The sequence below is a fragment of the Aequorivita todarodis genome (genome assembly GCF_028561335.1).
Taxonomy (GTDB): domain Bacteria; phylum Bacteroidota; class Bacteroidia; order Flavobacteriales; family Flavobacteriaceae; genus Aequorivita; species Aequorivita todarodis.
The window spans coordinates 115,344-173,014 of the sequence record NZ_JAQQTG010000016.1 but is presented as its reverse complement, the minus strand read 5'-3'; the positions used below and the strand labels follow the sequence as shown (position 1 = coordinate 173,014).

60 protein-coding genes and 1 tRNA gene (2 of these 61 cut by a window edge) are annotated in these 57,671 nt (G+C 40.7%); 33 read left to right on the top strand and 28 right to left on the bottom strand.

Features of this window, described 5'->3' with window-relative positions; translation table 11 throughout:
- Positions 1-402, top strand: partial view of a tetraacyldisaccharide 4'-kinase gene (gene lpxK, locus POV26_RS06845; protein ID WP_272855725.1) — the end only. Its footprint begins 606 nt before the window's first position; 402 of the gene's 1,008 nt are visible here — the last part of the coding sequence; its start codon lies off the left edge, out of view; it ends in the stop codon at positions 400-402.
- On the opposite strand, the gene POV26_RS06840 is transcribed toward lpxK, so the two are convergent.
- The 6 genes from POV26_RS06840 to POV26_RS06815 form a co-directional block, all read right to left on the bottom strand.
- Positions 403-2,649, bottom strand: coding sequence for a response regulator (locus tag POV26_RS06840; protein WP_272855724.1), 2,247 nt, complete (start codon positions 2,647-2,649; stop codon positions 403-405).
- 30 nt (positions 2,650-2,679) lie between these two features.
- Entirely contained in the window at positions 2,680-3,678 is a 999-nt protein-coding gene (gene gap / locus POV26_RS06835) for a type I glyceraldehyde-3-phosphate dehydrogenase (RefSeq protein ID WP_272855723.1), read from the bottom strand.
- Positions 3,679-3,690: 12 nt separating this feature from the next.
- On the bottom strand, positions 3,691-4,575 hold the full coding sequence (gene lipA / locus POV26_RS06830) for a lipoyl synthase (RefSeq protein ID WP_272855722.1): 885 nt from the start codon (positions 4,573-4,575) through the stop codon (positions 3,691-3,693).
- Positions 4,576-4,689: 114 nt separating this feature from the next.
- The gene (locus tag POV26_RS06825) at positions 4,690-5,256 is read right to left on the bottom strand and encodes an RNA polymerase sigma factor (protein ID WP_272855721.1); all 567 of its coding nucleotides are present in this window, start codon (positions 5,254-5,256) and stop codon (positions 4,690-4,692) included.
- Entirely contained in the window at positions 5,247-6,341 is a 1,095-nt protein-coding gene (locus POV26_RS06820) for a glycosyltransferase (RefSeq protein ID WP_272855720.1), read from the bottom strand. Before POV26_RS06820 ends, POV26_RS06825 begins: the two co-directional genes overlap by 10 nt.
- 49 nt (positions 6,342-6,390) lie before the next feature.
- The gene (locus tag POV26_RS06815) at positions 6,391-6,612 is read right to left on the bottom strand and encodes a hypothetical protein (protein ID WP_045080701.1); all 222 of its coding nucleotides are present in this window, start codon (positions 6,610-6,612) and stop codon (positions 6,391-6,393) included.
- Between the two features lie 91 nt (positions 6,613-6,703).
- Here POV26_RS06815 and POV26_RS06810 point away from each other — a divergent pair, with 91 nt between their 5' ends.
- Positions 6,704-7,330 carry a fasciclin domain-containing protein gene (locus POV26_RS06810; RefSeq protein WP_272855719.1) on the top strand — a complete coding sequence of 209 codons (627 nt, stop codon included), beginning with the start codon at positions 6,704-6,706 and terminating at the stop codon, positions 7,328-7,330.
- Here POV26_RS06810 and murB read toward each other — a convergent pair.
- Entirely contained in the window at positions 7,327-8,340 is a 1,014-nt protein-coding gene (murB, locus tag POV26_RS06805; protein ID WP_272855718.1) for a UDP-N-acetylmuramate dehydrogenase, read from the bottom strand. The genes POV26_RS06810 and murB overlap by 4 nt on opposite strands.
- Positions 8,340-9,530: a pyridoxal phosphate-dependent aminotransferase gene (locus tag POV26_RS06800; protein ID WP_272855717.1), complete on the bottom strand. Its 1,191-nt coding sequence runs from the start codon at positions 9,528-9,530 to the stop codon at positions 8,340-8,342. Before POV26_RS06800 ends, murB begins: the two co-directional genes overlap by 1 nt.
- Positions 9,531-9,643: 113 nt before the next feature.
- Here POV26_RS06800 and POV26_RS06795 point away from each other — a divergent pair, with 113 nt between their 5' ends.
- Positions 9,644-10,972 carry an aspartyl protease family protein gene (locus POV26_RS06795; RefSeq protein ID WP_272855716.1) on the top strand — a complete coding sequence of 443 codons (1,329 nt, stop codon included), beginning with the start codon at positions 9,644-9,646 and terminating at the stop codon, positions 10,970-10,972.
- 56 nt (positions 10,973-11,028) lie between these two features.
- Here POV26_RS06795 and POV26_RS06790 read toward each other — a convergent pair whose 3' ends face one another.
- Complete coding sequence (locus tag POV26_RS06790) at positions 11,029-11,424, bottom strand: DUF1573 domain-containing protein (protein WP_272855715.1); 396 nt, start codon at positions 11,422-11,424, stop codon at positions 11,029-11,031.
- A 128-nt stretch (positions 11,425-11,552) separates the two neighbouring features.
- On the opposite strand from POV26_RS06790, the gene POV26_RS06785 reads away from it, so the two are divergent.
- Together POV26_RS06785 and POV26_RS06780 are read left to right on the top strand one after the other, a co-directional pair.
- Positions 11,553-14,210 carry a valine--tRNA ligase gene (locus tag POV26_RS06785; RefSeq protein ID WP_272855714.1) on the top strand — a complete coding sequence of 886 codons (2,658 nt, stop codon included), beginning with the start codon at positions 11,553-11,555 and terminating at the stop codon, positions 14,208-14,210.
- Positions 14,211-14,310: 100 nt separating this feature from the next.
- The gene (locus POV26_RS06780; protein ID WP_272855713.1) at positions 14,311-14,553 is read left to right on the top strand and encodes a hypothetical protein; all 243 of its coding nucleotides are present in this window, start codon (positions 14,311-14,313) and stop codon (positions 14,551-14,553) included.
- On the opposite strand, the gene POV26_RS06775 is transcribed toward POV26_RS06780, so the two are convergent.
- From POV26_RS06775 to rsfS, 6 genes are all read right to left on the bottom strand, one after another.
- Entirely contained in the window at positions 14,554-14,820 is a 267-nt protein-coding gene (locus POV26_RS06775) for an acyl-CoA-binding protein (protein ID WP_045080695.1), read from the bottom strand.
- Positions 14,820-15,470 (bottom strand): phosphatidylserine decarboxylase family protein, encoded by a 651-nt coding sequence (locus POV26_RS06770; RefSeq protein ID WP_272855712.1) that lies wholly within the window; start codon positions 15,468-15,470, stop codon positions 14,820-14,822. The genes POV26_RS06775 and POV26_RS06770 overlap by 1 nt, the downstream gene beginning before the upstream one ends.
- Positions 15,460-16,293, bottom strand: a complete 834-nt coding sequence (locus POV26_RS06765) for a phosphatidate cytidylyltransferase (RefSeq protein ID WP_272855711.1) — start codon at positions 16,291-16,293, stop codon at positions 15,460-15,462. The genes POV26_RS06770 and POV26_RS06765 overlap by 11 nt, the downstream gene beginning before the upstream one ends.
- A gap of 1 nt (position 16,294) precedes the next feature.
- Positions 16,295-16,906 (bottom strand): LUD domain-containing protein, encoded by a 612-nt coding sequence (locus POV26_RS06760; RefSeq protein ID WP_272855710.1) that lies wholly within the window; start codon positions 16,904-16,906, stop codon positions 16,295-16,297.
- A 109-nt stretch (positions 16,907-17,015) separates the two neighbouring features.
- Positions 17,016-18,971, bottom strand: coding sequence for an ATP-dependent zinc metalloprotease FtsH (gene ftsH / locus POV26_RS06755; RefSeq protein ID WP_272855709.1), 1,956 nt, complete (start codon positions 18,969-18,971; stop codon positions 17,016-17,018).
- A 15-nt stretch (positions 18,972-18,986) separates the two neighbouring features.
- Positions 18,987-19,358, bottom strand: a complete 372-nt coding sequence (rsfS, locus tag POV26_RS06750; protein ID WP_272855708.1) for a ribosome silencing factor — start codon at positions 19,356-19,358, stop codon at positions 18,987-18,989.
- Positions 19,359-19,448: 90 nt separating this feature from the next.
- On the opposite strand from rsfS, the gene POV26_RS06745 reads away from it, so the two are divergent.
- On the top strand, positions 19,449-20,180 hold the full coding sequence (locus tag POV26_RS06745) for a biotin--[acetyl-CoA-carboxylase] ligase (RefSeq protein ID WP_272855707.1): 732 nt from the start codon (positions 19,449-19,451) through the stop codon (positions 20,178-20,180).
- On the opposite strand, the gene POV26_RS06740 is transcribed toward POV26_RS06745, so the two are convergent.
- On the bottom strand, positions 20,177-20,569 hold the full coding sequence (locus tag POV26_RS06740; protein ID WP_272855706.1) for an SRPBCC family protein: 393 nt from the start codon (positions 20,567-20,569) through the stop codon (positions 20,177-20,179). The genes POV26_RS06745 and POV26_RS06740 overlap by 4 nt on opposite strands.
- A gap of 79 nt (positions 20,570-20,648) precedes the next feature.
- Positions 20,649-21,290, bottom strand: coding sequence for an orotate phosphoribosyltransferase (gene pyrE, locus POV26_RS06735; protein WP_272855705.1), 642 nt, complete (start codon positions 21,288-21,290; stop codon positions 20,649-20,651).
- Between the two features lie 7 nt (positions 21,291-21,297).
- On the opposite strand from pyrE, the gene POV26_RS06730 reads away from it, so the two are divergent.
- A complete protein-coding gene (locus tag POV26_RS06730) occupies positions 21,298-21,921 on the top strand; it encodes an NUDIX hydrolase (RefSeq protein WP_272855704.1) in 624 nt (207 codons plus the stop codon).
- Here POV26_RS06730 and POV26_RS06725 read toward each other — a convergent pair.
- The gene (locus POV26_RS06725) at positions 21,889-23,619 is read right to left on the bottom strand and encodes a M14 family metallopeptidase (RefSeq protein WP_272855703.1); all 1,731 of its coding nucleotides are present in this window, start codon (positions 23,617-23,619) and stop codon (positions 21,889-21,891) included. The genes POV26_RS06730 and POV26_RS06725 overlap by 33 nt on opposite strands.
- Positions 23,620-23,868: 249 nt before the next feature.
- Complete coding sequence (gene rho / locus POV26_RS06720) at positions 23,869-25,560, bottom strand: transcription termination factor Rho (RefSeq protein ID WP_272855702.1); 1,692 nt, start codon at positions 25,558-25,560, stop codon at positions 23,869-23,871.
- A gap of 203 nt (positions 25,561-25,763) precedes the next feature.
- Between rho and POV26_RS06715 the strand changes: the two genes are divergently transcribed.
- Positions 25,764-26,174: a DUF4293 domain-containing protein gene (locus POV26_RS06715; RefSeq protein ID WP_272855701.1), complete on the top strand. Its 411-nt coding sequence runs from the start codon at positions 25,764-25,766 to the stop codon at positions 26,172-26,174.
- Positions 26,175-26,316: 142 nt separating this feature from the next.
- On the opposite strand, the gene POV26_RS06710 is transcribed toward POV26_RS06715, so the two are convergent.
- The gene (locus tag POV26_RS06710) at positions 26,317-26,811 is read right to left on the bottom strand and encodes a metallophosphoesterase family protein (protein ID WP_272855700.1); all 495 of its coding nucleotides are present in this window, start codon (positions 26,809-26,811) and stop codon (positions 26,317-26,319) included.
- 186 nt (positions 26,812-26,997) lie between these two features.
- Between POV26_RS06710 and truA the strand changes: the two genes are divergently transcribed.
- Both truA and POV26_RS06700 read left to right on the top strand, forming a co-directional pair.
- Complete coding sequence (truA, locus tag POV26_RS06705; RefSeq protein WP_272855699.1) at positions 26,998-27,759, top strand: tRNA pseudouridine(38-40) synthase TruA; 762 nt, start codon at positions 26,998-27,000, stop codon at positions 27,757-27,759.
- Between the two features lie 127 nt (positions 27,760-27,886).
- On the top strand, positions 27,887-29,656 hold the full coding sequence (locus POV26_RS06700) for an ABC transporter ATP-binding protein (protein WP_272855698.1): 1,770 nt from the start codon (positions 27,887-27,889) through the stop codon (positions 29,654-29,656).
- A 205-nt stretch (positions 29,657-29,861) separates the two neighbouring features.
- Here POV26_RS06700 and cdaA read toward each other — a convergent pair whose 3' ends face one another.
- The gene (gene cdaA / locus POV26_RS06695) at positions 29,862-30,635 is read right to left on the bottom strand and encodes a diadenylate cyclase CdaA (protein WP_272855697.1); all 774 of its coding nucleotides are present in this window, start codon (positions 30,633-30,635) and stop codon (positions 29,862-29,864) included.
- 166 nt (positions 30,636-30,801) lie between these two features.
- On the opposite strand from cdaA, the gene POV26_RS06690 reads away from it, so the two are divergent.
- Complete coding sequence (locus POV26_RS06690) at positions 30,802-31,419, top strand: phosphatase PAP2 family protein (protein ID WP_272855696.1); 618 nt, start codon at positions 30,802-30,804, stop codon at positions 31,417-31,419.
- A gap of 31 nt (positions 31,420-31,450) precedes the next feature.
- On the opposite strand, the gene folP is transcribed toward POV26_RS06690, so the two are convergent.
- On the bottom strand, positions 31,451-32,281 hold the full coding sequence (gene folP / locus POV26_RS06685) for a dihydropteroate synthase (RefSeq protein ID WP_272855695.1): 831 nt from the start codon (positions 32,279-32,281) through the stop codon (positions 31,451-31,453).
- Between the two features lie 132 nt (positions 32,282-32,413).
- Between folP and POV26_RS06680 the strand changes: the two genes are divergently transcribed.
- The 7 genes from POV26_RS06680 (at position 32,414) to POV26_RS06650 (ending at position 38,506) form a co-directional block, all read left to right on the top strand.
- Positions 32,414-32,971: a DUF1599 domain-containing protein gene (locus tag POV26_RS06680; protein ID WP_272855827.1), complete on the top strand. Its 558-nt coding sequence runs from the start codon at positions 32,414-32,416 to the stop codon at positions 32,969-32,971.
- A gap of 71 nt (positions 32,972-33,042) precedes the next feature.
- Positions 33,043-34,749 (top strand): BT_3928 family protein, encoded by a 1,707-nt coding sequence (locus POV26_RS06675; protein WP_272855694.1) that lies wholly within the window; start codon positions 33,043-33,045, stop codon positions 34,747-34,749.
- Positions 34,750-34,799: 50 nt separating this feature from the next.
- Positions 34,800-35,876 carry an ABC transporter permease gene (locus tag POV26_RS06670; RefSeq protein WP_272855693.1) on the top strand — a complete coding sequence of 359 codons (1,077 nt, stop codon included), beginning with the start codon at positions 34,800-34,802 and terminating at the stop codon, positions 35,874-35,876.
- Positions 35,877-35,951: 75 nt separating this feature from the next.
- The gene (locus POV26_RS06665; RefSeq protein WP_272855692.1) at positions 35,952-36,431 is read left to right on the top strand and encodes a TlpA family protein disulfide reductase; all 480 of its coding nucleotides are present in this window, start codon (positions 35,952-35,954) and stop codon (positions 36,429-36,431) included.
- A gap of 34 nt (positions 36,432-36,465) precedes the next feature.
- Entirely contained in the window at positions 36,466-37,221 is a 756-nt protein-coding gene (tpiA, locus tag POV26_RS06660; RefSeq protein WP_272855691.1) for a triose-phosphate isomerase, read from the top strand.
- A 143-nt stretch (positions 37,222-37,364) separates the two neighbouring features.
- On the top strand, positions 37,365-38,192 hold the full coding sequence (gene prmA / locus POV26_RS06655; protein ID WP_272855690.1) for a 50S ribosomal protein L11 methyltransferase: 828 nt from the start codon (positions 37,365-37,367) through the stop codon (positions 38,190-38,192).
- Between the two features lie 38 nt (positions 38,193-38,230).
- Entirely contained in the window at positions 38,231-38,506 is a 276-nt protein-coding gene (locus POV26_RS06650) for an ATP-dependent Clp protease adaptor ClpS (RefSeq protein WP_272855689.1), read from the top strand.
- 107 nt (positions 38,507-38,613) lie between these two features.
- Here POV26_RS06650 and POV26_RS06645 read toward each other — a convergent pair.
- A tRNA-Arg gene (locus tag POV26_RS06645) sits at positions 38,614-38,687 on the bottom strand.
- Between POV26_RS06645 and POV26_RS06640 the strand changes: the two genes are divergently transcribed.
- The gene (locus POV26_RS06640; RefSeq protein ID WP_272855688.1) at positions 38,660-39,007 is read left to right on the top strand and encodes a hypothetical protein; all 348 of its coding nucleotides are present in this window, start codon (positions 38,660-38,662) and stop codon (positions 39,005-39,007) included. The two genes, POV26_RS06645 and POV26_RS06640, sit on opposite strands and share 28 nt — an antisense overlap.
- A 30-nt stretch (positions 39,008-39,037) precedes the next feature.
- Entirely contained in the window at positions 39,038-39,550 is a 513-nt protein-coding gene (locus POV26_RS06635) for an adenine phosphoribosyltransferase (RefSeq protein WP_272855687.1), read from the top strand.
- On the opposite strand, the gene POV26_RS06630 is transcribed toward POV26_RS06635, so the two are convergent.
- Together POV26_RS06630 and POV26_RS06625 are read right to left on the bottom strand one after the other, a co-directional pair.
- Positions 39,547-39,699, bottom strand: coding sequence for an SsrA-binding protein (locus tag POV26_RS06630; protein WP_272855686.1), 153 nt, complete (start codon positions 39,697-39,699; stop codon positions 39,547-39,549). The genes POV26_RS06635 and POV26_RS06630 overlap by 4 nt on opposite strands.
- 66 nt (positions 39,700-39,765) lie before the next feature.
- On the bottom strand, positions 39,766-40,662 hold the full coding sequence (locus POV26_RS06625) for a hypothetical protein (RefSeq protein WP_272855685.1): 897 nt from the start codon (positions 40,660-40,662) through the stop codon (positions 39,766-39,768).
- A 137-nt stretch (positions 40,663-40,799) separates the two neighbouring features.
- On the opposite strand from POV26_RS06625, the gene POV26_RS06620 reads away from it, so the two are divergent.
- The 13 genes from POV26_RS06620 (at position 40,800) to POV26_RS06560 (ending at position 55,930) form a co-directional block, all read left to right on the top strand.
- The gene (locus POV26_RS06620; protein WP_272855684.1) at positions 40,800-41,765 is read left to right on the top strand and encodes a calcium/sodium antiporter; all 966 of its coding nucleotides are present in this window, start codon (positions 40,800-40,802) and stop codon (positions 41,763-41,765) included.
- 126 nt (positions 41,766-41,891) lie between these two features.
- Positions 41,892-44,078 (top strand): glutamine synthetase III family protein, encoded by a 2,187-nt coding sequence (locus POV26_RS06615; RefSeq protein ID WP_272855683.1) that lies wholly within the window; start codon positions 41,892-41,894, stop codon positions 44,076-44,078.
- Between the two features lie 892 nt (positions 44,079-44,970).
- Entirely contained in the window at positions 44,971-46,200 is a 1,230-nt protein-coding gene (locus tag POV26_RS06610; RefSeq protein WP_272855682.1) for a hypothetical protein, read from the top strand.
- Positions 46,201-46,404: 204 nt separating this feature from the next.
- Positions 46,405-46,950, top strand: a complete 546-nt coding sequence (locus POV26_RS06605) for a hypothetical protein (protein ID WP_272855681.1) — start codon at positions 46,405-46,407, stop codon at positions 46,948-46,950.
- On the top strand, positions 46,951-47,751 hold the full coding sequence (locus POV26_RS06600) for a CsgE family curli-type amyloid fiber assembly protein (RefSeq protein WP_272855680.1): 801 nt from the start codon (positions 46,951-46,953) through the stop codon (positions 47,749-47,751).
- A 1-nt stretch (position 47,752) separates the two neighbouring features.
- Positions 47,753-48,163, top strand: a complete 411-nt coding sequence (locus POV26_RS06595; protein WP_272855679.1) for a curli production assembly/transport component CsgF — start codon at positions 47,753-47,755, stop codon at positions 48,161-48,163.
- A gap of 9 nt (positions 48,164-48,172) precedes the next feature.
- The gene (locus POV26_RS06590) at positions 48,173-49,552 is read left to right on the top strand and encodes a CsgG/HfaB family protein (protein ID WP_272855678.1); all 1,380 of its coding nucleotides are present in this window, start codon (positions 48,173-48,175) and stop codon (positions 49,550-49,552) included.
- Positions 49,553-49,574: 22 nt separating this feature from the next.
- The gene (locus tag POV26_RS06585) at positions 49,575-51,101 is read left to right on the top strand and encodes a carboxypeptidase regulatory-like domain-containing protein (RefSeq protein WP_272855677.1); all 1,527 of its coding nucleotides are present in this window, start codon (positions 49,575-49,577) and stop codon (positions 51,099-51,101) included.
- Positions 51,102-51,181: 80 nt separating this feature from the next.
- Positions 51,182-52,360 (top strand): AIR synthase related protein, encoded by a 1,179-nt coding sequence (locus tag POV26_RS06580; RefSeq protein ID WP_272855676.1) that lies wholly within the window; start codon positions 51,182-51,184, stop codon positions 52,358-52,360.
- A gap of 67 nt (positions 52,361-52,427) precedes the next feature.
- Positions 52,428-53,141, top strand: coding sequence for a hypothetical protein (locus POV26_RS06575; protein WP_272855675.1), 714 nt, complete (start codon positions 52,428-52,430; stop codon positions 53,139-53,141).
- 66 nt (positions 53,142-53,207) lie between these two features.
- Positions 53,208-54,284, top strand: a complete 1,077-nt coding sequence (gene prfA, locus POV26_RS06570) for a peptide chain release factor 1 (protein ID WP_272855826.1) — start codon at positions 53,208-53,210, stop codon at positions 54,282-54,284.
- A 58-nt stretch (positions 54,285-54,342) separates the two neighbouring features.
- Complete coding sequence (gene pyrF / locus POV26_RS06565; RefSeq protein ID WP_272855674.1) at positions 54,343-55,164, top strand: orotidine-5'-phosphate decarboxylase; 822 nt, start codon at positions 54,343-54,345, stop codon at positions 55,162-55,164.
- Positions 55,151-55,930 carry an ABC transporter substrate-binding protein gene (locus POV26_RS06560; protein ID WP_272855673.1) on the top strand — a complete coding sequence of 260 codons (780 nt, stop codon included), beginning with the start codon at positions 55,151-55,153 and terminating at the stop codon, positions 55,928-55,930. Before pyrF ends, POV26_RS06560 begins: the two co-directional genes overlap by 14 nt.
- Here the strand turns inward: POV26_RS06560 and POV26_RS06555 are convergent, their stop codons facing one another.
- The 3 genes from POV26_RS06555 to POV26_RS06545 form a co-directional block, all read right to left on the bottom strand.
- On the bottom strand, positions 55,931-56,113 hold the full coding sequence (locus POV26_RS06555) for a Lacal_2735 family protein (RefSeq protein ID WP_272855672.1): 183 nt from the start codon (positions 56,111-56,113) through the stop codon (positions 55,931-55,933).
- A gap of 123 nt (positions 56,114-56,236) precedes the next feature.
- Positions 56,237-56,950, bottom strand: coding sequence for a DUF4197 domain-containing protein (locus tag POV26_RS06550; RefSeq protein WP_272855671.1), 714 nt, complete (start codon positions 56,948-56,950; stop codon positions 56,237-56,239).
- A gap of 84 nt (positions 56,951-57,034) precedes the next feature.
- Positions 57,035-57,671, bottom strand: the 3' portion of a protein-coding gene (locus POV26_RS06545) for a T9SS type A sorting domain-containing protein (RefSeq protein WP_272855670.1). 320 nt of this gene lie beyond the right edge of the window; the window shows 637 of its 957 coding nt (coding positions 321-957); its start codon lies beyond the right edge, outside the window — the gene reads right to left on this strand; the stop codon is at positions 57,035-57,037.

The window sequence follows — 57,671 nt, the reverse complement described above, 5'->3', positions numbered from 1 at the left end:
CTGAAGCCGAAACCGCATCAGGAACTATATTTTTCAAAAATTGGCTATGCTTCCAAAATAAAAAATGCAACTGAAGATAAGCCGCTTTCCTATTTAAAAGATCGCGAATTCCTTTTGGTTACCGGCATTGCCAATCCAAAACCTTTGGTTGGCTTTTTAAAAAATGAAGGATTCAGTTTTGAGGAAAAATCATTCCCCGACCATCATAATTTTACGGTTTCTGAGATTGAAGGATTAAAAAAGCAGGGTTTAATATTGACGACCGAAAAGGATTTTATGCGGTTGCAGCCAATTGCAAACACAACTGAAATCTACTATTTACCAATAAAAACGGTAATTCTGAACGGGGCAGAAGACAGTTTCAAGAGAAGAATTGAGCGGGAAATTAAGGTGGAAGAATAATTACTTTACCAAAAAGTCATTGCTGCGCAGTACCCTGTTTATTTTATCGAAGAAGTCTTCGGCTTTAAATGGTTTTGGGATAAATTCATTGAAACCGGCCTTGTAAAAATCTTCTAAATCCTCTTCGAGGGTAATTGCGGTAAGTGCGATAATGGGCACGGTTTTATTGAATTCACGGATTTTTTTGGTCGCTTCAATTCCGCTTATTCCGGGCATATGTATATCCATTAAGATAATATCGTAATCCGTTTCTTTAGCTTGTTTTATGGCGTCCATTCCGTTGTCAACCACGGTGCAGACCATTTTTTTCTTCTCAAGAATTTTTTTGGTGATCATTTGGTTGATTTTGTTGTCTTCCACAATCATCACTTTTTTATTATCGAAAAGCGTATTTTCCAAAACAACTTCAATGTCGTTCAGGTTAGTCTGTGAACCACTGTCCTCAGCAATATCGTAGCTTATATTGAACCAAAATTTAGAACCTTCGCCCAATTTACTTTCCAAAAATATTTTGCTTCCCATCAGTTCCAAAAGGTTTTTCACGATGGAAAGCCCCAGTCCGGTTCCGCCGTATTTCCTATTGATTTGGAGTGAACCTTGGGAGAAGGATTCAAAAATGGTGTTCTGTTTTTTCTTTGAAATACCATCTCCGGTATCTTCAACCTCAAAATGTACAACCACTTTTTTTGCGTTCTTTTCTGCATTTTTCACGCGAACCCAAATTGTGCCGTTCTCTGTAAACTTGATTGAATTGCTTATCAGATTGATCAGGATTTGGGATATTTTAAGCGAATCGCCAATCACTTCATTGGGAAGGGTATTGTCATATTCGTAATGAATCGTATTGTTTTTCGTCTCTGCAGATTTTTTTAAAGCTGTGAGCACGCCGTCTATCCTCTTTTTCAAATGAAAGGGAACTTTTTCAATCTCTACTTTATTCGCTTCCAGTTTGTTAAGATCGAGAATATTGTTGATAAGCGAAAGTAAATATTCCCCAGAAAACTTGAGGGAATTTAGATGTTCCTTTTGCTCGGGTTTTGGGTCTTCTTCCAAAAGCAAATGGGTCAATCCAGTAACCGTGTACATTGGCGTTCTAAGTTCGTGGGTTATGGTTGAAAGAAACAGCGCTTTGGCCTGTGAGGCTTTTTCGGCGTTTTCTTTTGCTTCTTGCAGCTCCGTATTTTTATCCTGAAGAAGCTCGTTTGCCTTCGCCCGTAGATTGTTGTTTTTGTAGAGCGAAAGCGTCAATAATGAAAGTATCAGTATTAATGCAATGCTCAGCCAGCCCGTAAGTTTTCCGAGGAAAAGCGATTTGTCTTTTTTGGTCAAGTCGTCCTTTTGGCTGGCAATGGTTTCTTTTAAATCGCCAATCGCAGATTCCGCTTGGATTCCGCGTTCAATTGCTTTTAAATGTATTTGTTTCAGGGAATCTTTTTGATGCAGGTAAAATTTCAGTTCTTCCTCTGCCTGCGCACCTTTTTCTTCAGCAATTAAAATCTGGGAAGCAATGCGGTGATTTTCTACCAACAATTTTGAAAAGCCTTGCGCATGGGCAATTTCTGAAATTATGCCCAAAAGTTGTCTCGCTTCAAAAAGCGGTTTTGGATAGACTTCAGGATCAATAAGCGATAGTGCATCGGCAAGATTGCTGTATGCGGTTACTTCCTGGTAAAGGAGCCCCTGCTCCTTGAATCCATTTGCCGCAATTTTAAATTTTTCCACGGCAGTGTTGTAATTTCCAAGTTGGAGCGCCAGCAAACCTTGGCCATAGACCGTATTGACTTTGCCTTTTGTGTCTTTAAGTTTTGTGTAAAGCGAATCTGCTTTTGCCAGATATAATTCCGATTTTACATATTTTCTGGTCGAAATAAGGATGATTGCATACAGATTGTAAACTTTCGCAAGTTTGTGGTCGTTTTGATACGATTCTGCACTTTTTAGGGCCACTTCAACTTGTTCCGCGGCTTTCCCAAAATATTCCAGATTGTAATAAAGCTCGGCTATGCTTAACTCAACATCTGGTTTGTAACTTCTGTATTTAGGCAACATTGCCAGTTTATTGGCGTCGTTCAAGTTCTTTACGGCTTCAATAAAATCTTCCTTTTCAATAGCTTTTGTAGCGTTATACTGAAGTTGTTTTATGGCTACAATGGTATCCTTTATTTGATAGGGAAAGGATTTTATCGAAAACAGTGCACATACAAGAAGGGGCACGATAATTTTGTATTTCGAAAGTAATTGGAGCATCGGTTAATTTAATGGGGGCAATAAATATAGTTATTTCACGGAAATTCTGTCAATTAAATCTATAATTCTGGATGAATAGCCAATTTCATTATCATACCATCCAATGATTTTTACCATTTTTCCTATTACGGAGGTCATTCCCGCGTCAAAAATGCATGAATTTGTATTGCCCACAATGTCAATGGATACGATGGGGTCTTCGGTATATTGAAGAATTCCGGCAAGTGAATTTTCCGAAGCGTTTTTGAAGGCATCGTTTATTTCTTCAATTGAAACCTCTTTTTTGACGTTTAAGGTTACGTCTGTCAAGGAACCATTCGGAACGGGCACCCGGATGCCGCACCCGCCAATAACATCAGAAAGTTCGGGGAATATTTTGGTCAAGGCCTTTGCCGCGCCCGTGGTCGTGGGCACGATGGATTGTCCCGCAGCCCGTGCACGCCTTAAATCCCTGTGTGGCTGATCGTGCAAACTTTGGTCGGTCGTATAGGAATGGACCGTTGTAATGTACGCCTGCTCAATACCGCAAAGCTCGTTGATTATTTTCAACATGGGCGCCGCATTGTTTGTGGTGCAGGAAGCGTTGGAAATAATTAAATCGTTGGAATCGAGAATTGAATCGTTTACGCCAAGAACGACCGTTTTTATGTCGTCATCCAACGGCGGAACCGATAGGATTACTTTTTTGGCTCCGTTTTTCAAATGGTTTTCAAGCTGTTTCCTGCTTTTGAATTTGCCCGTGCATTCCACAACAACATCTACATTGCCCCAAGAAATATCTTTTAGGTTTTTTTCCGAAGAAAATTTTACCTTCTTTCCGGCAACGGTAATCTCGTTTTTTGAGTGTGAAATGTCTTCCTTTAAAACCCCGTGGATGCTGTCGTATTTTAAAAGATGGCCCATTGTTTTTGTATCGGCCAAATCGTTTACGGCAACAACCTCAATGGAAGGATGGTCCAAAAGTAACCTGAAAAGATTGCGGCCAATGCGGCCAAAACCATTAATGCCGACGGTTGTTTTTTTTTGCATTTCAGAAATTATTTAGGTGAGATGCTTTTGTGCCTTGTACGAAGAACGGACCAGTGCCCCGCTTTCCACGTGCCGAAAGCCCATTGCCAGCCCCGCGCTCTCATATTTTTTGAACTGTTCCGGCGTAATAAACTCCTTTACGGGAAGGTGTTTTTTGGAAGGTTGCAAATATTGCCCAATGGTCAAAATATCCAGTCCAATATTCTTCAAATCTTCCATGGTTTGAAAAACCTCTTCTTCCTTTTCGCCCAAACCGAGCATAATGCCGCTTTTGGTGCGAGGCATACCGGATTGTTTCAAATAATTCAAAACTTCAAGACTGCGTTCGTATTTTGCCTGAATCCGAACTTCCCGTGTCAACCGTTTTACCGTTTCCATATTGTGGCTTACCACTTCGGGTTTTACGGCGATTATTCTGTCTATATTTCGGGTGTTGCCCTGAAAATCCGGAATCAGGGTTTCCAAAGTAGTTTCGGGGTTCATCCTGCGGATAGCCTTTACGGTTTCGGCCCAAATGATGGAGCCCATATCTTTCAAATCATCACGGTCAACAGAGGTTATAACCGCGTGCTTTATGTTCATCAATTTAATGGAACGGGCTACTTTTTCGGGCTCGTCCCATTCTATGGTTTCGGGGCGTCCGGTTTTCACGCCGCAAAAGCCGCAGGAGCGGGTACAGATGTTTCCCAAAATCATAAATGTTGCCGTGCCCTCGCCCCAACATTCGCCCATATTTGGGCAGCTGCCAGAGGTGCAGATGGTGTGCAGTTTATATTTTTCAACCACGCCGCGCAGTTCGGTGTATTTTTTTCCGGTGGGAAGCTTTACGCGAATCCATTTCGGTTTGGGTCCCGAAGTTTCGGAAGGCTTTTGAATTTCCAAAGTTTCTGTGCTCATAAGGGAAACAAAAGTACGAAAAAAAGCCCCCTAACCCCCAAAGGGGCAACTCCATTTTTTTTCTTGGAATTTGGTCTCGATAACTATCGGGATTGTTTTTGGGATTCGTATTACTTACCCTTTCTGTGTAATGATTTCAGCAAGCAATTTTCGGGCGCGAAGGAGCCGCACCTTTATGTTATTCAGCGGTTCTTCCAGGGTTTCGGAAATTTCATTATAGCTCATCTCCTGAAAATAGCGAAGGTTTATCACATCTTGGTAATGTGGTTTTAGTTGTTTGATGTACCTTAAAAGTTCCGCAAGATTTTGTTCCCGAATCAATTCGTCCTCGGGAGTGGGCGAGTGGTCCGCAATTTTTTGGACCTGCTCGTTGGAAGCGTCTGTTGTATTGGAATAGATGGAGGCGTTTTTTTTCCGCGTTTTGTCTATTTGTATGTTTTTTGAAATAGCGACGAGCCAAGTGGGAAAGGTGTAATTTTCGTCAAAAGTTTCAATTTTGTCAAAAGCCTTCGCGAAAGTTTCAATGGTAATATCCTCGGCCTCGTGCTCGTTGCGCACTCTTTTCAGCTGAAAACCGTAAACTTCGTTCCAATAATAATCGAGCAAAAACTTGAAAGCGCCCTGCTTTCCTTTTTTCGCTTTTTCTATTTGGCGTGCTATTTCTTCCGAAGTTATTTCCATCGCGCGTTTTTTTCGCTGCTGTTGGAAATAAAGATACTTAATTGATTGAAGACTAAAAACAATTCATAAAAAGGAATGAACGGTACCAAATCCTGCTCCCCTAATTTTTTGGCCGCTTTGCCTATAATGAGATACTGAAAAACAACGCGTATCAAGATGATGCCAAGTCCAAGAATCCAGAACTCGGTAACTAAGCTCAGGGGCGCCAAAAGCCAAAACAATAAATTAAAGCCAAAATACACCGCCAAAAGAAACCGATGTTTTGGTTTGTAAAGTCTTGCGGTGGAATAATGTCTTTTTTTCTGGATAAGCCATTTTTTCTTCTTTTTCTTCGGAAATGAATACGTAAAAGCTTCCGGTTCTATGCAAATGGCCACGTTTTTGGATGTTGCGGCTTCATTCACAAAAAGGTCATCATCACCCGAAGGGATTTTTATGTGGCCCATAAAGCCCTTGTTTTCGTAGTAAAGATTGCTGGTGTAAGCCAAGTTGCGGCCTACGCCCATATACGGATTGCCGGCCTTGGCATACGAAAAATATTGGACCGCTGTCATCAAAGTTTCAAAACGGATCATTTTGTTCAGGAATCCGGGGTGTTTTTCGTAGGCACCATAACCCAGGACCAACTGTTTTTCGTCGGAAAATTTACTGGCCATTATTGCCAACCACTCTGTTGAGGCGGGATAACAATCTGCATCGGTAAAAACGAGGCGGGTGTTTTTTGCGCGTTTAATGCCAAGGGTTAGGGCGTATTTTTTATTGGCCCAAAACGCTTCGTTGTTTTTCACGTTGACAATTTGGATGCGGTTGTCATTTTCAGCAAAACTTTCCATTACTTCTAAAGTCTCGTCAACCGAAGCGTCGTTTATGAGTATGATCTCAAAATTGGCGTAATTTTGCTGTTGCCAAAGCGGAATGTTCTTTTTAAGATTTTCGGCTTCGTTTTTGGCACATATTATAAGGGAGATAGGATATTTTTCCGAAGTGGTTTTTTCCGAAGGTTTTAAAAAAGCAAGTTTCGAGAAGAAGATGTAATAAATACAGTTAATCAACGCGACCGCGCCGAAAACGTAAAGTAGCACCATAGGGGTTTACGATTGTAATTTTGTGAATAAAGACGAAGCTTAAATTTAGTTAATTGGAAGAAGCCTCAATTTTGTGGGTATCTTCCTTACAAGTATCGAATTGGTCCGGGGTTTTTCCGCAGAAGCCGCACGATTGGCCCTCCTTGTTTAAAAAAGGACTCTGGCTGGCACAGGTGCCGGCAAATTTTCCATCTTTTTTTGCCCACAGTTTTATGGCGATTCCCGCAACGGCAAGTAATAATAAAGCTAAGGTGATAAGTAAAAGTTTCATCTCAAGTATTTAGGGTGCAAAAATACAATCTTTCTTGTTGTTTTGCTCGGAATTTAAGTATTTTTAGCCTCCATTTTTAAATATTTTAACGATGCCAAAACCATTCGCTTTTCTGTTGATTTCGATGTTTATCCTTTTTACTTTTTCTTGCAAAAATGAAGCGCAGGATGCCCAAAAAACGGTACCTGAAAAAACCGCGGTAGATACCGTTAAAAAACCACCGGTGAAAAGAGCCCCCAAGAAAGACTTGACTCCCGAAGATATTGCCGTAATACAAAGTGTAATGGCCCGCATAATGGCCGAACCCCATTTAAAAAAGTATGCAAGTTATTTGGTAACTGCGGGAATGGGTACAATGCTTTCAGAAGATAAGGGGCCATTTACTGTTTTTGCACCATCATCAGTAGCACTTGAATCCTTGACAGCTGAAAAAAAGAAATTCTATGCTACGCCGGACAATAATCCGAAGCTGGAAGCAATGTTAAAATCCTACATAGTTTCGGGGAAAATGGATAAGGAAACCTTGCTGCAAACCATTGATAAAAGTGGCAGAGCAAAGCTAAAGACGCTTGCAGGAACTACTTTGACCGCAACAAAATCTGGGGAAGATATTGTTATTTCCGACGGAAAAGGCGCAAAGGCTAACGTGGTGAAAGGGAGCATTGAAGGCTCAAACGGAGTGGTTTACGTTGTGGATGGCTTGCTGGGTGCAAACTAAAAAACGTTCACTTCCGGCTCAATAAAGATGCCGGTCATTTCCTTTACCTTTTTTTGGATTTCCATGGCGAGCTGCCAAATTTCCTTGCCGGTGGCGTTTCCGTAATTTACCAAAACCAAGGCTTGGTTTTTATGCACGCCCGCATCGCCAAAACGCTGGCCTTTAAATCCTGCTTTTTCAATGAGCCAGCCCGCCGGAATTTTAAATTCCGTAGGCGAAACTTCGTAAAAAGGAGCTTCGGGATAATTTCTTCGGAACTCTTGGAAGGTTTCAGCATCCACAACCGGATTTTTAAAGAAACTACCGCTATTGCCCAACACTCTCGGGTCCGGAAGTTTTGATTGGCGAATGGCGATTACCGCTTCCGAAATGTCCTTTATTGAAGGGGTTTCGATATTTTTATCGGCTAAAATCTTTTGAATATCGCCGTAAGAAATACTCGTTTTGTGATTCTTTTTGGTCAATCGGAAAGTAACGCTGGTAATAATATATTTTCCCTTTGCCTCGTTTTTAAAAATTGAATTGCGGTATTCAAATTCACATTCGGCTTTTGTGAACTCCCGTTCTTTTAAAGTTTCAATTTCAACAGTGTTGCAACTTACAAACGTATCTTTCAATTCTACACCATAAGCGCCTATATTTTGAATGGGCGCCGTACCAACGTTCCCGGGAATCAGCGAAAGATTTTCCAGGCCGCCAAAATCATTCGCGATGCAATATTGAACAAACTCGTGCCAGTTTTCGCCGGCCATTGCTTTCACCCAAACTTCGGTTTCGGTTTCCTTTAAAATTTCAATTCCCTTTAAATTTATGTGAAGAACATATGCGTCCAAATGGGCCGTCAACAGCATATTACTACCGCCGCCGAGAATGAAGAGCGTTTCGGAAGGTTTATTGGAAAGCGCCTGTTTCAATTCAGAAATAGTTTCAACCGAAACAAAATAACGCGCATTGCAGGCTATGCCAAAAGTATTGTAGTTTTTAAGCGATTTGTTTTCTTCAACCGGCATCAATCCTTATATTTTTGAAGGGCGATTTTTAAGATTTCCACTGCACGGACAAGGCTTTCCTTTTTCAAAACATAGGCAATGCGCACCTGGTTCAACCCAACGCCGGGACTGGAATAGAAACCTGCGGCTGGAGCGACCATAACGGTTTCGCCATTGTCGTCAAATTCCTCCAAAAGCCACTGCGCAAAGGCATCGCTATTTTTTATAGGAAGTTGTACGATGCAATAAAAAGCGCCTTTGGGCTCGCCGACCTGCACGCCGGGAATGGCTTTGAGCGCGGTAACCAAAGTGTCTCTTCTATCCTGGTATTCTGCGATTACCTCGTCAAAATAACTTTGGGGCGTCTGCAGTGCCGCTTCGCTGGCAATCTGGGCAAAGGTGGGCGGGCTCAAACGCGCCTGCGCAAATTTTAAGGACGTGGCGATAACCTGTTTGTTTTTTGAAACCAGACAGCCAATGCGCGCGCCACACATGCTGTACCTTTTTGAAACCGAATCGATGATGATTCCGTTTTCGGCCAAGCTTGGTTCTTCGAGAATTGAGTAATGTTTATAGCCGTCGTAGGTGAACTCGCGATATACTTCATCAGCCACCAAAAACAGATCGTGTTTTTTAACGATTTTGGCCAAGGTCTGTATTTCTTCTTTTGAATAGAGATACCCTGTTGGATTTCCGGGGTTACAGATAAGGATTGCCTTTGTTTTTGGGGTAATCAGTTTTTCAAATTCTGAAATTGGCGGCAAGGCAAAATTGTCTTCAATTTTTGAAATAACGGGCACGATCTTTACATCGGATGCCGTGGCAAAACCGTTGTAATTTGCATAAAATGGCTCTGGGATAATGATTTCATCGCCTGCATCGGCAATGCTTCCCATGGCAAATAGCAGGGCCTCGCTTCCGCCTGTTGTAACAATAATGTCATTGGCCTCAACGGAAATGTTGTTCTTTTTATAATAATCTGCAATTTTTTCGCGGTATTCCAGCGACCCTTCCGAGCGGGTATAGGCAAGTATTTCCAAATGGTGGTTTGCCACGGCCTCCATCGCAATTTCTGGCGATTTGATATCGGGCTGGCCAATATTTAGGTGATAAACGGTCTTGTTTGCTTTATAGGCTTTTTCGGCGTAGGGAACCAGTTTGCGGATGGGTGATTCCGGCATGTTTTTCCCTTTATTTGAAACTGAAGGCATAGTGAATTGGTTTGTGGCAAAGTTGCAAAATATATTTTATAATTCCATTGTGCCTGTAGCAACATTCGCCTTTTTTTTATATCTTCAATGGTTCTCAAAAAATTCTCAAAAATTTGTATAAAAGCTTCATCATCTTTCTTTTTATGTGTGTTTCTGCTTCCTTGGCGGCACAGTCTGGCTTTTTTTTGCAGAATGACCGAAAGCGGGACAGGATCCCTTTTCAATTGGTAAACAATCTACCCATAGTTGCGGTGGAAATAAACGGCACTCCGCTTTCCTTTATTCTCGATACGGGCGTTAAATCTACCATTCTTTTTAGTTTGGAGGAAGCAGATAGCGTACAGGTACGCAACACTTCCCCCGTGCTTCTACAGGGCTTGGGGCCGGGCGGAACGGTAAAGGCTTTGAAAAGCTTGAACAATACGGTAAAAGTTGGCGATGCCATAGATAGGAACCACGCCCTTTACATAATTTTTGATAGTTCGCTCAATTTTTCGCCACGAATGGGCATCCCGATCCACGGTATTCTGGGGAATGATTTTTTTCAGAATTTTATTGTAAGGATCAGTTATTCCACACAGGTCATAACCGTTTATGACCCTCAGAGATTTCCGTTGAAGAAGTGCAGAAAATGTGAGGATTTGCCATTGAATTTTGTGTCGGGCAAGCCCTATATTTCCCTAAATGTAGCTTCAGGGGAAAAACAGGAAGAAGTAAAGCTATTGGTAGATTCTGGCTCCAGCGATGTGATTTGGCTTTTTGATGACAAGGATTTTATTGAAGAATCCCCAAAAAATTATTTCAATGACTTTTTGGGGCTGGGCCTCAGTGGGAACATTTTTGGCAAGCGCGCCAGAATTCCGGAACTCAGTTTGGGCAAATATCATTTAAAGGAAGTAAACACCTCTTTTCCCGAAGAAAATGCCATTTTGAAAGCACGGTATTACGAAGACCGCGACGGCAGCGTTGGCGGAGGATTCTTGAGCAGGTTTACGGTTACTTTCGATTATGGAAAAAAACTGGTGCGGTTTAAGAAGAACAGCAAATTTAAAGATCCCTTCCATTACAATATGAGTGGATTAACGTTGGAACACGAAGGAATGGAGTTGGTAAAACAGGAACGGCAGGCCGCCGTGAATTCAAACCGGGCAAACCAAAACGATAATTTTACAAGAAACAGCGTCTCCATAACTACCGAGGTCCATTTTTCATTGGTCCCCAAATATGTGGTTGTAGATGTTCGGGAAGGTTCGCCGGCTGCATTGGCGGGAATCCAAAAAGGAGATGAGGTTATTTCCATAAACGGCAAACCTTGTTATGAATATAAACTGCATCAATTAATTGAATTGTTTTCCAGCGAAGAGGGAAAGCGGATAACGATGGAGTATAGAAGGGATGGGGCTATAAATAAAACAAAATTCTACCTTAAAAGTGTGTTCTAAAAAAAATCGGCTGGAGCATTTGCTCCAGCCGATTTTAACTTTAATAGTAAAGTTGTTTAGCTTTTTTCCAAAACACTGCTGGAGTCGTTCATCACTTCTCCCTTTATTTTTAAAGCTACCATAGGTTCGCTGGCGTTGGAATAAACCGTAATGGTCTTTCTGATTGGGCCAACACGGTTTGTGTCATACTTTACCTGAATAGTGCTACTGGCACCGGGAGCAATGGGTCCGTCCGGTTTTTTCGGGACAGTACAACCACAGCTGGATTTTACATCACTAATAATAAGCGGGGCATCGCCAGTGTTAGTGAACTCAAATAAGCGAACGCCGTCACTGCCTTTTGCGATAGTGCCGTAATCCACGGTGTCTTCCTTGAAACTGATTTTTGCTTGCTGCGCCTGTGCGGTAAAACCGATAAGGGCAACAAGAGCCATAAGAGCTAATTTTTTCATGATTTTATGTTTTTAATGATTGCTAAAGTATATAACTTTTGAACAACAAGCAAAATAACTTATTCACTTTTATTATCCTTTAGATATATTTACTTTTGCAACTCATTACACAAATACCAGACCAAAGTATGGCTTTAGAGGCAAAATATAATGCAAAACAGACTGAAAACAAGTGGTATAGCTACTGGATGGAGAATAAATATTTCCATTCAGAAGTTGACGAAAGAACGCCATACACCATTGTCATCCCTCCGCCGAATGTTACGGGAGTTTTGCATATGGGCCACATGCTCAACAATACCTTACAGGATGTTTTGATCCGCCGTGCGCGTCTGCAGGGCTATAATGCTTGCTGGGTACCGGGCACGGACCACGCTTCCATTGCTACCGAGGCCAAAGTTGTAGCAAAATTGAAAGCCGAAGGAATTGACAAGGCAACCCTTACGCGCGAGGAATTTTTGGAGCACGCTTGGGAATGGACCCACAAACACGGTGGGATTATTTTGGAACAGTTGAAGAAACTCGGCGCCTCCTGCGATTGGGAACGCACCAAGTTCACCATGGATGAAGATATGTCAGCTTCTGTGATAAAGGTATTTGTTGATCTATACCGAAAAGGAAACATTTACCGCGGCTACCGAATGGTAAATTGGGATCCGCAGGCAAAGACCACCCTTTCTGACGAAGAAGTTATTTACGAAGAAAAACAAGGCAATCTCTATTACTTAAACTATAAAATTCTTAACGAGGATGGCTCCCCTCCTCTGGAGGGGTCGGGGGAGGCTTTAACCATTGCTACTACGCGTCCCGAAACCATTCTCGGCGATACTGCAATCTGCATAAACCCTAATGACGAGCGTTTTGCACACCTGCGCGGCAAAAAAGCCATCGTTCCGGTTTGCAATCGTGTAATTCCAATCATTGAAGACGAATATGTTGATGTGGAATTCGGAACAGGGTGTCTAAAAGTTACACCTGCCCACGATGAGAATGATAAAATGCTTGGCGATAAGCATAATCTTGAAATAGTTGATATTCTCAATGATGACGGAACCCTAAACAGTTTTGGCCTTCATTACGAAGGAAAAGACCGTTTTGTGGTTCGAAAGGAAATTGTAAAGGAACTGGAAGCAATGGGCGTGGTTTCAAAAATTGAAACACATATGCACAAGGTTGGAACCAGTGAAAGAACCGGCGCTGTGATAGAACCAAAACTGAGCGATCAGTGGTTCCTTAAAATGAAGGAGCTTGCGCAACCTGCTTTGGATGCCGTGCTGGAAAAAGACGTAAACTTAGTTCCCGAAAAGTTCGTTAACACTTATCGCCACTGGATGGAAAACGTTCGCGATTGGAACATCTCCCGCCAATTGTGGTGGGGACAGCAAATTCCCGCATATTTCTATGGCGACGGAAAAGAGGATTTTGTAGTTGCGGAAAACATTGAAGAAGCGGTAAAATTAGCGCAAGAAAAAACTGGCAATGACCAATTAAAAGCTGCGGATCTAACCCAAGATCCGGACGCGCTCGATACATGGTTTTCATCTTGGTTATGGCCTATTTCAGTATTTAATGGAATTTTAGAGCCAGACAACAAAGAAATAAATTATTACTACCCAACCAACGACCTCGTTACCGCCCCCGAAATTCTTTTCTTTTGGGTAGCCCGTATGATTATCGCAGGTTATGAATACAGAAACGAAAAGCCTTTCACAAATGTTTACCTAACGGGAATTGTTCGCGATAAGCAGCGCCGAAAGATGAGCAAATCGCTCGGTAACTCGCCAGATCCAATTGATTTGATGGATACCTACGGAGCCGATGGCGTGCGTGTGGGGATGCTTTTGAGCTCGCCAGCAGGGAATGATTTAATGTTTGACGAAGATCTTTGCAAACAGGGAAGTGCCTTTGTAAACAAAATCTGGAACGCCTACCGATTGATTGATGGCTGGGAAGTTGATTTGGAAAAGGAACAATCGCAAAGCGACATCATTGCCCTAAAATGGTACCGCAGCAAATTCCAAAAAACGCTTGCCGAAATTGAAGACCATTACAGCAAATACCGCATCAGCGATGCCTTGATGGCAACCTATAAATTGGTTTGGGACGATTTCTGTTCGTGGCTTTTGGAAATGGTAAAACCGCCTTTTGGGGAAAAAATTTCAGAGAAAACTTATTTGGAAGTGATTTCCGTTTTGGAAGATAATTTAAAAATATTGCATCCTTTCGTGCCTTTCATTTCAGAAGAAATTTGGCAACACATTACCCAGCGCGACATTTCCGAAGCCTTGATAATTTCAGAATGGCCAAAACAGGAAGCTTTTGATGAAAAAATAATAAAGGATTTCGAATTTGCTTCCGAAGTAATCTCAGGGATCAGAACCATTCGGAAAGAGAAGAATATTTCCTTTAAAGATACGATCGAACTTTCGGTGTTGAACAACGACAATGCTTCCAAGGAATTTGACGCCGTGATTTCAAAACTCGGCAATATTTCAGAATTGAATTACATCTCAGAAAAACTGGACGGGGCATTGACTTTCCGTGTAAAGAGCAACGAATATTTTATACCGATTGCTGGGGCAATTAACGTTGAAGAAGAAATGGCAAAGCTTTCCGAAGAATTGAAATACACCGAAGGTTTCCTAAAAAGCGTGCAGGGCAAACTGAAGAACGAACGTTTTGTGAGCGGCGCTCCGGAACAAGTAGTTGCTTTGGAAAGACAGAAAGAGGCAGATGCGCTTGCAAAGATTGAAACTTTGAAGGCGAGTTTGGCGGGACTGAAGTAAACTCTGAACGCGTTAAAATCTCTTAATTTATTCTAAATCCAGGTTAATTTATTCATTTTCAACTGCATTTGAGTGTAACTTGCTTCAAAACTGAACAATTATGGACCAAGCAAAGTATGAACAAATGCAGTCGATGCTCCACAAATTGGAGGACATCAAAAACACTCAAAAAAGTATCATCGACAAGATTAACCACGTGATTACCGACTTATTTCAACATCCCGATAAAGACCTTGAAAAAGCAATGGAAGGCGCACATGAACGCGCTTCGGAAAATGTGGAAAAGATTAGGGAAGCTATTGAGGAGTACGAGATAAAATTCAACAAGGCACAGCAGGCCTGATTACTTTCGGTACAAAAAGTATTGATTAACGGCCTCGATGTAGAGTTGTTTGGCCTCGTCCTCGGTAAGGCCGCGCGTTTGGAAAAGTGCGTTGGTCTTAAATGCCGAGATATGCGGCTTGCCACCACTGGGAATGTCGGCATCATTCGTTGCGCGTTTGTAGTAGGCATATAACCGCAAGAGCACATCTGCGGGAAAAGGCTCTGTGTGCTCATTAATGCTCTTCACGGCATTTCTAAAGGCTATATCAAGCTCTTCTGAAGTCATTATTTTTCGGCAATTATTGAAATTCCACCTTTAACTTTTTGGTTCAGGGTTACCTTAATTTTTGCATCCAGCGGAAGGAAGATATCCACGCGCGATCCAAATTTTATAAAACCGCTGTCCGAAGCTTGTTCTACCTCTTGGCCCGCTTCGGCGTAATTGACAATCCGTTTGGCCATAGCGCCGGCAATCTGCCTGAAAAGCACGTCTCCAAAAGTTTCATTATTTACCACTACCGTGGTGCGTTCGTTTTCCTCGGAAGATTTTGGGTGCCACGCCACTAAGAATTTTCCCGGGTGATATTTGCTGTAAACCACCTTTCCGCCCACGGGATAGCGGGTTACGTGAACGTTTATGGGGCTCATGAAGACTGAAACCTGTAATCTTTTATCGTTGAAATATTCCTTCTCAAAAACTTCTTCAATAACAACAACTTTTCCATCGACGGAAGATAGAACCCGCTCGGGATGTACTAAAAAATTGCGCTTTGGATTTCTGAAAAACTGTAGCACCAGCAGCAGCAGAATAATCAGCGAAATAATAATTCCTCCGCGAATGGTCGGGTTTGCCACAAATACATTGGCTAAAAGGCTAAGCCCAATAACGACTGCCAGCGCTATAAAAATAATCTTGAAACCTTCTTTATGAAACATTGTCAACAATTAATAAAAATGCATATACAAAAGGGCTGGCATAAATAATACTGTCCAACCGGTCATACAATCCGCCGTGCCCGGGCATAATAATTCCGCTGTCCTTAACGCCAGCCTGTCTTTTAAACTTTGATTGGATCAAATCACCAATAGTTCCGAAAACGCAAATGATCATTGCCATTACAATCCAAGTCCACAGCGGATACTTTTCGGCTTCCATCGGACGATAATTTTCTAATACCTTAAAGATAACAAATCCCGCCAAAAGAGCCCCCAATAAACCGCCAACAAAACCTTCAACGGTCTTTTTGGGCGAAACGCGTTCCAGGAGTTTATGTTTTCCGAATTTTGAACCGATGAGGTATGCAAAGGTATCATTGCTCCAAACCAATACAAAAACCGCCACTATGATTTCTGGCATAAACCTGCCGTCAATATTCATTACAGGGATAAGGGTAAGAAAAACGAAGCCGCTAATAATGTAGAATACCACGGTAATGTATTTTTTCTTTTCAAACATCGGGATTTTGCTGGTCCACAATACGTCTTTCAATAAAAAAAGATTGACGAAGCCACTTAAAATCAAAAGAAGATAGACGGCATTATCGGCAAAAACGTCATAGCTTAAAAAGTAAAAGGCGGCCGCAAGTAGAAAATAGGCAAGATAGCTGGTAAGGTGCACCAGTTTTAAATATTCGCTTAAAGTAATAATTGCAAGTACGAAAAAAAGCCCCATAAACCATTCGCGCGAAGTGAACATTGCAAAGATGATGATCGAAATGTATAATACGCCCGAGAGGGTCCGCACGAGAATTTCCTTCATATTATAAGTCTTCCAGTAGCAACAAATATAGGTTTTTTGTGCTACTTCCATAACTCATAAAATCCTTTTCTTTTTCGGTTTCAAAGTCTTGAATGGTAGTAATGTTACTGGGAATGGAACCGGAACTTTGGTTTTTTATAACCCGCAAGCCTTCGCTTATACTATCAACAATCTGGCTGGTTGTTGCAAAAATCACAAAGTTTGAGGGCAGTTCCTTCAGTTTCTTTTCTTTTATTTGGTTTGAGGAAAGCAAGATGGAACCGTTGTTTGAAACCAAAGATTCGCAGGTGGAAAGAAAGAATTTTGAATCGGTATTTTTTGTAAAGTTGAGGTTGAAACCATCAAATTTTTTGGAGAGCATATCGTTTACACAAAATACTTCCTGCTCATACCAATCGTTTTCGATCATTATATTATCAAAAGCTTCGGTTACCTCTTCCCAGTTTTCGCAATAGATAAATTTACCCCCGTTATTTTTAAAATTATAGGTAAATTTCTCGTCAATGGGAAGTTTTTGCTCAGGGTAATAACTGCTATGATCGGCTTTCTCGGCGCGCTTGGCCTTTTCTTCCGATTTATAGTTTGGGTTTAAAAGTCTTTTAAACAGACTCATTAATAATTAATTGAGGAGTTCGTATATACGTTATACTTCAAATATATAAAATCTATATTGAAGTTGTGTTACCAAAAAAAATTAAAACGAAATAAAAAATAGGCACCCGTTAAGTTGTTGCCACTCTTGTTACTTCTTCCGGTGTCTCAAAAGGACGATCGCCAAATATTTTTTGGAGGTTGTCCTTGAAAATCACTTCTTTCTCTAAAAGTACGTTTGCCAGCTCGGTAAGTTTATCTTTGTTTTCTTCCAAGATTTTTACCGCCCGCTCGTATTGTTCCTCTATAAGTTTTGAAATTTCCTGGTCTATAAGCTCGGCAGTTTTTTCACTGTACGGCTTGCTAAAGTTGTATTCAGACTGTCCGCTACTGTCGTAATACGTTAGGTTTCCAATTTTGTCGTTCAGGCCGTAAATGGTTACCATTGCGCGGGCCTGTTTGGTCACTTTTTCAAGATCGCTCAACGCTCCTGTGGAAATTCGGTTGAAAATAACCTTTTCAGCGGCCCGTCCGCCCAAGGCAGCGCACATTTCATCCAGCATCTGCTCTGGATGGATAATAAGGCGCTCTTCTGGCAAATACCAAGCAGCTCCTAAAGACTGCCCCCGGGGAACGATAGTTACTTTCACCAATGGCGCGGCATGCTCAAGCATCCAGCTTACGGTGGCGTGGCCCGCTTCATGGAAAGCAATAGCGCGTTTTTCGTCCACCGTCATTATTTTATTTTTCTTTTCCAAGCCGCCAACAATTCTGTCAACCGCATCAAGGAAATCCTGTTTGTCCACGAATTTTTTACCATTTCGGGCGGCGATTAGCGCAGCTTCGTTACAAACATTCGCAATGTCTGCCCCAGAGAACCCCGGAGTCTGTTTTGCAAGAAAATCTGTATCCAGCTCGGTGTCTTTTTTAATGGGGCGCAAGTGTACTTCAAATATTTCCTTGCGCTCGCGTACGTCTGGAAGGTCCACATAAATCTGCCTGTCAAAACGTCCGGCACGCATCAAAGCTTTATCCAAAACATCGGCTCGGTTTGTTGCGGCCAAAACGATTACGTTTGTATTGGTTCCGAAACCGTCCATTTCGGTAAGCAGTTGGTTCAAAGTATTTTCGCGTTCGTCATTGCTTCCGGAGAAGTTATTCTTTCCACGGGCACGGCCAATAGCATCGATTTCATCAATAAAGATAATTGCCGGAGCCTTGTCTTTTGCCTGTTTAAAAAGATCGCGAACACGGGAAGCACCCACGCCCACAAACATTTCAACAAAATCGGAGCCCGAAAGCGAGAAGAATGGAACTTGGGCTTCGCCCGCCACGGCTCTGGCCAGGAGGGTTTTACCGGTTCCCGGAGGGCCAACCAACAAAGCTCCCTTAGGAATTTTACCTCCCAAAGATGTATATTTATCGGGTTGTTTCAAGAAATCCACAATTTCCTGAACTTCTTCCTTGGCGCCTTCTAAACCGGCAACATCCTTGAAAGTGGTTTTTACATCCGTCTTCTCGTCAAAAAGTTTTGCCTTGGATTTGCCAATATTGAATAATTGCCCGCCAGCACCGCCACCAGCGCCCGAAGACATGCGGCGCATAATAAAAATCCAAATAGCGATAATGATAACAAAAGGCAAGATTCCCATTAAAATATCGCCCCAAACATTATTGTCTGTTTCGAAATTTAAAGAGGTGGACAAATGGTTTTCCGCTTTTATCTCCTGAAAATCTTTTTGAAAGAGTTGAAGGTCACCAAACTCAAATTGATAATCGGGATCGTTCGGGCCGGGAGCCAGAAATGCGGGAGTATTCCCTTTTTTGGAATGGATCTCCTTTTGTTTGGCTTCATCGGTAAGATAAACTTTTGCGATTTTTTTGTTGATGATGTCAACTTTTTTAACATCGCCATTTTTCAAAAATTCCTCAAACTTTGCCTGGTTTGTTTTTTCGGGCTGCGACCAACTGCCGCCGCCAAAAATCTGGATGCCAAAAAACAAAAGTATTATCGCCGCATAGATCCAATAATAATTGGGTTTCGGTCGTTTTGATTCGCTTTTTTTATTTTTATTTTCTTCGGCCATATGGCTATTTTCTTTTTAGTGTGTTGTTTCTATTTTAACTGATTTTGCATCGCCCCAAAGCCCCTCAATATCATAAAACTCGCGGATATGCTTTTGGAAAACATGCACCACAACGTGCACGTAGTCCATAAGGATCCACTCTGCGTTGTCGCTGCCTTCAACGTGCCACGGTTTTTCCTTTAAAGCTTTGCTAACGGATTTTTGAACAGAATTCACAATGGCATTTACCTGTGTGTTACTGGTACCATTGCATATTATAAAATAGTCACAAACGGTATTTTCTATATCTCTTAGGTCAAGAATTTCAATATCATTTCCCTTTACATCTTCAATCCCTCGTATTATTTGAGCAATAAGTTGATCTGGTTCTGCTTGTTTTTTCTGCATTAAATTATTTTTCTTTTCTATGGTGCAAAGTTATTACTTTTTTGTTTCTTGAAGCGCCTTAAAAGCGTAATACTAAACATAATTATCGTTTTGAACTTAATCAAACTTAATGCCACCGATTCCACCAATACCTACTTAAAGCAATTGGCAAAAGAAACCCGATTGCCCGATGGAACGGTGGTGGTTGCGGAAAACCAACTTTCGGGCCGTGGGCAAATGGGCAACGCCTGGCTTTCAAGGGAAGGGCAAAGCCTTACATTCAGCATCTTTAAAGAGTTTAAGGGGCTGCCGGTAGAACATCAATTTTTGGTTTCAATGGCAGTCTCGTTGGCTATTTTGCAAGCCACAGACCGTTTGAATGTTCCAAATATATCAATTAAATGGCCAAACGACATATTGTCAGCCAATAAAAAAATTGGCGGTATTTTGATTGAAAACGTGCTGGAGGGCAGTACGGTAAAGTATTCAATAATTGGCATTGGGCTCAACGTGAACGAAGCGGATTTTTCAAATTTGCCACAGGCAAGCTCCATGAAACTTGAAACGGGAAAAACCTTTCCATTGGAAGAAGTGCTTGACACAATTCTGAAAAATGTTTTCAAAAATTTAAAAAATCTTCCAGCAGCCGATTTTTCAGAAATGAAACGGAATTACGAAAACAATTTATTTCGAAAAGAAAAGGTTTCGGTTTTTGAAACTCCCGAAAGGTTTCGGTTCAACGGAATAATAAAGGGGGTTTCCGATATTGGCGAACTTTTGGTGGAAACGGAAAATGATCCGTTGCAAAAATTTCAGATGAAAGAAGTAAAGTTGATTTATTAAACCTGCTCCAAATTGGAGGCAAGCGTATCAATAAACTTTGAAATGGGGCCTTTTACCATCATGGCCATCATGGCGTTGAATTCGCCTTCAAAATGGAGTTCCACGGTTGAGGTATTTTCTGAAACTTCTTCAATATTCCCCGTTAACGTGAAGGGAATTTTATCGCTGATTGCGCCCAAAACTACTCTGTTTGGCTTTTCAACTTCTTTTACTTCCAACGCTATTTCGGGCATTCCCTTTAAGGCAAATACAAATGCATTTTCCCGTATAACTTCAAATTTGCTGATGCTTTCGGGCATCAATGTTTCAAAATTTTTCACATCTGCCAAAAAATCGCAAAGCTCCGCTGCGGATTTTTGGGTGGTCACCTTTTTGCTGTTTAGTTTCATTTATGAGTTTATGAGTTTATGAGTTTAGAAGTGCTGGATACTGCGACTGAACACTGCGACTGAACACTGCGACTGAACACTATTGCCCCCAAACAGCAGGATTCTCCCGCCATTCAGAAAGTAATGCAGCTTCTTCGGAATTGATGTATTTGGATTTTTCGGCCTCTTCCAGCAACATTTCATAATTGCTCAAAGTGTTTAACGCAACATTCGCCTTTTTGAAATTTTCTTCCGCAGTATTAAAACCATAGCTGAAAATTGCCAACATTCCTTTTACGTTCGCATTTGCTTCGTTTAAAGCCTCCACGGCCAATAAGCTGCTTTTCCCGGTGCTGATTAGGTCCTCTACGACAACCACATTGGTGTTTGGCTCCAAATGGCCCTCAATTTTATTTTGGCGGCCGTGGCCCTTTGCCTCGGGACGCACGTAGCAAAACGGTACGTTCAAATAATCGGCGACCAATGCGCCAATGCCTATCGCGCCAGTGGCCACGCCGGCAATCATTTCGGGCTTTCCGTAGAGTTCCTCAATTTGTCTGGCGAGGTTCTCGCGGATGTAATTTCGAATCATTGGGTAGGAAAGCGTGATGCGATTGTCGCAATAAATTGGGGATTTCCACCCCGAGGCCCACGTAAAAGGGTTTTGTGGTTGCAATTTTATTGCATTAATTTGCAATAGCAGGGCCGCGGTTTTTTGCGCCGTTTCTTTGTTTAATATCATTGTGCAAATGTATAAAGTTTTTGTAAAAGATATTCCCATTATTCTTTCTACTGAAGAAAATATTGGGGAGCACTACACCACCATTCCTTTAAAACAGGCACGTTTTAAAAAGTTGGTAAAAAAAATATACAACGGCGAGCTGCTCTATGTAAATCTGTACCACAAAAATGCGGAAAAGCTGGAACGCTTTCTTCGGAAGAAAATAAAAGTGGTTGAAGCCGCCGGGGGGCTGGTATATAACAGTAGAAAGGAAATTCTTTTTATACGGAGAAACAAAAAATGGGACCTTCCAAAGGGCAAAATCGAAAAAGGCGAAACCCACCGCGAAGCCGCCGTTCGTGAGGTTATCGAGGAAACGGGGGTGAAGGACCTTGAAATCCGCGATTTTTTAATGACTACCTATCACGTTTTTACGAGAAACGACAAATTCAGATTGAAGATAACCTATTGGTACGAAATGTTCAGCGATTACGACGGGCCGCTCATTCCCGAACCTGAGGAAGGCATTAAAAAAGTAAAGTGGAAGGATTTTGAAAAGTCGCAGAAGGCACTGCAGGATTCCTACGAAAATATAAAACTGCTCTTTCCGAAGGAATATTTAACCACCCACCCGAACGATAGGATAACGTAAATGCGATTTTTCGTAATAGGGCGATTGCTTGTGAATCCAATCGAGTTGTAAATACCAGTTGTTTGCGAAATCGGGCTCGTTCCGCTTTTTGGCTTCAAATTCCTGTTTGATTTTAGGATTTTCATTCAGAAATTTTTCGGCCATATCTTCCCAAACGTAGGGCGAAAATCCTTCCTTTTGCTGCAGGATGGCATCGAAAAAATTCCAGTTGAAAAATGAATCGGGAGCCGCCGGTTCCAGCGTTTCCAAAAGATAGCGAACGCCGGGCTGCTGGGTTTTAACCAAAATATCACCTTCTTTTATTGAAATATTTTCCGTGCTTTTTCTTACTTCCGTTTTATAATGGAGGTAATGTCCCTCGAACGGATTTTTTATCGTTTCAAAATTTTTAATGTGATAAACTTCCGCAGTAATTGTAGTGTCTTTTGAAAATTCTGAAAATTCAATATCGTTCAATTTCAAAAGTTCGATAACGTTCCAATATCCTTTGGGAACAATGTATGCCGAAGGAATGGTCACGGAATCAATCGGCTTAAAATAGTTGTAATAGGTAACATCTTTGGTAAAGGGTTTGTCGCGGAAATATTTCAAACGGTCCGCCCCCGTAATGTTGCTCGGCACCATTTTCCCCTCATAACCTTTGAATTTTAACGTCGTGGTTTTTGAGGAATCCACTTCCCAAGAAATAGGGTAGTAGCTTCCAACTTTATATTTTTCCACAGCATTTTTCCGAAGCGTTTTTATTGTTGAGGCATCCGCATCGGCAATATTTATAAAACTTTTCATCAATTCGTACGTGCCTGCAACCCTTTGTTTATAGGGCTTTAGCATATGCGTTTCCACCGTGAGACCCAAAGTGTTGAACAAAGTAGTGTAACCGGAGGCGTAGCGCGGCGAGTCCATAAATTGGGCAAAACCCTTTTCCGGCACTTGGTTGAAAACGTTTACGTAAGGGGTAATGTCCCAGTTTTTTTGCTGAAGCGAATCCTCCAATTGCGGCATAAACGAAGTGTGCAGATAGTTGCCCAAATCGCCGCCCAATTTGTCGTGCTGCGTAAAAAGATGGGTTAGCACATATTGATAGTCCGCGCCATTGCTAACGTGGTTGTCTATGAACAATTCCGGATTCAGCCAATGGAAAATTTCTGCGAAAGTGCGCGCATTCTTGGTGTCGTTTTTTATAAAATCACGGTTTAGGTCGTAATTTCTTGCGTTACCGCGAAACCCGTATTCCTCGGGGCCGTTTTGATTGGTTCGGCTGGTGCTGTTTCTATTTAAAGCGCCGCCAATATTGTAAATCGGGATGGTTGCAATAATCGTATTTTTTGGCGCGGGGATTTTATTTTCGGCAAAATCGCGAAAAAGCAGCATCGTGGCGTCAATGCCGTCGGGCTCGCCGGGATGGATGCCGTTGTTTATCAGCAATACGTTTCTTCCGTTTTTTGAAAACTTTTCTTTTGAATGTTCTTCATTTTTGGGGTCGAACACAACTACGTGCAGCGGGAGACCGCTATCGGTTTCGCCCATTACAAATATGGAAATGGAAGGATATTTTTTGGCGAGCGAAGTATAATAGTCGAGGGTTTCGCCATAAGTTGCCGTTTTTTTGCCGTTTGATTTTTCAAAAATAGTGGACAATTCCTGTGAAAAACTATGGCAAAAGCTGAGGAAGATTAAAATTTTAAGAAATAGTTTCATAGGGTGTTCGTTTCGTTTTATCGCGGGTTTTGTATTGCAATATTACGGAAGTTCCGAAAAAGAAAAATTTGAAAGGGGAAAGTCTGGTTAGGAAGAATGGGAACTGTGAAAGGTAATGCAATCAAAAAGTAATATTGCAATATTACATTTCGTTCAATGCTGGACTGGCCTGAGCGCAGTTTTATTAAAAAAAATCCCCGAAGTTTGGCTTCGGGGAAATCTTGTTTCAAGATAAAATTTAAATACTTTTTATCCGTTCATCGAAATCAAAAACTCTTCGTTGTTCCGGGTTTGTTTTATTCTGTCATTGATGAATTCCATTGCTTCCACCGGGTTCATATCGGCGAGATATTTCCGAAGTACCCACATGCGCTGTATTACGTTTTCATCAAGCAGCAAATCGTCGCGACGCGTACTTGAAGAGGTAAGGTCAATTGCAGGGAAGATTCTTCGGTTTGAAATCTTTCTGTCCAACTGAAGCTCCATATTTCCTGTTCCTTTAAATTCCTCAAAGATAACCTCGTCCATTTTAGAGCCGGTTTCAGTCAACGCTGTGGCGATGATACTCAAAGAACCGCCATTTTCAATATTACGCGCGGCACCGAAGAAACGTTTCGGTTTGTGAAGTGCATTGGCATCCACACCACCACTCAATATCTTACCACTGGCAGGTTGCACGGTGTTATAAGCTCGCGCCAATCGTGTTATAGAGTCCAAGAGAATCACCACATCGTGGCCGCATTCCACCAAACGTTTTGCCTTGTCGATTACGATATTGGCAACGCGGACGTGCTCGCTGGCTTCTTTGTCGAAGGTTGAAGCTACCACTTCGCCACGAACGTTTCGTTGCATATCGGTAACTTCCTCTGGACGTTCGTCAATCAAAAGGACAATTTGGTAAACTTCCGGATGGTTTGCCGCTATTGCGTTTGCAATATCTTTCAGCAACATGGTTTTACCCGTTTTTGGTTGCGAAACAATCATACCCCGTTGTCCTTTTCCGATAGGTGCAAAAAGGTCAATAATACGAGTGGAAATAGTACTCTGCTTATCTGCAAGGTTAAATTTTTCCTGTGGGAAAAGCGGCGTTAAATGCTCAAAGGAAACCCGGTCACGAACCACATTGGGGTTCAGGCCGTTGATTTTATTCACCTTTATTAAAGGGAAATATTTTTCGCCTTCTTTTGGCGGACGCACTTCGCCCAATACCGTATCTCCGGTCTTTAACCCGAAAAGACGAATCTGCGATTGCGATACATAAATATCATCGGGAGAGGAAAGGTAGTTGTAGTCGCTGGAGCGCAGAAAGCCGTAGCCGTCCTGCATGATGTCCAGCACACCTTCGCTTTCAATGATGCCGTCAAACTCATAGTCCGGCTCACGGTAACGGTTGCGGGAATCTTTGTTTCCGTTGCTCTTGTTGTCGTGTACATTGCCGTCCTTCTGTTTGTGGTTTTGGTGTTTTTGGCGGTTGTCAGAATTGTTGCTGTCGTTGCGCTGGTTTTTCTGACGGTTGTCGTTGCTGCTGGAGCTTGACTTTTGGTGTTGCGGTTTTTTATCGCTTTCCTTTTTGTCGGCCCTTTCGTTGCTTGAACGCTTGTCATCGGCAGTTTTTTTATCATCATCACTTTTTTTATCGCGATGTTGCTTTTGGGGCTTAGACTTCTTGCTTCTGCCCTCGTTTTTCTGCGGATGCTGCTTTTGGTCTTTTGAAGGATTTTCATTAGAAGAAGAGGACTTCTCCTCTTTTTTGGTTTCCGAAGCAGGTTCTTCAGCCTTTATGACGGCTTTGACTGCCTTCGGATTCGCGGCTTGGTAATCAAGGATTTGATATACCAAGTCCAATTTTTTTTGAGTGCGATATTTCGGCACGTTAAGCTCTTTGGCTATTTCCTGAAGTTCAGGTAGCTTTTTTTCTTTTAATTCTGAAATTTCAAACATGTAGAATATACTGTTGTTAATGTTGATACAAATGTGTTCCTTTTGAGAAGGTAAGTACGTTGAAAATTTTTTCGAAGACTAAGTAACCTTGATTGAGTTGGTTACGAATTGTTACTGCAATAATACAACAATAAATTAAAAACCACTGTTATTTTTTTTAAAAAGAAACAGTATTTTTGCTGCAGAATAGATTTTTGTAAAAAATGATCCAACGCATCCAAACCATTTATTTAGTCGTTTCTGCCATTGTAATGGGAGCTTTATTTATGTGGTTTCCAGTGGTTCTGGGCAAGGATGGCTCGGTAATTATGGAGCGGAGTGAGCCCTTGATTTTCGGGTTGATATTTGTTTCGATTGCGTTGGCAATAATTTCAATTTTAAGTTTCAAAAAACGGCAGTTGCAGTTTGTGCTCAACCGTTTGAACATCATATCAAACTTTGTATTACTGGGAGTTTTCGTTTACAGGTTGCTAACTTTATCCGGAGAGACTATTGTTTCAGAGAAGGGTATTGGGGTGCTTTTTCCCATCATTTCTATCGTATTTTTAGTGCTGGCCAACAAGGCCATAAAAAGGGATGAGGACCTCGTAAAATCTGTGGACCGTTTACGATAAACCGATCTTGGTATATTAGTGCAAGACCCCCGGAGTATGCCAACTTCGGGGGTTTTTTGTTTCTAAAATCCCCAATGCAAAATTCCAAATCCCAAATTCTGTAGTCAACCAATCAACGAATCAATGAATCCCGATTCCCCAATCAACGATTCCCAAATTCAATAACCTCCAGATTCTGGATTTTTTCCCCGTCAATCTCAAAACGGAGCATAGTGCGAACTTTTTGAAAACCGTGCTTTCCCACGGCACCTGGATTCATATGAAGTAGTCCAGTTGTTTTATCCGGCATGACCTTCAAAATATGTGAATGCCCACAAATAAAGATTTTTGGTGGGTTGGAATAAATTTCCTGCCGGATTGACGGATTGTACCTTCCCGGATAGCCGCCAATGTGCGTTATCCAAACATCAACCCCTTCGCACATAAAACGGTTGTGGAGCGGAAATTCCATACGGGCTTCCGTGCTGTCAATATTTCCGTAAACCGCTCGCAACGGCTTTAGTTTTTTGATTGCATCGGTAACCGAAAGGTCGCCAATATCGCCGGCGTGCCACACTTCATCGGCCTGTTTTACGTAGTTCAGGATTTTTTCGTCAATATAGCTGTGGGTATCGCTGAGAAGTAGGATTTTTTTCAAAATGGGCTGTTGGGTTATTAAGTTACTAAGTTATTGGGTTATTAAGTTATTGAGTTGTTTTCAAATTTAAACAAACTTTTAAATCAAATAGCGCAAACAAACCTCTCGACTCCTCAACTTTTACACTTTTAAACCCATAAACTCCTAAACTAAAATCGTAATTTTGTCAATTCTGAAAAAATCCAAGTGCGATATTTTATTGAAATAGCCTATAACGGGAAAAATTATTTTGGATGGCAGCGCCAGCCCGAGCAGATAAGCGTACAGCAGGTTTTGGAGGAGACCATTTCAACCTTGCTTCGGAAGGAAATAAAACTCACCGGAGCGGGAAGGACCGATACCGGCGTGCACGCCAAGCAGTTGTTTGCCCATTTCGATAGCGATAAAATTGAAAATTTTGATGAATTTATTTTTAGAATGAATTCCTTTCTTCCGAAGGATATTTCAATAAAGAATATTTTTGAGGTAAAGGAAGATGCGCATGCGCGATTTGACGCGGTGGAACGGGAATACGAATACGTTATTTCATTAGAAAAAGACCCGTTTTTACAGGATTTTGCGTTTCAAATAAATAACAGACCCGATATGGATTTAATGAACGAAGCGGCAAAATTGTTATTGAACCATAAGGATTTTCAATGCTTTTCACGCTCAAAAACCGATGTAAAAACGTACAATTGTACCATCGTAAAAGCATTTTGGGAAGCTACGGATAATAGCCTTATTTTTACCATTGCCGCAGATCGTTTTCTTCGGAATATGGTCCGCGCCATCGTCGGGACGCTTTTGGATGTAGGTTACGGAAAGACTACGCTGGTAGATTTTAAGGCAATACTGAAAAGTAAAAGTAGGGAAGAAGCGGGTGCCTCCGCGCCGGCGCATGGATTGTATTTGACGAGGGTTGTTTATCCTGAGAGTATTTTTAAAAGAACTGAGAAAAAAGAATAAAGAACAAAGAACAGAGAAATCTCAAATCCTAAATCACAAATCACAAATCACAAATTAACGAATCCCAAATTAACGAATCCCGAATTAACAAATCACGAATCACCAATTAACGAATTAATAAAAAACCGTGTCAGAAACCACAGGAAACGCATTCGATTTTAAGCTTTTTAAGCGATTGCTGGCTTTTACAAAGCCCTATCGGCTTGTGTTTTATTTTGTCGCTTTTGCCGCAATCATAATGTCCGGCCTTGCCGTGCTGCGCCCCTATCTTTTGAAATTGGCCATAGACAATTCCATGGTTCCCAAAGATGGCGAGGGTTTTATGAAGTACGTCATTTTAATGGTGGTCGTACTTATGCTGGAAGTGATATTTCAATTCGCCTTTATATTTTATACAAACTGGCTCGGGCAAAGTGTAATTCGCGATATGCGCCAAAAACTCTTCCGATTGATGATGAGTTTCAAAATGAAATATTTTGATAAGAGCGCCGTCGGAAGATTGACCACCCGCGCCGTAAATGATGTGGAAACCATTTCCAGTATTTTCAGTGAAGGCTTGTTTATGATTATTAGCGACTTGCTGAAAATGCTCGTAATCGCGGGGTTTATGCTTTACCAAAGCTGGCGGTTGTCGCTCATCGTTTTTATTGTTTTGCCCTTTATTCTCTATGCCACCCGTGTGTTCCAAAAAGCGATGAAAGTAGCTTTTGAAGACGTTCGAAACCAAGTTGCAAACCTAAATACCTTTGTGCAGGAGCGCATCACGGGGATGAAAATAGTTCAGATTTTCACCCGAGAAAAAACCGAATACGAACGTTTTCAGGAGATAAACAAAGACCACCGAAAGGCTTGGATAAAAACCGTTTGGTACAACTCTATTTTCTTTCCCATTGCCGAAACCGCTGGGGCCGTGGCCACTGGTTTGGTCGTCTGGTACGGCGGGTTGAATGTTATTGGCGGAGGCGTGGTTACCCTCGGTATTATTACGGCTTTTATACAATACGCCGAAATGCTTTTCCGACCGCTGCGGCAGATTGCTGATAAGTTCAATACCCTTCAAATGGGGATGGTTGCGGCGAACCGCGTTTTCGGAATTCTCGATACAAAATCGCACATCGCTGATACTGGCACGGTTGATTATACCAGCACCAAAGGCGAAATTGAATTCAAAAATGTGCATTTCGGGTATAATGAGGATGAAGAAGTAATAAAGGGAATTTCCTTTAAGGCAAATCCCGGTGAAACGGTTGCCATAGTAGGTGCTACTGGAGCCGGAAAAAGTACGATAATCAATCTTTTAAACCGTTTTTACGAAATAAACAGCGGCGATATTTTGATTGACGGTATTTCTTTAAAGGATTATAAACTGGCGTCACTTCGGGGGCAGATAGCTGTGGTTTTGCAGGATGTATTCCTCTTTGCCGATTCAATTTTGAACAATATTACGCTAAACAACCCAAACATTTCCGAAGAAGAAGTAATAGCGGCGGCAAAGGAAATAGGCGTCCATAAATTCATACAATCGCTTCCAGATGGCTATCATTATAATGTGAAGGAACGCGGCAGCATGCTTTCCTCGGGGCAGCGGCAGCTCATTTCATTTTTGCGTGCCTATGTTAGCAAGCCCAGCATTTTGGTTTTGGACGAAGCCACTTCTTCCGTAGATACGTATTCCGAAGAATTGATTCAAACGGCTACTGATAAAATCACCAAAGACCGAACTTCAATAGTAATCGCACATAGATTGGCAACCATTAAAAAAGCCGATAAAATTATAGTGATGGACGCTGGAAAAATTATGGAGGAGGGCACGCACAAAGAATTGCTGAAACTTGAAAATGGTTTTTATAGGAATCTTTACGAGGTGCAGTTTATGGCTGAGGAATTGGCCCCCTAACCCCCAAAGGGGAATCACTACCCTCAAAATAATGTGGAAATTTGGCAATTTATTTCGTGAATAAAAATCAGATTTTTAGGTTTCTGAAAAATATTTTAAGAATTAAATTTAGAAGCCCCAAGTTTATTTCCAGCGAAGAATAAGCAACATTGATGAAAATTATTTCAAAATATGAAAATTAAGTCTTTTGAAAGCGTTTAATTTCTTAGCTCAAATCCTTCTTCAAAATTTTCAACAGTTCATCCGTATCCTCAAAAAGCACAAAATCGCCATCCTTTAAATAGGAAATCTGACCGTTTTCTTCGGAAACGACCAAACAAACGGCATCGGTCTTTTCGGTAATACCAACGGCTGCGCGGTGCCGAAGTCCAAAGCGCAACGGTATCTTTTTATCGTTGGAAACGGGCAGAATAACCCGTGTTGCCGTAATTCTGTTTTCTTCAATAATTATCGCGCCATCGTGCAACGGGCTGTTTTTGAAAAAGATACTTTCAATAATGGGCTGGTTTACTTCCAGGTTCATTTCATCGCCCGTGTTTTTTACAAAATCAAGGCTATTGTTGCGTTGGAGAACGATTAACGCTCCGGTGTGCGAAGCGGACATTTTTTTGCAGGCGGCTATAATTCCCTGCAAATTGGTTTTAAGACCGCCGTCATTTCCAGAAAATTTAAACTGTTTCAGAAATCTTCGGCGGGCGTTGAAATTCGTTGAACCCAACATCAACAGAAATTTTCGTATTTCGGGTTGAAAAACCACCACCAAAGCAAACATACCGACCCCCAAAAAACCGCCGAGAATTTTGCTCAAGAGCTCCATTTCCAAAAGTTGGGTAACTACGTAAATGGCGTAAACAATGATAATACCCACCAAAATATTGATGGCGACGGTGCCTTTCACCAAATTATAGAGGTAATACAGCAGGAATGCCACCAGCACAATGTCCACAATATCTATAATCCGAATGTCGAGAAAATCCAAGGGTGTGCGTTTTTTTGTAAAAGTAGTTTAAAAATTCAAGCTTCAAAATTCAAAATTCAAAATTGAAGGCGCAAAATTGTCGGTTGGCAGTGGTTGCCAATTGGTTGAAAATTGAAACTAAAACTAAAAAATTAAAGAGAATGGCAATACTAAATAGCTGATTTTGTTGTTATTAACTGTAGCTGATTTTCTGTTTATGAACGTGCCATTACGCTTTACTTTATTCCCTGTTTTTTTTGTTTTTCAAATCATTTTATCGCAAACTGTTGAGGCAGACGATATAGGTTCGCACGAAAAATGGGAATATATTTTAGAAGATACTGGAGACGTTTTACAACTTGCGCTGCCCTTAGCCGCGGGGATAACCACTGTTATTAAAAAGGATTGGCAAGGCACAAAACAGTTTGCCCTATCTTATGGAACCAGTATTATAGTTACGCATTCGCTAAAAAGAATAGTGCGTAAACAGCGGCCAGAAGGTAGAAATCTTTATGATGCTTTTCCTTCTGGACATACCACGTCCGCTTTTTCGGGCGCTTCATTTATTCAACGGCGTTATGGCTGGAAATATGCCAAATGGGCATACGTACTTGCTGCTATAGTTGGTGTAAGCCGAATGGAAGGCCCAGATGGATGGCATGACATTTGGGATGTTTTGGCGGGAGCCACCGTTGGTATTGGCAGTACTTACATCTTTACAAAACCCTATGAAACTGACCAAGCTCAAATTGGATTTAGCGCCAATAATGGTACTTACGTAATTGGTTTTAGATTTCAATTTTAGAAAGATAACAGCCTTATACTTCTACAAAGCTTTATTTCCTAACAACTTCAGAAAATAATTTGACGCATTCAACCGCTTCCTTTACATCGTGTACTCGAAGAATCTTTGCTCCTTTTAAAAGCGCGATGGTGTTGAGCGAAGTGGTGCCGTTTAAAGCATTTTCCGCGGAAGTTTCCAGTGTTGTGTATATAAAGGATTTTCGTGAAACGCCTGCCAAAATGGGAACATCCAAATTCTGGAAAAGCTCCAAATTATTTAAAAGTTGAAAACTTTGTTCGCGGGTTTTTGCAAAGCCAAAACCGGGGTCGGCAATAATATCGTTGATTCCCGCTGCTCGGGCGAGTGCGATTTTTTCGGCTAAATCTTTTAAAACTTCAATGGTCACATTTTTATAATCGGTAAGTTTTGCCATTGTTTTGGGCGTGCCGCGCATGTGCATCAAAATGTACGGAACTTTCAACTTTGCGACGGTATTGTACATTTCGGCATCCAAAGTTCCGCCCGAAACGTCATTCACAATCGCTGCTCCGGCTTCCACGGCTTTTTTTGCAACCTCACTTCGGAACGTATCTACGGAAATCAATGCTTCGGGAAATCTTTTCAGAATACTTTCAACACTCTCAACAACTCTTCGAATTTCTTCGGTTTCTGAAATTTCCTCAGCGCCCGGCCGAGTGCTGTAACCGCCAACATCCAAAAAGGTAGCACCTTCGGAAAGCATTTTTTCGGCCTGCTTCAAAATTTCCTTTTTGGAAAACGTTTTCCCGCCGTCATAAAATGAATCGGGCGTTACATTAATGATGCCCATCACTTTGGGCACGGAGAGGTCTATAAGGTTGCCGCGGCAATTAAGAGTCTGCAATTTTTTAAATTTTTAATCATTCAAAATTCAAAATCTTTTAGTCAATGTGCCGTTTGGCGAATAACTTTAAGCGTTCAACTTTGAACTTTGAACTATTTAAGCGAAATTTACGCAAAATCTTACACATCACTAATGGCCGATACTTCAAATCAATACAACGACCAGATTGAAAAATGCAGGGAGCTGTTTATCAAGAAAATGCATGACTACGGAAGTGCATGGCGAATTCTCAGGCTTCCGTCCCTTACCGACCAAATTTTTATAAAGGCACAGCGCATCCGTGGTTTGCAGCAAAATGCGGAGCGAAAAATTGAAGAGGACGAAACCAGCGAATTTATTGGGATTGTAAATTATTCCATAATGGCGCTTATCCAACTGGATAAAGGCGTAGTGGAGCAGCCCGACCTGTCTTTGGAAGAGGCCACCCAACTTTACGATGAGCAAGTGGCGAAAACCAAACAGCTGATGATGGACAAAAACCACGATTATGGCGAGGCGTGGCGTGATATGCGGGTTAGCTCGTTGACGGATTTGATTCTTCAGAAATTACTGCGCGTAAAGCAAATTGAAAACAATAGCGGGAAAACCTTGGTTTCTGAAGGAATTGATGCAAATTATCAAGATATGATAAATTATGCGGTTTTTGCGCTGATTCATTTAGAGGAAACAGCGCAAAAAACGGGTAATTAAAATTTCAAATAAAAAAAACTCCAAATTCCAAAAACACATATTTGGAATTTTGAAAATAGAATTTAAAATATATGAAATACTTAGTAGGAATATCACGAATAATTGTTGGAGTACTTTTTATTATAAGCGGACTGATTAAATTGAACGACCCCGTTGGATTTTCATTCAAACTGAAAGATTACTTTGCGCCCGAAGTTTTGGATCTTGGATTTTTGGTGCCGTATGCTTTGCTGATTGCAATATTTGTCGTCATATTTGAAGTGCTGCTGGGCGTGGCATTGCTATTGGGTTACCTCAAAAAATTTACACTTTGGGCCTTGTTGCTAATGATTGTGTTTTTCACATTTCTTACATTTTATTCGGCATATTTCAACAAGGTGACCGATTGCGGCTGCTTTGGCGATGCCATAAAACTCACGCCTTGGGAATCTTTCACAAAAGATATCGTGCTCCTAATTTTGATTTTGATTCTTTTTGTGGGAAGAAAATATATTCAGCCGTTTTTCACAAAAGGGATACGGAGCATCCTCATTTTTGCATCCTTCGTTTTCTGTCTCGGAATTACTTATTATGTTTTGTTGCATCTCCCGATTATCGATTTCCGTCCGTATAAAATTGGCGCGAATATTAAGGAAGGAATGACCATTCCCGAAGATGCACCGGGCCCTATTTATGAATATAAGTGGAAATTCAAAATTAATGGCGAAGAAAAAGTTATCACCACAAACGGCGAATATCCGCAGGTTGACGGCGAATTGATAAGTACCGAAACCGAAATGATACAGGAGGGCTACACCCCGCCAATCCACGATTTTACGATGGAAAGGGATGGCGAGGATTACACTGAACAATTTTTAAATGAAGAAAATTTAGTGGTTGTGATCGCATACAGTTTGGGAAATACCGAAAAGGACGGTTACATTCCTATAAAAGAGGTGACCGATAAAGCCTTAAAAAATGGTTACAATGTGATTGGTCTTTCGGCATCCTCGCAGGAAATGACCGAGGCTTTGACGGAGGAATATAAGTTGAATTTCAAATTTTACTTCTGCGATGAAACTACACTGAAAACCATCGTCCGCAGTAATCCGGGGATTTTGGAGTTGGACAACGGAACCATAAAACAAAAGCTTCACTGGAACGATGCCCAAAAATTGCAGCTTCCCGTAGTTGAAAATGCAAAACCAAAGTTGGATTTGGAAATGAAGCGTCGTTTGGACAGTATTGCTATTTTGGATCAGAAATACCGAAAATTGATGCACGAAGAATCTCCCGAGGCGCGTGCTGAACTCGGTAAAAAAATGGGACTTTCGGAAGCAGAATATAGTGGCGACCTGTGGAAAATGCAAGTAGTTATTGATAGTGCGAATTTGAATTATGTAGAAAAAATATTCAAAACAGTGGGATATCCGGGCAAATCTATGGTGGGTGAGCCTACAAATACTGCTGCTTGGTATGTGTTACAACATTCAAACAAAATTGGTGAGTATCTACATTTAATTAAAAAGGCGGGCGAAGAAGGAGAAATTCCTATGAAATTGGTGGCAATGATGGAAGATAGATATTTGATGGACGAAGGCAGACCTCAAATTTACGGAACACAGGGAAGAATGGAAGGAGATGGCGCAAAATTTATCTGGCCCATTGAAAACCCCGAAACCGTAAATGAAAGAAGAAAAAAGGCTGGCTTTGACGAAACAATTGAAGAATATGCCAAAAGGCTTTTCGGCGAAGATTTTGAATACAAACCTCTTACTATAGAGCAGGTTAAGCAATAGCCAAAACCACGAGCAATAAAAAATAATAATAAACAATAAAAAATAGAAAAGTGGGGAGTTACATACTTCAAAAATTGGGTTATGCATTGCTCACATTGTTTGGGGTTGTGACCGTGATTTTTCTGCTCTTCACAATCCTTCCCGGCGACCCCGCGCGCATGATGCTCGGCCAAAACGAAACCGCGGAACAACTTGCCGTTGTAAAAAGGAAATACGGTTTTGACCAACCTGTTTCGGTGCAATATGTACGGTATTTGAATGATTTGTCGCCCATATCCTTTCACAGTAAAAATCCGGACGATTACACCTTTCTTTCCGAGGGAAAATACAATGCTGCAAAATTATTCTCTGTCGGAAGTACAAACGTGGTTTTAAAAACGCCCTATTTGCGCGAATCCTTTCAAAAGAACGGAAAAGAGGTGAGCGAGGTGATAGCGGAAACACTTCCGAATACCTTTATTCTCGCGGTTTCAGCAATTGTTATCGCAATGATTATCGGTGTCTTCCTCGGAATTATTTCCGTGCTTTTTAAAGATGGGTTTATCGATAAAGCCATTCAATTGGTAAGCACGTTGGGGATGAGTGTTCCCTCGTTTTTCAGCGCGATTATCTTTGCGTGGATTTTCGGTTTTTTGCTTCACGAATACACAAATTTGAATATGACGGGAAGCCTGTACGAAGTTGACGATTTCGGCAACGGCAAATACATTCAATGGAAAAATTTAATACTCCCGGCCATTGTTTTGGGTATCCGGCCATTGGCCGTTGTGAGTCAGTTGATGCGCAATTCATTGCTTGAGGTTTTGAACCAGGATTACATTCGCACCGCAAAAGCGAAGGGACTTTCCTTTTATCAAATTATAAAAAAACACGCACTTAAAAATTCGCTGAATCCCGTTGTTACCGCCATTTCAGGTTGGTTTGCGAGTATGCTGGCGGGCGCAGTTTTTGTGGAGTACATTTTCGGATGGAATGGCTTGGGAAAGGAAATCGTAAACGCGCTAAATACTTTGGATCTCCCTGTAATTATGGGAGCTGTAATCGTAATAGCCACATTGTTCATTATAATCAATATTTTTGTGGATATAATTTACGGTTGGCTCGATCCGAAAATCAGTCGGCAGTGATCAGTAAGCAGTAACCAGTCTTGTAGGCTCGCGATTTATCGCGTGCCCTTTAATCAGTAGATAAAACAATTTTTTATGAAAACACTAATTGCCTTACTTTTATTTGTAGGCTTTGCACAAGCCCAGCAAAAATCCTTTTCCGAAGCAGCCTTGAACGAAAAGTTTCTTTCTGAAAATAATGTGGAAATAAGCTTTTCAGAAATACTTCAACAGTACAAAGGCAAGACTGTTTTTATAGACGTTTGGGCCAGTTGGTGCAAGGACTGTATCGAGGGAATGCCGAAGGTGCAAAAGCTGCGGGAGGAAAACCCGGAAGTTGTTTTTCTTTTCCTTTCCTTGGATAAAGAAACGAAGAGTTGGAAGCACGGCATTGAAAAGTACGGCGTTGTGGGCGAAAACTATTTTATACCCGCAGGGTGGAAGGGCGATTTTTGTTCTTCCATAGATTTGGACTGGATTCCCAGATATATGGTTGTGAATGCCGAAGGCGAAATCAGCCTTTACAAAGCCATTGAAACTAATGATGAAAATCTTTTAAAAGAACTGAATAACTAATATTAAAAAGATACCCGCCTTCGCGGGCATGACTATGAGAAAAAAAATAGTAGCTGGAAATTGGAAAATGAACAACGATTTGGCCGAGACCGAAATGTTTTTGGTAGAATTGAAAAAGCAGGTATTTCCAGAAGATGTAGTGGTTATGATAGCCCCGCCGTTTACGAGTTTGAACCATACCTTCCGGTCTTTGCGCGAGCATCCCGTAGCGCTTGCCGCACAGAATATGCACCAGAGCAATGAAGGCGCTTTTACGGGTGAAATTTCCGCAAAAATGCTGAAAAGTGTTGGGGCAAGCACCGTTATTTTGGGCCATAGCGAGCGACGTGCATATTTTAATGAAGACAGCGCCATACTTGCCGAAAAAGTAAATACGGCGCTCGAAAACGAAATGACCATTATTTTCTGTATCGGTGAGGAATTGGACGACCGAAAAAAAGGAAGCCATTTCGAATTGATAAAAACGCAACTTTCCGAAGGTCTTTTCCATATTGCTGACGAAGCTTGGGAAAATATTATTATTGCTTACGAACCTGTTTGGGCAATAGGAACTGGTGAAACCGCAAGCCCCGAGCAGGCTCAGGAAATGCACAAATTCATAAGAAAGACCCTTGCTGAAAATTATTCAAAAGAAATAGCCGATGAGGTTTCAATCCTCTACGGTGGAAGTGTAAAGCCAGACAACGCCAGTGAAATCTTTGGGCAGAATGATGTGGACGGAGGCCTTATTGGCGGAGCTTCGCTAAAGGTTGAGAGTTTTATGAAAATTGTAAATTCCTTCGAAAAGTAAGTACACAATTAATCTAAAGCACCACAAAACCAAATCCCAAATCCCAAATTCCAAATTCCAAATCCCAAGTTTGAGATTTGTTTTTTGGTTTTTTGGAATTTATTTGGGATTTGGTACTTGTAATTTCGAATTTTTAAAAAACTATGAATTATATAGAATACATTTTTAAAGTGAGCCCGCTCCAACCAGGTACCGAAATTTTGATTGCCGAATTGGGGTATGCCGGTTTTGAAAGTTTTGTTGAAACCGAGGAAGGCGTTACGGCTTACATCCAAAAGGAAGAATGGAACCAAAATATTTTGGATGACATTCATATTTTAAATTCTGAGGAATTTAAAATAGAATATACTTTTTCAGAAATAGAACAAATCAACTGGAATTCTGAATGGGAAAAGAACTTCGACCCCATTGAAGTTGACGGAAAATGTACCGTTCGCGCACCATTTCACCCAAATAAAAATTTTGAATACGAAATAGTAATCGAGCCAAAAATGTCCTTCGGAACGGGCCACCACGAAACTACTTTTATGATGCTCCAGTTTATTTTGGAAAACGCTTTTAAGGGGAAAACGGTGCTCGACATGGGTTGCGGCACCGCGGTTTTGGCAATTTTGGCAGAAATGCGCGGCGCTTCAAAACTGGATGCCATTGATATTGACAAGTGGTGTTTTGAGAATTCCTTGGAAAATATTCAAAGAAACCAATGCAATAATATTTCAGTATTTCTGGGCGATGCCTCACTGCTGGACGGCAAAAAATATGACGTGATTATTGCCAACATCAACCGAAATATTCTCTTGAACGATATGGAGGCCTACCGAAACTGTTTGGATAAGGGTGGGGAACTTTACCTAAGCGGATTTTATAATGAGGATTTGCCAATTATTAAAGAAGCTTGCAATAATCTGGGTTTTACCTTCGTTGAAAACAAGGAGAAAAACAAATGGGTTGCGGCTAAGTTTAAAATTTAGTAAATTTCATTTGTATTAGGAATTTTACAAACGATAGTATGAGTACCAGAGAAAAAATCCAAGAAGAGGTAGAGGTTGCAGAAAAGGAGAGCAATCTCAATGAAATTGTGCTTTACAATGATGATGTAAACACGTTTGATCACGTTATTAATAGCCTAATTTTCGCTTGCGAACATACCCCAGAACAGGCCGAGCAATGCTCGATTATTGTGCATTATAAAGGAAAATGTACCGTGAAAACAGGAGAATTTAACGAATTAAAACCGCGTTGCTCGATGCTTTTGGAAGCTGGGTTGAGCGCTGAGATAATTTAGAACTTCTAAAAATATTGGAACAGCAGTAGCAATCAATATATTCTTGATAAGTTCAAGAAAGAAAATGAAAAAACCACGTCTTTTGGAACGTGGTTTTCTGTTTTTTGTGACCTTGCCAGGATTCAAACCTGGAACCTCCTGAGCCGTAATCAGGTGCGCTATTCAGTTGCGCCACAAGGCCATTATTTCAGATTTTTTAAAACTTCGCAGTTTTTTGCGGTCTTGCCAGCCCCGACGCTTCGGGGAAACCTGGAGCCTTCCCGAATCGAGTTCGGGGTGCGCTATTCTCCCGATAGCTATCGGGATGCGCCACAAGGCCATTATTTCAGATTTTTTAAAACTTCGCAGTTTTTTGCGGTCTTGCCAGCCCCGACGCTTCGGGGAAACCTGGAACCTTCCCGAATCGAGTTCGGGGTGCGCTATTCTCCCGATAGCTATCGGGATGCGCCACAAGGCCGAATTAATTTCGCTTTAAGCGGGTGCAAATATATTTCTTTTTAACTTGCAAGGCAAATTAATACTTGTAAAAAAATGAATTTATCTGAATATATACGGAATATTGAAGATTTTCCAAAAGCTGGAGTCCACTTTAAGGACATTACGCCATTGCTTGCCAATAGCGCCGCAATGGAAAGTTGCTTGCAGCAATTGACGGCACTGATAGCGGGTCAAAAGATTGATAAAGTTGCAGCTATAGAGTCACGCGGTTTTTTCTTCGGAACGCTCTTGGCTCAAAAGCTCAATGCGGGATTTGTGCCCATCAGAAAACCGGGTAAGCTTCCGTACAATACGTTAAAAGAGCCATATCTATTGGAGTACGGAATGGACGCCCTTGAAATTCACGAAGATGCAATTAAAAAAGGAGAGCGGGTGTTATTGCACGATGATGTTTTGGCAACAGGCGGAACGGCGCGGGCCGCGTGTAATTTAATTGAACAATTGGGCGGAGAGATTGTGCAGTGCAACTTTTTGCTCGAACTTGAGTTTTTAAACGGAATTAAAAAATTACGGGCCCATTCTGTCCAATCATTGTTGAAATATTAATCCAAAGCATTCTTTGTAACCCATAATCTATACGCAAATAGCGCCATTTGAAGTTTGGATGCTTTAGATAGATCAACTTCTTTTTTTGTAAAACTGGGCAGGATTTTCTTGTTGAGTTTTGCCAAAAATCTAAAGAATTTCTTTTTCATCCTAAATTAAATTTCTTTTGAAATTAAGCAAAGTGATTGGATATTTTTTAAAAACGATGTTAAAACTTATTCGGTGTTTTTCATAATTGTGTGCTTTTTATCTACAGCCAAGGTAATGTTTTTTATGGGCTCATTGCCATTGCCAAATGTTGAGGTAGAAACCGATCCGTTTCGATTGTCTATGGTGATTGATATATGTGTTATTTCATTTTTGTCGTTTCGCTCTAAATCTTTATAATAAAAAGAAATGTTTTCCGCGTCATAGCTATTTTGAAGCCCAAGCAATTCCGAATTGGTCGTATTCTTTGTTATTAGGCGCGAAGGTCCAGTAAAGTCCATAGCGCTTTTTACTGGATATTTTTTTAACCTGCTCAAGCTATCTCTTCGTTTTTGCATGCGCATCTCCATTTCAGCCTGCCTTTCTTTCATTGCGTTCATTTGGGCTTCCATTTCCTTTTGCATCTGCTCGCTTTTTTGCCTCATAGCTTCCCGGCGATCCATATGCGATTTTTCAGTGTCGTTTGGAACCCGTCCAGTGTTTCCTTGACTAATGAATGCTTGATTTGAACTGCCCGCACTTTTAACTGAAATCCTGCCGCCTTCCGAAACAATTATGATATCATTTATGGGATTTTTGCTGCTCACGCTATAGTTTCCAGAGTTGTTATTTGCGTCTTTATAGCGAATGGAGATTGAAATTATTTCATCTTTTTCATTGTAAACTACGTCTGAATAGTCAAAACCCAGTCCTTCTTCTTTCAGTTGTTCTTTGATCTTTTGAAGCTCCTCAAGAGTCGTTTTTTTAGTAATCATTACGGTTATTTGTTTTTTTGTAACGGAATTGTTTTCTAAAGTCGTGGTGAATGCACGTTTTGTACTGAATGAAAGCAGTAAAAAACTGAAAAGCACCAGAACGGGAAAAAACGAAAGATTTTGAATTGCTCTCTTAATATTGGTTTCCATAATTATATATAAATTAAAAATTAGTCCAAAAAGATAGAATTGGTGGACGTTTAAGAAAATTAAAAATTTGGGGATAGTAACAAATATACAACTAATTCTTTTTTGCATTTAGTATCTTCGCTGGCATTTATATTTTTATGGATTATTTACAGCTTTTTCTCGGTTTGGTTTTATTGGTAGTGGGGGGCGAATTTTTAGTGCGATCTTCTGTAGCGCTTTCGTTCAAACTTCATCTTTCAAAAATGGTCATCGGTCTTACGGTGGTTTCTTTTGCCACTTCCGCCCCAGAGCTTTTGGTTAGTTTGCAGGCTGCGCTCAACGGGTTCTCCGATATTTCCTTGGGCAATGTAATCGGTTCGAATATCGCCAATATTGGATTGGTGCTTGGTATTACGGCAGTAATAGCGCCTTTGGCCATCGATAAGGATTTTTATAAGCTGAATTGGCCCGTAATGATGGTTCTTTCCATCGCGCTGTATTTTATTCTTAAAAGCGGTATGCAGATATCCCGTTCCGAGGGAGTGGCTTTGCTGCTAATGCTCTTTGTATATCTCTGGATACTAATAAAAAGAGCCAGAAAGGCAAGAGGTACTGAACCAACGGACGACAGTATTGACGAAGGTCTGTCCCGAGCTTCCAATTTTAAGATCGCGCTATGGCTATTAATTGGAGGGGCGGCACTGTATGCGGGAAGTGAATTTTTGGTTACTGGAGCGGTCTCATTGGCGGAAGGCTTTGGCGTTAGTGAACGCGTAATTGCCGTAACGATGATAGCTGTTGGCACGAGCATACCTGAACTTGCGGCTTCGGTAATCGCGGCGCTTAAAAGGGAAAAGGCTATTTCACTGGGAAACCTTATAGGTTCAAATATATTTAATATTTCCTCCGTTTTGGGGATCACGGCCATTATACAGCCGATAGCGGTGAAGAGCAAAGAGGTGCTTACCAATGATATATTTTGGATGATTGGTTTTGCCGCGGTTTTACTTCCCTTGGCATTTCTTCCAAAATCATTTCAGCTTGGCCGAAAAAGAGGAATTGTATTGGTTGCAGCGTATGCAATTTTTATTGGGATGACGATTCTAAAACAAACTTCAAAATAAAATTGCCCCTATTTTTTTGGGGGTGTTTATAAGTTTTTGTCATTTTTAATAAATTAATCGCTATAATTTAGGGGGTGTATTTGTGTTTTTTCTATTTTTGCGCTGTCAAATCCTAAAAAACATATTATGCCCACCTTGCGATTTTATGCCATTAAAGAAACCTTCAACAGGCTTCCCATGCCAGTTACTGAACCAGAAAGACGTTCCGAGATCTTCGGAAAAAACGTTTTTAATGAAGCTGCCATGCGGCAGTATCTAACCAAAGACTCTTTTAAGAGTGTTATGGATGCCATTGAAAATAGCTCAAAAATTGAACGCCATATTGCTGACCATATTTCAACTGGAATGAAAGAATGGGCCATTGCAAAGGGCGCTACACACTATACCCATTGGTTTCAGCCTTTAACTGGGGCTACCGCTGAAAAGCACGACGCCTTTTTTGAAACTATGGAGAATGGACATGCGATCGAAAAATTTGGCGGTGGGCAATTGGTTCAACAAGAACCGGATGCCTCAAGTTTTCCGCATGGCGGCATCAGAAATACTTTTGAAGCGCGTGGCTACACCGCTTGGGATCCAACCTCGCCGGCATTTATTTATGGTACAACATTGTGTATCCCCACTGTTTTTGTTTCCTATACAGGCGAGGCACTGGATTATAAAACCCCATTGCTCCGTGCGCTGCAATCGGTGGATAATGCTGCAACTGCAATAGCGAAATATTTCGATAAAAACGTGACCAAGGTAAATGCTACTTTGGGTTGGGAGCAAGAGTATTTTTTGGTCGATAGTGCTTTGGCGGCATCCCGCCCAGATATTTCTTTGGCAGGAAGAACCTTGTTGGGCCATTCCTCAGCAAAAGGACAGCAGTTGGACGACCATTATTTTGGGTCTATTCCTGCCCGGGTTTTGAATTTTATGCGCCATTTGGAAACCGAGTGCATGCTTTTGGGCATTCCTGTTAAAACACGCCACAATGAAGTTGCGCCAAACCAATTTGAATTGGCACCCATTTTTGAGGAAACCAATTTGGCGGTGGACCACAACTCCTTATTAATGGACCTGATGCACAAAATTGCCAATAAGCATAATTTTAAGGTCTTGTTTCACGAAAAACCATTTGCCAACGTAAACGGAAGTGGAAAACACAACAACTGGTCTTTGGCAACCAATACAGGCGTGAACCTTTTAGGCCCTGGAAGCACGCCAATGAAGAATCTTCAGTTTCTAACCTTTTTCATCAATACACTGAAGGCCGTAAACGAACATGAGGAATTGATCAGGGCATCTATTGCCAGCGCAGGTAACGATCACCGTTTGGGCGCCAATGAGGCTCCTCCAGCCATAATTTCGGCGTTTATTGGTTCACAATTGACCGAAGTGTTGGATGAGTTGGAAAAAGTGACCAGCGGCAAACTTTCTCCACAGGAAAAAACCGATCTTAAGCTTAACGTGGTTGGAAAAATCCCGGAAATATTACTGGACAACACCGATAGAAACAGAACCTCCCCTTTTGCTTTTACGGGTAACAAATTTGAGTTTCGCGCTGTGGGTTCTACAGCCAACTGTGCAAGCCCAATGACCGTGCTTAATGCAATCGTGGCGAAACAGTTGATAGATTTCAAGGTGGAAGTGGATGCGCTTATTAAAGAGAAGAAGATGAAGAAGGACGACGCCATTTTCAATGTGCTGAGAGAATATATTAAGGACTCAAAGAGAATTCGTTTTGAAGGGGATGGGTATGGAGAAGCCTGGGAAAAAGAAGCAAAAAAACGTGGATTGAGCAACCACAAAACGACACCCCAAGCATTAAAGGCGAAAGTATCTAAAAAAACTATTTCACTTTTTGAAGAGCTTGGCATAATGAGCAGGAAAGAGCTGGAGGCCCGTTATGAAATCGAGTTGGAGGATTATACCATGCGAATCCAAATTGAAGGACGTATTTTGGGAGATATAGCTCGAAACCACGTGATACCTACGGCAATCCGCTATCAAAATATATTGATTGAAAACGTGCAGGGTCTAAAAAATATCTATGGAACCGATTTCAAAAAATTCTCTGGGGAGCAACTGCGCCTTATTGAGCAAATAAGCGAGCACATAGCAAAAATCAATAAGGGAATTACGGACATGATAGATGAAAGAAAAAAAGCTAACAAGATAGAGGATGTAGAAAAGAAAGCTTTTGCCTATTGTGACGATGTAAGACCCTATTTTGAGATTATTCGCTACCATTGCGATAAATTGGAGCTGTTAGTTGATGATGAAATTTGGCCATTAACAAAATACAGAGAGCTCTTGTTTACCAAGTAAAAATCATTCTTTTTTATTTCCAAGCCGTTCAAGTTTTTTTGGACGGCTTTGTCATTTTTATTTAAATACTATTTAACGGGCCATTTTTTTATTGTTTGGGGATAACGCCTTGATATTGTTTTAAAAATAGAGGCGTACTGGTATGTGCTGATAACATTATATAAGTCCGCCGTGTCTTTTGACAGGTTCCCAAACCTAAAGGAATTATCATTAGAACCATTATTTCATTCGCACTGCGGGATGTGGACGAAAAAGAAGATTTTGTTTATTGTGGTAGGGTCAAAAACGCCCAACGGGCCATAAAAAAATTACATGGTTATCTGGTTCTAAAGAAAGATTTTTCCCCGACCACAATTTTAAAAACTATTTTTTCTGAATACGAAAAGAACATTTTTTGCTGAAGAAATTTTTTTAACATAATTTTAACTTTTCGCGATAAATTTCAAATATGTGTATTTCATCGGGTGTTTTTTATTTTTCATCCTAAAAACACCAATTTATACATAGGAAAAACCCTTTTTCATAAAGGGGGATTTCCCCCTTTTTGATACTTCCGGCTCCTAACTAGTTGTTTATTAATATTTTTTGTTGCATATTTGAATCGTGGTTGAATGATAGATATATCAAAAAACCCAATCTCCTCAAAATTATAAATAGCAAACCTATCCCCTGGTAATTGAAACTTTTTGGTCTCTGATCAAATAGTTCAGAAGCTTTTTAAATTTCCCCTTAAATTCTTAGGATGTATTTTATATACATTTTAATCCCAATCCCCAACATTATAGTTATATAAATCATTATACCATGATTTATTACTATACCCAGGGAAGCAATTCCTTGTTGAAAACTGAATTTTTTTTTAACCAAATATTAATCTTTAAATCTTTAAATTATGAAAAAAGTAATTTTAGGCGCTGTAGCGCTAATGATTGGTGGTTTTGCGTTTGCGCAAAACAATTCGCAGTCGAATCAAACTGGCGATGACCAGAGAGTGTATGTAAGACAAGCAGGGACAAACTTAAGCTCTGATATTACCCAGGGTAATGGCAGTGGCTATGGTTCACACCGTGCTATGGTATGGCAACGCGGAGACGGTAATTCTTCTGCCATTGATCAGGAAGGAACTAACAACCAGGCTTATGTAGATCAAGCTCAGTTTACGCCTCCAACCAATGCTTCATCTATTATCAACCAAGGTAAAAACAATACCGCTAGTGCAGACAACAAAGCAAGAGTGGAACAACACGGAGGTTCAAATAGTGTTGCTACTTTAAATCAAGATGGAAATGAGAACGAAGCTCGTACACATCAAGACGGTACAGATGGTACTGTAAACATTACTCAAGATGGTAATGAAAACAAATCGTTAGTACTACAAAGTCTTCTTAATTATTACGCTGTTGGTAATGTTGCTAATATCAACCAAACAGGTGATGAAAACTGCAGTACAGCATCACAGGATGGCGATTACAACTCGGTGGCTGCTACACAGTCAGGTTCTGAAAATAAAGCAGACCAATACCAACTTGGAGATGGTAACGTTGCTACTTTAAACCAATCAGGATCCAATGGTCAAGCTAGGCAAGTTCAAGTTGGAAACAATAACATAAACAATCTTGTTTTCCAAACTGGATATGGTAACTATTCAGAAGATAACCAATTTGGTAACGGTAACGAGATCTTTAAAGGTCAGCAAGGTGGTGGTAACTACGGACGTATAGATCAAACCGGAGATAATAACTATAACTCTTTTGGACAGTATGGAACTAACAGTAAGGGTTATTCAAGACAAATTGGGGACAACAACACTATGTTCTTGGGCCAATTTGCTGGAGATGGAAACCTAGCTGCTAGCTACCAAGATGATAACAATTATGGTGTTATCCAACAAACAGGTGATGATAACCAAGCGTTGTTAGTTCAAAAATCTCAAGGTGGTGCAGGTCATACTGCTGGTATTCACCAAAATGGTAATGGCAACATGGCTGATGTATTACAATTGGGTCCAGGTGGTGATTTCAGTGCTGATGCTGAAAGCTGTTTCTTCCCAGATCCAGTTCCAGTTGATTGTCCTCCTTCATTACCAGATGTGGTAATAGGAGCTCCATGTCATGGTTGCTAAGCCGCTCTCGGTTTAATACACTTATATAAAATGAAAAAGGAGGGCAACTTTATGCCCTCCTTTCTAATAAAATTAATATCTTTAGTGCAAGCTTGTGCAAAACCGCTATTAGTACTGATTTTGTTTTAGCGGCACAGGCAAGGATATTTTAGAAAGAGATTGATAGAGCATCCGGACTTGCGGAGAGGTAACTTAAAAATGCAAATGATGAAGACAATAATAAAAAATATAATATTAGGTATCTTGGTCTCGGCCTTCTTTATACCGACGGTTTCTGGCCAAACCTACAAATCAGAGGAAAATAATCCCAATGGCGACAAAAATATGATACAAGGTGAGATGGTATCACCCGAAATGCTGAAAAACTTGGGGATTATGACTACGCCCAACCCTAAAAATACACTTATTCAGGGGAATTCCGTTTACGTTCGCCAAATAGGTGATTTCAATACTACCAGAATTGCAACCAGCACTAATGCCAGTGAAATAAATCTTCTGCAAAAGGGAGACTATAACGATACCAATTTAGATTATACCGCTAACACAGCTGTGGCAGATCTTATACAAAATGGTAATAACAACCGTATTAGAGATTTTGTAAACAATCCAGATGCCGATATTTCCTTAGATCTTGTTCAGGACGGGAATTATCTAAACTTTGAGCGCGAAGGTGTTAACGAGCTCACTAAATCGTTAAAATTCAGACAAACGGAAGCCTCGCCTACAATAATAGTGAGAAGTTTTTACTAAATGAACCGTTTCAAAACACATATTGATAAAATAAAAAATCATCTCTTGGCCGTAATTACGCTTTTCATAACCTTAGGTGTGAATGCGCAATTCTACAATAAGGAATATATTGCTAAGATTCTTGTAAAAAAAGATAGTGAATTCTTCACCTTTGCCGCGACCGCGGAAAACATTACCCCGACGGATGTTAATCTTAAATATGACTTCAGTCTCTATCAGACGGATGCCAACAATAACGTTTCTAGAAGCAACCAATCCGATCTTTTCTTTTTAAAGGGGAATGAAAAAAAAATACTCTCCACAGTAACCGTTAATTACAACACTGAAGGAAAAATTACGCTGGTGCTGATGCTATATGACAGTGACGGCAAACCCGTAGGTCAGGACCGTATCGAGTTAAGTTCAGAAAAGGGTTATCAAGAAATAATTAAAGACAAGCTTTCTCCTCAGGAAGAGGCTATAAGTCAGGATCAAGCAGCTCCTCAAGATGGTTATATGATGAATGGGCTGGTGGTGGAAAACACCTTGACCAAAGCGGGACGTGATTTTTATAAATATTTTTATTCGGAATATTACAACCGTGGAATACAGACAACAAAAAACATAATGATTGAAGAAGTTCCAGGAAGGATGCGAAGCACAAGGATTTTTGTAAAAATTGACGACCAAATACTGTGGCAATTTTTTTCGCAACCTAAAAAATCCTTTTTACAAAGTATGGCTAAGACGGCATTAGACAGATGTATTGCGTATCTTCAACAACTTCAAAAGCAAAAAGAGAATTCCATAACACGATATTGAGATGAAATTATTTAAACTACTTTCTATAACTGTATTGCTACTTATTGGAACTGCGGGTTTCGCCCAACAGTTTTCCTATAAACCCTTGAACCCCGCTTTTGGGGGGGATACCTTCAATTATAACTGGCTACTAAGTTCAGCCACTTCCCAAAATAGCTTTACCGCCCCCGCCAATCAAAGAGATCAACGCTCTGAACTGGAAAAGTTTGGGGAAAATCTGAATAGACAATTGTTGAGCCAAATTTCGCGGCAACTGCTCCAGCAACAATTTGGTGGATTTAATTTTAATCAAGAGGGAACTTTTACCTATGGTAGCTTAAATATTGAAATTTTTCAATCCGAGGAAGGATTGGTAATAAATATATTAGACACCTCCACTGGAGAGGAAACACAAGTTATTGTCCCAAATTAAAAAAAATTCATGAGAATATTTTTAAGATCAATTTTTCTGGCAAGTGTTTTTTTGCTATCCTCTTGCGCTGCCTATTTTAATCAACCGATGTTTCAAGCACCGGCCCGAACGGGGGAGTTTACCAAATCTACACAAACCCTTTTGGACCTTCCTCCTGCGGCCCAGCCCTTGGAGGTTGCTGTATATAATTTTAGCGACCAAACAGGGCAATACAAGGCAGTAGAAAACGGAAGTACTTTCAGTACCGCTATTCCACAAGGTGGAACTACTATGTTGATAAAGGCTTTGGAAGATTCAGGTTGGTTTATACCGATAGAACGAGAGAACCTGAGTAATCTATCTACAGAACGAAATATAATTCGAAATACAAAACAGGAATACATCAAAAACCTAAACCCAAATGAACCTCCGCTACCTCCGCTTTTGTATGCGGGATTATTGCTGGAAGGTGGCGTAATTTCTTATGATACCAATATTATTACCGGAGGTGTGGGAGCGCGTTATTTTGGTGTGGGAGGATCCGCCAAATATAGACAGGATAGAATAACGGTCTATCTCAGGGCCGTTTCAACAAGTAATGGGGAAATACTCAAAACGGTATATGTTTCCAAAACAATTCTTTCGCAGGCCATTGATGCAAGTTTTTTTCGCTTTGTGAAATTTCAAAGATTATTGGAAGCTGAAACAGGTGTAACCCAAAATGAACCCGTGCAATTGGCTATGAAGGATGCTATAGAAAAAGCGGTGCATGATCTTATAATCGAAGGTATTCAAAAACAGTTCTGGAGTTCGCAGGAAGGAAAAGAAGTAAATGACCAATTGGTCGCAGATTATCTTGCGGAAAAGGAAAAGGATGAGTCAACTTTATTGCTTGATAGATTGCAAGTGCAACGGGAAGCTCTAAATTCATTGGGGATCTCAGCAGGAGGTAATTTGCCTGATAACGATTACGCCACACAGAATTTGGGGTTTTTGGGCAGACTGGAATATCAAAGAAATTTTGGGCGCTTTTTTAATGTAGGCCTCAAGGCTTCTGTCTTTAAAATTGATAATGGAGTACAATATGAGAATGTCTTCGGAAGCATAGATTTAAATGGGCAATTTGCCCTTCTGCCAAACGATAGGCTTACACCCTTTGTTTATGCCGGTTCGGGTGTGATAATGAGCGTCCTCGATCCTTTGGATAATTCCCTGGATTTTGGAGAGCCTTTTTTCAAAGTTCAATACGGTTTGGGTGTTGAATATTTTATTTCGAATAAAATTGGAATTAAATTATTTGGAGAACATAACCTTGTTTTTACTGATAAGCTGGAGAAGGCTGTTCATGGAAAAAGAAATGATTATTATTACAATATAGGTTTGGGCTTAAATTATTATTTTAAATTATAATTTATTTTTAATTGAAAAACTGATGATGAACAAGTATAATATTTTCTTTTGCGCTATCTTCCTGATTTTATTAGTCAGCTGTAACGAAGATACTTTAGACGTTGTGCGCACAGGCAGTATCTCTGGTAAAGTTGTGGATAAAGTGACCGGCGCCCGTCTTGGCGGTGCTAAGATCACTACTAATCCGGCATCTACGACCGTATTTTCTGATAGTTTGGGTAATTTTAGGATGGAAGATATAATAGTTGACGATTATTCTGTTCAAGCAGAATTGGAGGGATATGCAACTGGATTTGAATCTACCTCTGTTATTGAGGGAGCCACGTCGCAGGTCTCATTCGAGCTTTCCCTTGCAAATACTACCAATCTGCCACCTTCCGCACCGACATTGGTTACCCCAGAAGATGGAGCCGAGGGATTACCACTTGAAGTTGCATTTATTTGGGAATCTTCCGATCCTGAAGGCGATGAGCTTACCTATACTTTGGATCTAAGGAATGGAACCACTGGAGAGATGCAAAATTTTGAAGTTGGCCAGGACACTACCTATACCGTTGCTAATCTTCAATTGGCGACTAAATATTTTTGGCAGGTTACGGTTACGGATGATACAAACGATCCTGTAAGTTCAGTCATTAGTGAATTTAAGACACTTACCTCTCCGGACAATCCTTATGTTTTTGTAAAGAAAAAGAATGATAACCTGGTTATTTATTCAGGGGCGGATGATACCGTTTCGAGTGGTGGACAAGAACCAGACTTCAATGTCTTGCAACTTACCGGCGATAACGTGAATAGTTTTAGACCTCGGAAAAGCATTATATTAAATAGAATTGCTTTTTTACGAAATTCAGGAGGAGCCACTCAAATATATTCCATGAATTTTGATGGAACGGATGTGCGTCAAATTACTAACCAAAGGCCTTTAGCCGGTTTTCGAGTTGAACATTTAAATTATACCTGGGCCCAAAATGATAGTAAACTATATTACCCCCATTTCGATAAATTATATTCCATAAATCCAGATGGGACTGGAAATAGATTGGAATATACCACCAGCGATGGGTCTTTCATATCAGAAGTGGCAGTTCCCGAGTTTGATGACGACCTGGTTCTGCTAAAAACAAATAATTCCAGCGGGTATGATGTGCGTATCTATACAGCTCGACTTTCCACGGGAATGGAAGAGTCGGTAATTCTTGAAAATGTGAATGGAGCAGCCGGTGGAATTAATATTTCTGCGAATGCTGATAAAGTATTGTACACATGGGATGTTAGCGGATCAGAAAATACAATTTATAAAATTTTTGAAAGCCGTATATTCCTAAAGACTATCGGGAGTCCGGATCCGCCGGTGCAGCTGGAAACGGAAGTTTTGCCTGGCGAAAATGACTTAGATGTAAGGTTTTCACCTTCAGAAGGTGGAGTAATATTTACGAGGGTAAAGAGTAATTCCAATGCCCGCCCAGATATTTATTCCTTAACTTTTAACCAAGCCCAAGGCGATCTTCTTTTATTCACAGACTCCTTTATGCCCGATTGGGAATAATATAATAAATTTCAAAACCTTGAAAGCCCACCTTTGTGGGCTTTTTTTTAATCCGTACTTTTGCAGCTTAACACTATGTAATGAGCAAAGAGGTTTCAAAACGGTACGCCCAAAGAGGCGTTTCTGCAGGTAAGGAAGACGTGCACAACGCTATCAAAAACGTGGATAAAGGGCTTTTCCCAAAAGCATTCTGCAAAATTGTTCCCGATTATCTCACAGGCGATAAAGATTATTGCTTGATTATGCACGCCGATGGGGCCGGTACCAAATCCTCTCTGGCTTATGCGTATTGGAAAGAAACCGGCGATCTATCGGTGTGGAAAGGAATTGCACAGGATGCACTTATTATGAATATTGACGACCTGCTGTGTGTGGGCGCCGTAGATAATATTATGCTATCTTCAACCATTGGCAGAAATAAAAACTTGATTCCCGGAGCGGTTATTTCAGCAATTATAAATGGTACCGAAGAATTGATTTCTGAAATGGAACAATACGGCGTTACCATCCATTCAACGGGCGGGGAGACAGCAGATGTGGGCGATTTGGTGCGTACAATAATTGTAGATTCCACTGTTACTGCGCGAATGAAACGCAGCCGGGTTGTTGACAATGCGAATATTAAACCGGGCGATGTGATCGTGGGCCTTGCCTCTTTTGGGCAAGCTACTTATGAAAAGGAATATAACGGCGGGATGGGCAGCAACGGGTTGACTTCTGCTAGACACGATGTTTTTGAAAACTATTTGGCAAAAAAATATCCGGAAACTTTTGATGCCGCTGTTCCCTCAGAACTTGTTTATTCGGGATCAAAAAGGTTGGATGATTCAGTTGCCAATAGCCCTTTAAATGCGGGGAAATTGGTGCTTTCACCAACGCGTACCTATGCGCCAATTATTAAAAAAATTCTATCACAATTCAGCAATGGAGAAATCCATGGAATGGTGCATTGCAGTGGCGGCGCACAAACGAAGATCCTTCACTTTGTGGAAAACCTTCATATTATAAAGGATAATTTATTTGAAATTCCGCCTCTCTTTAAACTTATTCAGGCGGAAAGCGGAACGGATTGGAAAGAAATGTACCAAGTGTTCAATATGGGCCATCGGATGGAAATTTACGTTTCCGAAGAAATTGCCGAAACCATTATCGAAATTTCAAAATCTTTTAACGTGGACGCGCAGATTGTTGGCAGGGTAGAAGCCGCTCCTTCTAAAAAGCTTACCATTAAATCTGCAATGGGAAATTTTGAGTATTGATTTTTTAAATTATATTCGCAACTGATTTTGAGTAAATTGCAGAAGGTGTTCCCATTAGGCTTAGTGAATGTCAGAGAAAATTTTCTTTAAAAATTATAAAGTTGGACTGGGTATTCTGGCAATTTTTTTTATTGCTGCAAGCATTCTTATCCACGCTTTTCACAATTATTTTTTGTTCCGTCTGCTGCGCGGAATTATCTGCTACACGGCATTGGCCTATTTACTGATAGCCCACGGCAGGCATATCCAAAAATGGATGGTGGGTTTTCTCTTTTTTTACGGAGCTTCAAGTATTACTACGGTATGGTATGAAAATAGCACCATGGCGAGTGTCTCCATGATTTTAAATTTTACTGCCTTCTTAATGCTACTCGGGTATGTGGTTCCAAAATTTAAGTTGGAGAATTTGACCAAAACCTTTACGCTACTTTTTATATTGATGGTGCTTGTTAATGGCTATTTATTTTTTCAATTGATTGAACTGATGAAGGCTATGACCCTCAATTACACCCAGTATATCTTTATGATGCTAAGTGCGTTTTGTGGGATTTTATTGGGTTTTTTGGCCTTGTTTCACAATCATTTTTACAATACGCCGCAGTCTATGTCTTTTACCCTGTTGGTGTTTTTAATTATTTTTGCCGAAATATTCCGAGGTATAGGCTATTATGACTTGGCCTTTAGTATGTTTTTTGTGTATTTGGCCAGAATCTTTCTTATACTGGCCATTTACGTTTCGGTCCACTTTTCCTTCTTGGACTTAAAGAGCGGAAAGCGTTAATTAGCCTTCTTCTTAAAATAGATTTTGCCCAAAAAATTGTAGCTTTGCAGCCATTATAAAATGTATATGTTAGACAGGCTTCAAATAATAAAACAACGTTTTGACGAGGTAAGCGACCTTATTATTCAACCCGATATTATCAGCGATCAAAAGCGGTATATCCAGTTGAACAAAGAATATAAAGACCTGCGGGTCTTGATGGACAAACGCACCGAATTTTTGGAACTTACCGATAATATCAACGAGGCCGAAGAAATAATAGCCGACGGCAGCGATGCCGAAATGGTTGAAATGGCAAGACTGCAACTTGAAGAAGCGAAAACACGCTTGCCAAAGCTGGAGGAAGAGATTAAGTTTTTGTTGGTTCCGAAAGACCCCGAAGATGCCAAGAATGCCGTGATGGAAATTAGGGCCGGAACGGGTGGCGATGAAGCGAGTATTTTTGCGGGCGACCTTTTCAGAATGTACACCAAATACTGCGAGGGAAAAGGCTGGAAGACCAATGTGATAGATTTTAACGAAGGCACCAGCGGCGGTTTTAAGGAAGTGCAATTTGAAATAGAAGGAGAAGACGTTTACGGAACGCTTAAGTTTGAAGCAGGCGTGCACCGAGTGCAACGTGTGCCGCAGACCGAAACCCAAGGCCGTGTGCACACAAGTGCCGCAACCGTAATGGTTTTTCCGGAAGCTGAGGAATTTGATATTGAAGTAAACCCAAAAGATGTTCGGGTAGATTTCTTTTGTTCTTCGGGACCGGGCGGGCAGTCTGTAAACACTACCTATTCCGCCGTAAGATTGACTCACGTACCTACGGGAATTGTGGCGCAATGCCAAGACCAGAAATCGCAACACAAGAACAAGGAAAAGGCTTTTCGGGTGTTGCGTTCGCGTTTGTACGATCTTGAACTTGCGAAAAAGCAGGCGGAAGACGCGCTAAAGCGTGGCTCGATGGTTACGAGTGGCGACCGGAGCGCAAAGATACGGACCTACAACTATCCGCAGGGGCGGGTTACGGACCACCGTATCAATCTGACGCTTTACAATCTTGGCAATATTATGAATGGTGACATTCAGGAAATAATTGACGAGCTGCAATTGGTAAGCAATACCGAAAAATTGAAGGAAACAGGCGAAACTTTTTAAAATTTCATATATAATAAAATTCTCCCCAACTGGGAGATGGTGATAGGCAGAGGGGAATATGACAACAGCAAAATTAATCTCGGAAATAAAAAGGAAGCAATCCTTTCTTTGCGTGGGCCTGGACGTTGACCTTGAGAAAATTCCTGAATTTCTGCTAAAAGAGGAAGACCCTATTTTTTCCTTCAATAAAGCGATTATTGACGCCACGCACCAGTACGCAGTTGCCTATAAACCGAATACCGCTTTTTATGAGGCGTATGGATTGAACGGCTGGAAATCGCTGGAGAAAACCATTACTTATTTAAACGAAAAGTACCCTGAAATTTTTACCATTGCCGATGCGAAGCGTGGGGATATAGGCAATACCTCAAGCCGCTATGCGAAAGCTTTTTTTGAGGATTTGGGGTTTGATTCGGTAACCGTTGCGCCTTATATGGGCAAGGATTCGGTTGAGCCTTTTCTCGCTTTTGAGAATAAACACACCATTCTTTTAGCCTTAACTTCCAATGAAGGCGCTTTTGATTTTCAGACCAAAAAAGTGGACGGCGAAGAAGTTTACAAGCAGGTATTGAAAACTTCGAAAGATTGGAAAAACAGCGAAAATTTGATGTATGTGGTTGGTGCTACCAAAGCGGAGTACTTTGCGGATATTCGTAAAATTATTCCGAATAGTTTTTTATTGGTTCCCGGCGTTGGGGCGCAGGGCGGAAGCTTGAAGGAAGTCTGTAAATACGGATTGGCTGAAAATATTGGGTTGCTCATAAATTCATCTCGGGGAATTATTTATGCGTCAAAGGGCAATGATTTTGCTGAGGCTGCTGCTCGGGAGGCCAAAAACATACAATTTGAAATGAAAGCCATTCTCGATGGAATTCATTGATCAATTAAATAGAATCGTTACCCTTTCCAAAACTCCTTCCCGAATTGTTTCGCTGGTACCTTCACAAACTGAATTGTTGGTCCATCTTGGCTTGCGGGAAAATATTGTGGGCATTACTAAATTCTGCATTCATCCAATAGATTTGCGAAAGGAAAAAACGGTTGTTGGCGGAACCAAGCAGGTCAATTTTAACAAAATCAAATCGCTCAGACCGGACATCATCATTTGCAACAAGGAAGAAAATACTGAAGAAATGGTGCTTCAGTTGCAGGGTATTGCCCCTGTTTGGGTAAGCAATATCGCTACGATTCCAGAAAGTATGGAAATGATTGAACGACTGGGGAAAATTTTCGAAACGCCTGAAAAAGCTTCAGATATAATTTCAAAAATTAACTTGGAAAGGGAGGGTTTTATAGAATACGTAAAAGATTTTCCTTCAAAAAAGGTTCTTTACTTAATCTGGAAAGACCCGTATATAGCGGCTGGCAAGAATACATTTATTGATGCTCTTCTGCGATTAAATAATTTTGAAAATAGTGTTATTGAAAAGGAATCCCGTTATCCAGAAATACCATGGGAAGAAATAGAAAAAGCAGAAGTTGTGCTTCTTTCTACAGAGCCATATCCCTTCAAGGATGCTCATGTTAAAGAATTGCGAAACAAAATTGATGCCGAGGTAAAATTGGTAGATGGTGAATACTTTAGTTGGTATGGCAGTAGATTGATAAAAGCTTTTGATTATTTTAAAACGCTCCGCAAGGAATAGTTACTTATCATTTCGTTGAAGTGAAAGGTATTTTATTTCTTGAAAAAGCTTATCGGCTTGGTGATGGATCTTCTCGCTTTTTTCAGTATCCTTTAAAGCCGTCTCGAAAGATTTTTTCATTAACGAAGTATATCTTTCTTTCAGTTTTTCAATCCTGGATTTTTTTCTGAACCAACTTATCATTTTTAATGCTCTATTGTTAAAACAAAGATACTTTTGAAAAATAGAAGTTAGTATTAATACAAGGTTAAGGGAGTCATAAATCTATCGTGTTTTGCGAGACTTATGTTAAAACTGTTAAACTGCTTAATCCTGCAGGGCGAAAACTTGCCTCAATAACGTTGTTGTTCGCGCAGAAATATTGTTTCGAATGTCTTTTTCTTCCACGCTGATCATTTTATAGACACCGCTGAGCGCCTCCTTGGTAACGTAATCTGTAAGGTCCGGATTTACTTTGGTAACAAATGGCACGGAGTTGTATTTAGTAATAATATTGCTCCAAATTTGGTCTGCGCCTACTTTTGAAAAGGAGTTTTTAATTACGGGGTTGAATTTTGAGTAAAGTGCATTGTTGGTACGTTGTTCCAAATAATTTGTAGCCGCATTGTCCGGTCCCAGAAGTATATTTTTTGCATCTGTAAAAGTTATGTTTTTTACTGCGCTTACAAAAATTGGGGTAGCCTCCTTCACGGCATCTTCAGCTGCACGGTTAAGAACCTTTAAGCCTTCATCGGCCAAACTTCCTAAACCAATATCGCGCAGGGTCTGATCTACTTTCTGTAATTCTTGGGGCAACATAATTTTTACCAATTGATTTTTGTAAAAACCATCTTTTTGGGTGAGCTTGGTTACCTGTTTGTCTATCCCAAGATCCAATGCTTGCCGCAAACCGTTTGCAATCATTGTAGGATCCATGCCAATCCCGGTTTGATTGGGAAGCGTATCGACCACTTGTTGTAATTCAGCACAGGAAACAAAAGTGAAGATTGAACAGAATAGGAATATTTTTTTAGCCCACATAGGTTTGCGTTTTTTGTATTTTTCAAATATAAAAAAGGCCCTTCAATATTGAAGAGCCTTTTGGTAAAAAGATTTTAGAATATCTTATTTAAGAACCTTAACTGTTTTGGAAGAATTTCCAATAGTTACTTTAACCAAGTAAGATCCAGATGCAAGATTGCTCATATTGATAGCAGGAGAAATTTTTCCAGGAGTTTCTTGAAGAACTACTTTTCCTAAGATATCATATACGGTTACTTTATCTACAGAAGCAGCAGATTTAATGTTCAACATATCTTTAACAGGGTTAGGATATACTGAGAAGCTAGATGCTGAAAAATCTTCAACTCCTATTGTACCTTGCGCACAAGTTACGTCATCAACATACATAGTATTGTTAGAACTAGCAGAATAGAAATCAAGTCCAGCAAGTTCAATAAATACTTGAGTACCGAATGCGAAAGGATAGGCAGTAACTGCTGGGTTGTCATTTATAAGCATGTCCCAAGTTTGATTGTCGATATCATAAATACAAGTTACTTTAAACCATTCGTCTTCTGGATAGATAAACACTTGATCATATGATGTACAATCAATCAGACCAGTTACTCCACCTTCGCCGGGGGTGTTACCGCCATTACCGGTGGCATCATCCTTACAGTTAAAATAAACGTTTCCGCCCATTAAAGCTTGATTCCAAGCTGAGCCTTCTGGAGTAAGAGCGGCCTGCATATTGAAATAT

Coding starts and splice junctions, on each gene's coding strand:
- POV26_RS06780 (WP_272855713.1), top strand. CDS start 14,311: ATGGACCAAGCAAAGTATGAACAAATGCAGTCGATGCTCCACAAATTG.
- POV26_RS06725 (WP_272855703.1), bottom strand. CDS start 23,619: ATGAAACTATTTCTTAAAATTTTAATCTTCCTCAGCTTTTGCCATAGT.
- POV26_RS06820 (WP_272855720.1), bottom strand. CDS start 6,341: ATGGTGCTACTTTACGTTTTCGGCGCGGTCGCGTTGATTAACTGTATT.
- POV26_RS06595 (WP_272855679.1), top strand. CDS start 47,753: ATGAAATTATTTAAACTACTTTCTATAACTGTATTGCTACTTATTGGA.
- POV26_RS06665 (WP_272855692.1), top strand. CDS start 35,952: ATGAAAACACTAATTGCCTTACTTTTATTTGTAGGCTTTGCACAAGCC.
- POV26_RS06550 (WP_272855671.1), bottom strand. CDS start 56,950: ATGTGGGCTAAAAAAATATTCCTATTCTGTTCAATCTTCACTTTTGTT.
- POV26_RS06715 (WP_272855701.1), top strand. CDS start 25,764: ATGATCCAACGCATCCAAACCATTTATTTAGTCGTTTCTGCCATTGTA.
- murB (WP_272855718.1), bottom strand. CDS start 8,340: ATGCCGGTTGAAGAAAACAAATCGCTTAAAAACTACAATACTTTTGGC.
- POV26_RS06630 (WP_272855686.1), bottom strand. CDS start 39,699: ATGAAAAAGAAATTCTTTAGATTTTTGGCAAAACTCAACAAGAAAATC.
- POV26_RS06815 (WP_045080701.1), bottom strand. CDS start 6,612: ATGAAACTTTTACTTATCACCTTAGCTTTATTATTACTTGCCGTTGCG.
- POV26_RS06840 (WP_272855724.1), bottom strand. CDS start 2,649: ATGCTCCAATTACTTTCGAAATACAAAATTATCGTGCCCCTTCTTGTA.
- tpiA (WP_272855691.1), top strand. CDS start 36,466: ATGAGAAAAAAAATAGTAGCTGGAAATTGGAAAATGAACAACGATTTG.
- rho (WP_272855702.1), bottom strand. CDS start 25,560: ATGTTTGAAATTTCAGAATTAAAAGAAAAAAAGCTACCTGAACTTCAG.
- POV26_RS06555 (WP_272855672.1), bottom strand. CDS start 56,113: ATGATAAGTTGGTTCAGAAAAAAATCCAGGATTGAAAAACTGAAAGAA.
- POV26_RS06810 (WP_272855719.1), top strand. CDS start 6,704: ATGCCAAAACCATTCGCTTTTCTGTTGATTTCGATGTTTATCCTTTTT.
- POV26_RS06575 (WP_272855675.1), top strand. CDS start 52,428: ATGTCAGAGAAAATTTTCTTTAAAAATTATAAAGTTGGACTGGGTATT.
- POV26_RS06680 (WP_272855827.1), top strand. CDS start 32,414: ATGGCCGATACTTCAAATCAATACAACGACCAGATTGAAAAATGCAGG.
- POV26_RS06620 (WP_272855684.1), top strand. CDS start 40,800: ATGGATTATTTACAGCTTTTTCTCGGTTTGGTTTTATTGGTAGTGGGG.
- POV26_RS06785 (WP_272855714.1), top strand. CDS start 11,553: ATGGCTTTAGAGGCAAAATATAATGCAAAACAGACTGAAAACAAGTGG.
- POV26_RS06765 (WP_272855711.1), bottom strand. CDS start 16,293: ATGAAGGAAATTCTCGTGCGGACCCTCTCGGGCGTATTATACATTTCG.
- ftsH (WP_272855709.1), bottom strand. CDS start 18,971: ATGGCCGAAGAAAATAAAAATAAAAAAAGCGAATCAAAACGACCGAAA.
- POV26_RS06615 (WP_272855683.1), top strand. CDS start 41,892: ATGCCCACCTTGCGATTTTATGCCATTAAAGAAACCTTCAACAGGCTT.
- POV26_RS06605 (WP_272855681.1), top strand. CDS start 46,405: ATGATGAAGACAATAATAAAAAATATAATATTAGGTATCTTGGTCTCG.
- POV26_RS06625 (WP_272855685.1), bottom strand. CDS start 40,662: ATGGAAACCAATATTAAGAGAGCAATTCAAAATCTTTCGTTTTTTCCC.
- POV26_RS06790 (WP_272855715.1), bottom strand. CDS start 11,424: ATGAAAAAATTAGCTCTTATGGCTCTTGTTGCCCTTATCGGTTTTACC.
- POV26_RS06770 (WP_272855712.1), bottom strand. CDS start 15,470: ATGTTTCATAAAGAAGGTTTCAAGATTATTTTTATAGCGCTGGCAGTC.
- POV26_RS06740 (WP_272855706.1), bottom strand. CDS start 20,569: ATGAAACTAAACAGCAAAAAGGTGACCACCCAAAAATCCGCAGCGGAG.
- POV26_RS06560 (WP_272855673.1), top strand. CDS start 55,151: ATGGAATTCATTGATCAATTAAATAGAATCGTTACCCTTTCCAAAACT.
- POV26_RS06580 (WP_272855676.1), top strand. CDS start 51,182: ATGAGCAAAGAGGTTTCAAAACGGTACGCCCAAAGAGGCGTTTCTGCA.
- gap (WP_272855723.1), bottom strand. CDS start 3,678: ATGCAAAAAAAAACAACCGTCGGCATTAATGGTTTTGGCCGCATTGGC.
- POV26_RS06775 (WP_045080695.1), bottom strand. CDS start 14,820: ATGACTTCAGAAGAGCTTGATATAGCCTTTAGAAATGCCGTGAAGAGC.
- POV26_RS06610 (WP_272855682.1), top strand. CDS start 44,971: ATGAAAAAAGTAATTTTAGGCGCTGTAGCGCTAATGATTGGTGGTTTT.
- prmA (WP_272855690.1), top strand. CDS start 37,365: ATGAATTATATAGAATACATTTTTAAAGTGAGCCCGCTCCAACCAGGT.
- POV26_RS06730 (WP_272855704.1), top strand. CDS start 21,298: ATGTATAAAGTTTTTGTAAAAGATATTCCCATTATTCTTTCTACTGAA.
- POV26_RS06635 (WP_272855687.1), top strand. CDS start 39,038: ATGAATTTATCTGAATATATACGGAATATTGAAGATTTTCCAAAAGCT.
- POV26_RS06800 (WP_272855717.1), bottom strand. CDS start 9,530: ATGCCTTCAGTTTCAAATAAAGGGAAAAACATGCCGGAATCACCCATC.
- prfA (WP_272855826.1), top strand. CDS start 53,208: ATGTTAGACAGGCTTCAAATAATAAAACAACGTTTTGACGAGGTAAGC.
- rsfS (WP_272855708.1), bottom strand. CDS start 19,358: ATGCAGAAAAAACAAGCAGAACCAGATCAACTTATTGCTCAAATAATA.
- pyrF (WP_272855674.1), top strand. CDS start 54,343: ATGACAACAGCAAAATTAATCTCGGAAATAAAAAGGAAGCAATCCTTT.
- POV26_RS06650 (WP_272855689.1), top strand. CDS start 38,231: ATGAGTACCAGAGAAAAAATCCAAGAAGAGGTAGAGGTTGCAGAAAAG.
- lipA (WP_272855722.1), bottom strand. CDS start 4,575: ATGAGCACAGAAACTTTGGAAATTCAAAAGCCTTCCGAAACTTCGGGA.
- POV26_RS06825 (WP_272855721.1), bottom strand. CDS start 5,256: ATGGAAATAACTTCGGAAGAAATAGCACGCCAAATAGAAAAAGCGAAA.
- POV26_RS06585 (WP_272855677.1), top strand. CDS start 49,575: ATGATGAACAAGTATAATATTTTCTTTTGCGCTATCTTCCTGATTTTA.
- POV26_RS06590 (WP_272855678.1), top strand. CDS start 48,173: ATGAGAATATTTTTAAGATCAATTTTTCTGGCAAGTGTTTTTTTGCTA.
- POV26_RS06675 (WP_272855694.1), top strand. CDS start 33,043: ATGAAATACTTAGTAGGAATATCACGAATAATTGTTGGAGTACTTTTT.
- POV26_RS06760 (WP_272855710.1), bottom strand. CDS start 16,906: ATGAGTCTGTTTAAAAGACTTTTAAACCCAAACTATAAATCGGAAGAA.
- POV26_RS06600 (WP_272855680.1), top strand. CDS start 46,951: ATGAACCGTTTCAAAACACATATTGATAAAATAAAAAATCATCTCTTG.
- pyrE (WP_272855705.1), bottom strand. CDS start 21,290: ATGATATTAAACAAAGAAACGGCGCAAAAAACCGCGGCCCTGCTATTG.